The organism is Thermoclostridium caenicola (assembly GCF_900142095.1).
GTDB lineage: Bacteria > Bacillota > Clostridia > DSM-8532 > DSM-8532 > Thermoclostridium_A > Thermoclostridium_A caenicola.
Genome location: NZ_FQZP01000003.1, coordinates 57672 through 115342 on the forward strand (window position 1 = coordinate 57672; position 57671 = coordinate 115342).

Below are 57671 nucleotides of genomic sequence, written 5' to 3' on the forward strand. Positions count from 1 at the left end.
TCCAGAACCTTCATTAACGGTGTTTTGGGGAAGGTGTGGAGCGAGCTGTCCCAGAATGCAGGGGAGCCCGGCACCCATGAATAGCCTCACGGTCAGGGAACTTACGGCGTACATCAAGCAGTTGCTCGACAGCGATATGTTGCTTGCCAATGTGTGCGTCACGGGCGAGATCTCCAATTTCAAGTGGCATAGTTCCGGGCACATGTATTTTTCCATCAAGGATCAGGATGCGGTCATCCGGTGTGTCATGTTTCGGACCTATAACGCCCGCATGCGTTTTATGCCTGAGGAAGGCATGCAGGTCATTGTCCGGGGCTATGTATCGGTGTATGCTCCCGGCGGTAACTATCAGCTGTACGTGGAGGAGATGCAGCCCGACGGCACGGGCAGCCTGTATCTGGCCTTCGAGCAGCTCAAGCGTAAGCTTGAAGCCCTGGGCTGGTTTGCCCGGGAGCGAAAGAAACCCATCCCGCAGCTTCCGCGGGCCATCGGCATCGTTACATCGCCCACGGGGGCGGTTATCCGCGATATGCTGAATGTCTTGCAGCGAAGGTATCCCAATGTCAGGGTCATCATCTATCCGTCCGCCGTGCAGGGTTCTGAAGCGCCTGCGCAGTTGATCCGAGGGCTCAGGTATTTCAATGAAGCGAAGAATGTGGATGTCATCATCATTGCCAGAGGCGGCGGATCCCTTGAGGATTTGTGGCCCTTCAACGATGAAGGGCTGGCACGGGCCATCTATGAGTCAGGTATTCCGGTCATCTCTGCCGTTGGCCATGAAACCGATTTTTCCATATCTGATTTTGTAGCCGACCTGCGGGCGCCTACGCCTTCCGCCGCTGCAGAACTGGCGGTGCCCGAGAAGACAGCCCTGAAGGAGCGGCTGACGCTCTATGAGAGGAGCCTGGTCAACAGCCTGATGATGCGGCTGAAGCGGGAAAGGGAAAGAATTGCGGCCTTGTCATCCGCAAGAAGCCTTATCCGGCCCTATGAGAGGGTGGATGCGCTGCGGCAGCAATTGGACGGCAGGCTGCGGGAACTGGCCTTGCTGGGGCGATCGAAGCTGGAAAAACAACGTTCCGCTCTGGCCGGCATGGCCGGCAGGCTGGATGCGTTAAGTCCGTTGACGGTGCTGTCCCGGGGATATGCCCTCGTTCAGAAGGAAGACGGAGGCGTGGTGAAATCCATCAGGGCCATCGCGCCCGGGGAAATGATAATGGTCAGGGTGGCCGACGGACGGTTTGGGGCGAAGGTTGAAAAGCCCCTGGATGCTTTCCCTGACATAATCGGGTGAGGGTTCGGCCAATGGAAATGAAACGGAGTGAAAGTATGGCGAAGAACAATCCGGATAAGGAAAACAGGGAGCTTACTTACGAAGAGGCGGCCAATGAGCTGGAAAAAGCGATTGCCCTCCTTGAAAAGGGGGACTTGCCCCTGGAGCAGGCCATACAGGTTTTTGAAAAGGCCGTCGGATTGGTACGCCTGTGCAATATGAAGCTGGATGAGATAGAAAAGAAGATTACCGTTCTGGTTGAAGGAAAGGATGGCGTCAGGGAAACCGATTTTGTGCCTGACGGGTTATCATGAACTATCATCAGAAATTCGATGCTTACAGGAATCTGGTAGAGGAATGGCTCAAAGAGCGCATAACCGTTCCTGAACTACCTGAAAAAACACTTTTCGAAGCGATGAGGTACAGCCTGACGGCGGGAGGAAAGAGACTTCGCCCTGTCCTGTCGCTGGCGGTCTGCGATATGCTGGGAGGAGACAGGGAAGCCGTCATGCCCTTTGCCTGTGCCGTTGAGCTGATCCATACCTATTCCCTGATCCATGACGATCTGCCCTGCATGGACAATGACGACTACAGAAGGGGGAAACCCACCAACCATAAGGTGTTTGGGGAAGCCATGGCGCTGCTGGCAGGCGATGCGCTGCTCAACACGGCTTGTGAAATCATGCTGGAAGCGGTCCTGGCCGATGAAAAGGATGCTCTCAGAAAAGCTGCTGCAGCGCGCCTGATCATGGAAGCGGCAGGAGCCTCGGGCATGATTGCCGGACAGGTTATCGATATGGAATCGGAGCAAACAGCGGTTTCCTATGATCAGCTTTGCCGCATGCACAGCCTGAAAACAGGCGCCTTGATCCGGGCCAGCATCCTTTCGGCAGCCCTGATTTGCGGGGCCGACGAAAGGACGACACAGGCCCTGGAGCGTTATGGAAAGCTGATCGGCCTGGCTTTTCAGATTAAGGATGATCTGCTGGATGTTGAGGGGGATGCTGCCGTACTGGGCAAGAGCACCGGCAGCGATGTGAGAAACCATAAATCGACCTTTGTGACGCTTCTGGGAACGGATAAAGCGAAAGAATTGCTGAAGTCAACGGTGGAAGAGGCTGTCAAAGCGCTGGAAGGCCTTCAGAACACCGATTTTCTGATTCATACGGCGGCCTATATTGCCGAAAGGAAAAAATAGCGGCGACGGGTTGCCCATGGCACACCGGCGGTTGGTTTTCAGGAGAGATGAACGTGACGTTCTTTGAAGAGATCATCAATAACAAAGCCCTCATATTGCCTGTGTTTTCATGGTTCCTGGCCCAGTTCTACAAATTTCTGCACTGCCTGGTGGTCAACAAGAAGATCGATTTCATGAAGTTTGTCAGTTCAGGGGGCATGCCCAGTTCTCACAGTGCCATCTCGGTTTGCCTGGCTACCATGATGGGTCTGCAGTACGGATTTGGATCGGGCATTTTTGCTTTTGCCGCAGTTTTTTCCTTCATTGTCATGGCCGATGCCGCCGGTGTGAGGAGAGCGGCAGGCAAACAGGCCGCGCTGCTCAATAAACTGGCCAATGCCACCAAGCAGTTCCGGCCTGAAAAGGATTTGAAGGAACTCCTGGGCCATACGCCTGTGGAGGTATTTGCCGGAGCCGCCCTGGGGATACTGGTGGCATTAGTCTTTGCATAACGTCCCGGTTTGTTGTATAATATTCTTCCAAAGCAAACACCAGGATGGCGCAGTATCCTAGTCAGTACTGCCTGGTTTGAAGACGGGCCTAAAAATCCGTTAAAGGGCACATCGATGAAGTTCCTTGTGCCGGCTTGTTACGCCCAGTGATGGGTCGGTGCTGGGAGTTAAGGTTCAGGGGCAGCCCGCAATGGCATGCGGGTGGCGACCCCTTTACCGCGGAGACCCCCGGCTGTGGGAGACAGATTGCCCGCTTTACAGCGGTAGAGATCTTGACTACGGCGGGGGATAGAACCTGTTTTGCGGTATCGCTTACGATGCTGTGAACAGTGTAGCCTGCCTTGAGTGCGGTCTGGAGGATAGCAGATCAGGTGTTGATGTACTGGCCGGTACATGAGCACTATTGCTGCTTGAAACCATCTGTGCAAAAGAGGCTAGAACCAGGTAAGACTCCCGGGGAAAACCCCTAGGCTGTTGATATCCAGGTATTCCGGGGATTGCAGTGTGTACTTAGTGGCAATCAGGCCTTGAGCTGGGCAACCGCTCAACTGCGGGAGTAAAGGGAAACCGCCAGGACGGCGACGTCCTGGTACCCTCTGGGGAAAACCTGCCTGACCTAAGGCGCAAAATTTACTCGGAGTACTGCCATCCTGTGTTTTTATTGAAAAGTTGGCAGGAGAAGCGTTTCATCGTTTCTCTTTTCTGTTGTTGATTAACGCTGAAAGCAGGATGCTTGTTTGGGTAAAGCAGGAACTGAGCAGGAATACATGAAGCAAACGGATAAATACAAGAAGGCCTCCAGGCAGAACATACCCGTCAAACGGAAAACCGGCTTTGAAAAAAGGCATGTTCTATGGGGGATTTTTATTACCGTCTTTTCTTTCGGGCTGTCACTGCTTGTCCTTTTTGCGTCGACCGGGCTGCTGGGAGAAGCCCAGCCGGCTTTCTCATTTGTTGTGGTGCTGGTGATCATCTTCACCGGCGTCGTGTTCGACGTGATAGGCATCGCGGTTACGGCAGCCGACGAAACGCCTTTCCATTCCATGGCCTCCAAAAAAATCAGGGGGGCCAGGCAGTCCCTGATCCTGATCCGCAACGCACCACGGGTATCCAGTTTCTGCAATGATGTGGTTGGGGACATATGCGGTGTTGTGAGCGGCGTTGCAGGGACATCCATCGTGTACAGGCTGTTTGCCGCAAGCGGTGATATTTCGCTGATAGAAACCATCACAGGCGCGCTGATAGCAGCGTTCACGGTCGGGGGGAAGGCTTTCGCGAAAAATATCGGCATGAATAACAGCAACTATATTGTTTACTGGGTCGGCAGAATTCTTTCCTGCTTTTATTTTGGAAAGCGAAAAAGGGGTTAGAGGTGTTCCGTTTGAACCGGAAAAATCACGCAAACAGCTTATTGAGCACCATTACCGGACCTGAAGATATAAAGAGGCTGAGCATACGGGAATTGATCGCCTTAAGCGGTGAGATCAGGGAGTTCCTGATCAACACCGTTTCCAATACCGGTGGGCACATCGCCCCCAATCTGGGCGTTGTGGAGCTGACGCTGGCTCTTCATCGTGTCTATGATACGCCAAGGGACAAGATCATCTGGGATGTGGGGCATCAGACCTATGTCCACAAGATCCTGACGGGCAGGAAGGACAGGTTCCACACCCTCAGACAGATGGACGGCCTTTCGGGGTTCCCCAAGACGGAGGAAAGCGAATACGACGCTTTCAATACCGGGCACAGCTCCACTTCCATATCGGCCGCCCTCGGCATGGCGCGGGCCCGTGATCTGAAGGGGGAGAACTATCATGTGGCGGCTGTCATCGGCGACGGGGCCCTTACGGGCGGCATGGCCTTTGAAGCCCTGAACGACGCGGGCAATGCCAGGACAAATCTGCTCATCGTTCTCAATGATAACGGCATGTCCATCGCGCCCAACGTGGGCGGCATCTCCCGGTACTTAAGCCGCCTGCGTATGAGGCCTTTCTATTATAAAACCAGGGAATCGATACAGTCCCTGCTGGACAGGAAGCTTCCCAAATCCGGAAAGCATGTGCGCAGGATCCTTCATCGCATCAAAAGCACCATGAAAAGCTTTCTCATGCCTTCCATGTTTTTCGAGGATCTGGGGTTCAGGTATTTTGGTCCCATAGACGGGCATAATATCCGGGAAATGATCAGGGTTCTGGAGCATGCCAGGACCATGAAAGGACCGGTCCTGGTCCATGTGTGCACAGTAAAAGGGAAGGGCTACAGGTACGCTGAAGAAAAGCCCAATGTTTTTCATGGCATTGCGCCTTTCGAGATTGAAACGGGCGAACTTAAAAATAATGGCGGCGAGAGCTATTCGCAAGTCTTTGGCAGAAAGATCTGCGAGCTGGCCAAGGACGATCCGGACATTGTGGCCATAACTGCCGCCATGCCAGACGGTACCGGCCTCAACCCGTTCAGGGAGTCCTTTTCCAGGCGCTTTTACGATGTGGGTATTGCCGAACAGCATGCGGTGACCTTTGCCGCCGGGCTGGCCAAGGGAGGCATCAAGCCCGTTGTGGCCATCTACTCCACCTTCCTGCAGCGCGCGTATGATCAAATGCTCCATGATGTTGCCCTGCAGAATCTCCATGTGGTTTTTGCCATTGACCGGGCCGGTGTGGTGGGGGATGATGGTGAGACCCACCAGGGCATATATGACATCGCCTATATCAAGACCATGCCCAACTTCACCCTCATGGCTCCCGCTTCTCCCAGGGAACTGGAGATGATGCTGGCATATGCCGTTTCAGTTCACAAGGGTCCGATAGCCATCCGGTATCCCCGCGGGACCGGTTCCGAAATAGAAGCCCTGAAGCAGCCCATCACCTATGGAAAGGGGTTGGTTGTCAGGGAGGGGAAGGATGTCACCCTCGTTGCCCCGGGGAACTTCCTGCGCATGGCGCTGAAAACCGCGGCTCTCCTGGAAGAGGAAGGTATCAGCTGCGAGGTGATCAATCCCCGGTTTATCAAGCCTCTGGATAAACAGCTGCTCAGGACATCCATAGGCAAAACCGGACGGGTTGTTGTGATGGAGGATGGTATCGTAAGCGGCGGTTTCGGCAGCAGTGTCCTGGAATTCCTCAATGGGGAGAGGATCCCTGCCCGGTCGCTATTGATGGGATTTCCCGATGAACCCATACCCCATGGGGATCGGAACCTGCTCTACAGGAAGTACGGACTGGATCCCCAGGCCATGAGGGATCGGATACGGGATTTCCTGAAGGCTTCAGGAAAAAAGGAGGACGGGCATGCAAAAGGAACGCCTTGATGTGCTCCTGGTGAACAGGCAGTTTTTTGAGAGCAGGGAAAAGGCCAGACGCGCCATCATGGCGGGAAGCGTTTTTGTAGACGGAGAACGCGTGGATAAGGCTGGCTTTCTGTGCAGCCCGGATGCAGAAATCACCGTGAAAAGCGATCCCGTGCCCTATGTGAGCCGGGGTGGCCTGAAGCTTGAGAAGGCTCTCAGGGTCTTCAATATCGGGCTGGAGGGCATGACCTGCGTGGATGTGGGCGCCTCCACAGGCGGATTCACCGATGTGATGCTCAAGAACGGAGCCGCGAAGGTTTATGCCGTGGATGTGGGCTACGGTCAGCTGGCCTGGTCCCTACGAAACGACCCTAGGGTCGTTTGCATGGAGAGGACCAATTTTCGCTATGTGAAGCCGGAGGATATCGGTGAGCCGCTGGATTTCGGCGCGGCGGATGTTTCCTTTATTTCCCTGAGGCTGATCCTGCCGCCCCTGAAAGCCGTTCTGAAAGAGAACGCCCGTGCGGTCTGCCTGATCAAGCCCCAGTTTGAGGCCGGACGGGAAAAGGTGGGCAAGAAGGGCGTGGTAAGAGATCCTGCCGTTCATGAGGAGGTCATTACCCAGGTCATCGATGCGGCCAGGAACCAGGGATTTGCGGTTCTGGGCCTGTCATGGTCTCCTGTCAAGGGGCCTGAGGGCAATATCGAATACCTTTTGCACCTGTTGAACGGGACGGTTCAGGATGAATCTGCGATCGATGTGAAGGAAACCGTTCGCAATGCGCATCAGGATTTGGATTGAAGAAAGCCTTCCCGCATCTCATGCCGGAAAGGCTTTCCTTTTAGGCTCTCTTCCTGCGTTTTTGCTCAAGCTCTACTGTAACTGTCATTGCAAGGAGCAGAGCGACGAAGCAATCTCAGGCGCGATCCCTTAAAGCCCGGTCGCCGTGCCGCACGGCTGCAAAGCGTATCATCGCATCAGCTTCTGAACAGGTATTTTTCATTTCTGAACATGGCGGCGGCTGTAAGCAGCGACAGTACCACATAAACCAGCGAGGTCACCATTGCCAGGATGAGCCCGGTATAATTGGTCAGTCCGCCCAGGACCAGCTTGAAGGCCGAGATGGTGTTGAGGACGGGAATCAGGTACATGTAGAGCTGGATATCATTGGGCATCACCATCATGGTGGCATAGGCCGGGATGATCACCACAAACATCAGCAGCGAAAGATAGGTCTGGCCTTCCTTGAAGGACCTGGCATAGGTGCTGATGGCCAACTGGATGCCGGAAAAGGTCATCCCCAGGAGAATGGTTACGGCGATGCACAGGATGACCGTGCCCGTATCCAGGTTGAATCCGCCGATTTCCCCCATGCCCATGGACAGGGCATCAGGATTGATGAAGAAGGCCAGCAGCATGCCGGTCAGGGTGGCAATCACGCTGGCAAAGCTGAACAGGTTGATGGTCAGGTATTTCCCCATCAGGATGGACATTCTGCTGGGACGGGTGGCCAGAAGCGGTTCAAAGGTCATGCGCTCCTTCTCGCCGGCCACGAGATCGGTGGCGGCCGGTATGCCTCCAACGGCCACCAGCATGGCGATCAGCATGGGAAGCACCATCATCAGCAGTATGTTGCCATCGCCGGTTCTGGAAATGTTCTCGGTCTCAACCAGAACCGGGGTCAGGATCTGGGGATTGATGCCCATCGCTTCAAGGCGCTTTACCGCGATTCCCTCATTCAGCTTATCGATGGCCGACATCAGGCTGCCGACCGCTCCGCCTGATCGGGACAGGGAACCGTCGTAATAGACCTTCAGGGTGAATGCCTCCAAAGCCTCCAGCTTTTTCTTAAAATCCCTGTCCAGGGATACCACCAGCTTGGCCTGCTTGCTGTTGATGGCTTCCCAGGGGTCCGCCACCGGCTCAATGATAGTGATATCCTCATCCTGGGTTTCCAGGCTCTCTTTCAGGAACCATTGCGCAGCCTCGCTGTAGCTGTCTGCCGTAAGCGCGACCGTAATGTCGGTGGTCATCTCCTCGCTCATCTTCTCCGTGCCGCCGCCGATGAGGAGGAACAGGAGGGGCATCAGGAAGATGGGGAGGATAATGCTGGTAAAAAGCGTCTTGCGGTCCCGTACAATATCCTTCAATTCCTTTTTAAAAACGATCATCACATGCTTCCAGTTCATTTGCTGCCACCTACCAATCCCATGAACAAGTCTTCCAGCGTTTGGGTACCGTGTTTTTTGAGCAGTTCGTCCGTACTGCCCATGTCCACCAGGCTGCCCTTGTGAATAACGGCAATCCTGTCGCAGAGCTTTTCCACCTCGCTCATGGTGTGGCTGGAAAAGAGGATGGTCTTGCCTTTTTCTTTCTGGACTTTCAGGAAGGCCTGGACTTCCCGCATGGCTCCCACGTCCAGCCCGGAAGTGGGTTCATCAAGCAGCAGCACGTCGGGATTATGGATGATGGCCCGGGCAAAGGAAGCTTTCTGGCGCATGCCCTTGGACAGCTTACCCGCCCTTTTGTTCAGGAAATCCTTCATATCAAAAATATCCGCAAGTTCCTCGATGCGCTTTTTGATCTCCCGGGGGTGCATATCGTTCAGTTCACCGAAATACTGGATGTTCTCATATACGGTAAGCCGGTCATACAGGCCACTCTCGCCGCCAAAAAGAAAACCTACCCTGCGCCGGACCTCTTCCGGTGACCGGACCACATCAAATCCGGCCAGCCGGGCGGTTCCGGAAGTAGGTTTCAGCATGGTTGCCAGCATGCGAAGCGTGGTGGTCTTTCCCGCCCCATTTTCGCCCAGAAGGCCGAAGATTTCGCCCTTTTGGACGGTGAAGGTCAGATTGTCAACGGCCGTAACGTTTCCAAAACGCTTGGTCAGTCCGTTCAGTTCAAGCATCACTTGTCCTCCTGCGATATCTGCTCTGCCAACAATCATACATCAATTCCGGATGGAAAAACACTCCTTTTCAAAATACATTGCCTGTATTGTCAGATAACGGAAGGCGATCTGCATTGGGAAATAAAAGTCGATATATATGCGACAGGGATGAGAAACGGCGGGAACGGAGCGGGAAAAGGAGTACACGCATTCCATAGGAAGGCTTTTCGGCAGACATGCAAGATGCGCTGACAAAATAAAAGGGAAGGGACACAAATACGGCCGTTCCCTTCCGCTGTTTACCGCATGACCATCTTTAAAAATCATGTCCGTCAGTATTTATCCGGCATGTTTTTTTTCAGGTCCTCTATGTTATCGTATTTTCTCAGGGTCTTGATGATGGTTTTGCTGGGATTTATGTAGACGACCGGATCGTCATGCTCGCCTGCCTGTGTGTCGACTTCCAGCTCGGAAGCTTCCCTTTCAAAATCAAAGGAGGGATTGTATTCCTCAATGCTCCTGCTGGCATCGAGGCGGATCCATTTCCCGATTTCCTCGATGTAAACGGCGTTGAAGCCATGAACTATCAGGCGCTTGCCATCCGAGTCATCCTGGTCCTTTCTGATCTGGTAGCATAACCCGCATGGAATCCCGGCTGCCCGCATGAGGGCGGCCAGCAGATGGGCCTGTGCATAGCACGTGCCATGTCCTTTTTCCAGCACTTCCGATGCCTTGATCGTGATGCTGGTTGCGTTGATCTGGAAAGAGTGAAAGATCTGGTCCCTTACGAATTCATATATTGCCTGTGCCTTGGAAATATTGTCCTTCAGGCCATCCGTGATTTGTTCAACCGCCTCTTCTATAAGCGGGTCGTCATAGTCGATGATATCGTCGTGTCTTAGGTAATCGTCCAAATCCGGCCTTTCAGGCCACGGGTCGGGCATCATTTCCATCTCCTTGGGCTCAGAATAAGGAGGCAAGCCATCTCAACGGATGCTGACTTGTCCTTCCCTAAATAGTATGCTACCAAACTTCCGGGTATGTTGCAAGCGTTACGGGATATCGGGCTTTCCCATCTGGAAAAATAAGTGCTATAATGATTGGTAAATGTGAGGATTAAAGGGTGCGCCGTCGCGCGCATTTGGGATTCCTGCCGGGAAGGGAGCATATGGCTTTGTCAGGGAGGCAAAAAGTAATCCGGGAGATCATCGGTTGGCTGATGGTCGTTCTGATACCGCTTGTAATGGTCTTTTTTCTTAATATGAAGGTTTTCGCCATATCGGTGGTGGACCAGTATTCCATGAACAATACGCTTTACAAAGGAGATCTGGTTTTCTACAACCGTATCAATTACAATATCAACACCATTGAGCGTGGAGATATCATTCTTTTTCTGGACGGCAAGATTAAGGATGGTTTCATAAGCGAACTGTCCATCAAGATCCAGGACTTGCTGGATAATTTCAGGCCTGAGACACAGCGCGTAAACACACGCCTGGTCAAACGGGTCATTGGCCTTCCCGGCGATGTCATTGATATTCGTGACGGTGAAGTCTATATTAATGGTGTGAAGGAAACCGGGGACTATGTGCATGGCGTGACACCTCCGTTTTCCGGCGAATACCCCCTTACGGTGCCCCCGGGAAAACTGTTTGTCATGGGCGACAACAGGGAGATCAGCAAAGATAGCAGGAGTTATGGTTGCATCGACGCACGATCGGTGGAAGGCAAGGCCGTCTTGATCCTATGGCCGCTGTCGCGTATAGGCAAACCCGACTAAAAAACGAGTGAGGTTGTCATATGGAGTTGGAAAATTCTAAACCCAGATTGCCCAATCCCGGCGATTCCGGGCTCATGTATTCGCTTGCCGCCATCCTTTTTGTCTTTGCCGGCGGTCGTCTGGCCCGGCTGGGACTTCCGGCCGACCTTTACATCATCCTGTCCGAGATTCTGCTGATTGCACTGCCGCCTTTTCTTATGGCGCGGGCGAAAAATTTCCATATCGCTTCCACGTTCCGCCTGAAAAAGCCCAGGGCAGTTGAGGTGCTCCTGACAGTTTTGCTTGGCCCGCTGGTGATCATAGCGGGGGCCTGCGCAGGGATGATCGCCCTGATTATCATCAGGAACACGTTCGGCTCTATCTCGCTGGATACCGGTATTACAACGGTGATGGAGAAGGGTGTCCTGTGGTCCCTGTTCCTCATCGCAGTCGTCCCGGCGGTCTGCGAGGAAATCCTTTTCAGGGGGTTGATCCAGAGAGGACTTGAAAAAATGGGAGCAGGTTGGTCCATTGCCCTCAGCGGCCTTCTCTTTGGGTTGTTCCATTTTGATTTTCAGCGTTTTGCCGCCCAAACGCTCATCGGCGTGGTTGCCGCCTATGTGGTTTACCGGACCGGCTCGATCTTTAACGGCATGATCCTTCACTTTATGAACAACGGCCTGCTGACGCTGCTGAGCCTGAACATGCCCGGTGTGCCAAACCCCAATCCCATGCCGCAGCCAGTTACCGATCCGTTCAGTACCCCGGAATTTGCGGAACTGGCTGAACTCTACGGCATGTCCCTGGACGAGCTTTTGAATGCTGCAATCCTGACCCTGACCGTCGTCTTCCTGTTCACCCTGGTGGTTATCTTTGGCCTCATTCTGGCTCTTCGTGCCGCCACAAGGAACAGGGTGGAAAAACCTGAGCGGGAGAAGGGAGCCGGTCGGGGATTATGGCTGGGAATTCCCGGGCTGGTTTTGGTCCTGACGGTTTACGCGTCCATCGGGCTGAGGCTGATGAACCATCCCGCAGGAACCCAAATCCTCCGCTTTTTGGGGCTGTAACCCGAAACGGGTTTAATACGTTTCATATGTGGCAATACTAGATGCAATTGATAACGAGGGAGAAAACATGCTGGTTGCGGACAAATGGACACAGTACAGGATACTGGATGCAGGTGACGGGGAGAAGGTGGAGTACTGGAACGGCTATATCCTGAGAAGACCCGATCCCCAGGTAATTTGGCCCTGGAGCAAACCGGCCAGGGTGCGTGAAGACGTCCATGGCATTTATCACAGGAGCAAAAGCGGCGGCGGTCAGTGGGAGTTCAGAAAACCCCTGCCCGAAAGCTGGACCATCACCTATGGAAAGCTCAAATTCAGGGTGGAGCCCACGGGATTCAAGCACACGGGCCTGTTCCCCGAGCAGGCGGTCAACTGGGACTGGATGATCCGCACTATCCAGGGGGCGGGAAGGCCCATCAATGTCCTCAATCTTTTTGCCTATACAGGGGGAGCCACCTGTGCCTGCCTGTCGGCGGGTGCCTCGGTCTGCCATGTGGACGCTTCAAAGGGCATGGTGAGCTGGGCAAAGGAAAACATCGGCCTCTCGGGATTATCTGAAAGGCCGGTACGCTACATTGTGGACGACTGCATCAAGTTCGTCCAGCGCGAGATCCGGCGCGGCAGGACCTACGATGCGGTTATCATGGATCCGCCGTCCTACGGCCGCGGACCTGGGGGCGAGGTATGGAAACTGGAGGACGCGCTCTATTCCCTGGTGGATCTGCTCACCAACGTGCTGTCGGAGAAACCGCTGTTCTTTCTTTTGAACTCCTATACTGCCGGTTTTTCCTCGCGGGTGTCGGCCAATATCCTGGAAATGGCGTTAACGGACAAATTCGGCGGAAAAGTGACTCACGGCGAGGTTGGTCTGCCCATTGCCGACACAAACCTGGTGCTTCCCTGCGGCACATTCGCCAGGTGGGAGGCTTAAGTCGAGGAAGGAATAGAAGCTGCGTGCATTATGTGGTATAATATCATGAAAACTTTTTCACAATGTTTTCTGACATATCTTCATCATGGAGGGAAGGAATCGGATTAATGGAAAGCGGCTTGGTTTTTGAACAGGTGATTCAGGCATTGCAGGAGAAAAAGGCGCAGAACGTTAAAGCGATTGATATCAGTGAACTGACGACCATCGCGCAGTATTTTGTCATATGCAGCGGAACGTCGGTGACCCATATCAAGACGCTGGCCGATTTTGTGGAGGAAAAGCTTCTGGAGAGCGGCGTGCACTGCCTGCACCGCGAGGGCTATAACAGCGCACGATGGATTTTGCTGGATTACGGTGATGTGGTGGTCCACATCTTCCATGAAGAAGACAGGGAATTCTATGGACTTGAGCGTCTCTGGCAGGACGGAAAACCTGTTCCCCTGGCCGAGACCCAGGTTGCCAAAGCCTGATAAGTGCTCAAATCCGCTTATCATAAACGGAAATCCGGCAGCTGCAGGATACCCCGGATAAGAATCGCAAATCTATGCTTGGGAGGCATATAGAATGGCATATTCAACGGAGATAGACAGGAAATGGCAGAAAAAATGGGAAGAAACACAGATCTACAAGTTTGACAAAAACAACATGGAAAAGAAGCTCTACTGCCTGGAGATGTTTTCCTACCCATCAGGCGCGAAGCTCCATGCAGGCCATTGGTTCAACTTCGGTTTGACCGATTCCTGGGCCAGGATGAAGCGCATGCAGGGGTATAACGTGTTCCATCCCCAGGGCTTCGACGCATTCGGGCTCCCGGCCGAGAACTATGCCATCAAGACCGGCATACACCCCAAGGATTCCACCATGCAGAACATTGCTACCATGGAAGAGCAGCTCAAAAGGATGGGTGCCACCTTCGACTGGGATTACGAGGTGATCACCTGCCTGCCCGAGTACTATAAGTGGACCCAGTGGATCTTCCTGCAGCTTTACAAGCATGGTCTGGCCTACAGAAAAAACGCGCCCGTGAACTGGTGCCCGAGCTGCAAGACCGTTCTGGCCAATGAACAGGTCATCGATGGCTGCTGTGAGCGCTGCAATTCGGAAGTGACCAAAAAGAACCTGACCCAGTGGTTCTTCAAGATCACCCAGTATGCCCAGGAGCTTCTGGACTGTCTGCCGCAGCTGGACTGGCCGGAGAAGACCAAGAAGATACAGACCAACTGGATCGGCCGCTCCGAGGGCGCCGAGATTGAATTCCAGGTGGCCGGAACCGATTTGACCTTCAGGGTGTTTACCACCCGTGCCGACACGCTTTATGGCGTGACCTATGTGGTCCTGGCTCCGGAACATGAGCTGGTGGATAAAATCACCACCGACGACTGCCGTCAGGCTGTTGAGGATTACAGGGAGGCCGTAAAGAAGGTTTCCGAGATTGATCGTATGTCCACCGTGAGGGAAAAGACCGGTGTATTCACCGGGGCTTATGCCATCCATCCGCTGACGGGTGAAAAGGTGCCCATCTGGATTGCCGATTATGTCCTGGCAGGTTACGGCACAGGCTGCGTTATGGCGGTGCCGGCCCATGACGAGCGCGACTATGAGTTTGCGACCAAGTACAACCTGGAGATCAGGCGTGTCATCAAGGGTGCCGAAGGCGTTGACGACGCGCTTCCGTTTACCGAGTACGGGATCCTGACGGGAAGCCGGGAATTTGACGGCTATACCTCCGAGGAAGCCAGGATCGCCATTGTCAGGGAGCTGGAGGGCATGAACAAGGGCGAGCTTAAGGTTACATACCGGCTTCGTGACTGGCTGGTTTCCAGGCAGCGCTACTGGGGAGCGCCCATTCCCATCATCTATTGCGACAAGTGCGGCACGGTCCCCGTTCCCGAGGATCAGTTGCCGGTGGAACTGCCCTATAATGTGGTATTCACTCCCGACGGGGAATCGCCCCTTGCCAAGTGCGAGGAGTTCGTCCATACCACGTGTCCCTGCTGCGGCGGCCCTGCCAAAAGGGATACGGATACGCTGGACACCTTCGTGTGCTCATCCTGGTATTATCTGCGGTATCCCGACAACAAGAACGACAAGGAACCCTTCAACCGCGAACTGATCAACAGGATGCTGCCGGTTGACAAGTATGTGGGCGGAGCCGAGCATGCCGCCATGCACCTTCTGTATGCCCGGTTCTTTACCAAGGCCCTCCGCGATATGGGTTACCTGGATTTCGATGAACCCTTCCTGTCCCTTGTCCACCAGGGAACCATCCTGGGCGCCGACGGGCAGAAGATGTCCAAGTCCAGGGGCAATACCGTATCACCGGATGAATACATTGAAAAGTACGGTTCGGACGTATTCCGCATGTACCTGGCCTTCGGCTTCTCCTATGTGGAAGGCGGTCCCTGGAGCGATGAGGGCATCAAGGCCATGGATCGCTTCATCGCACGGGTTGAAAGGCTCATTACGAAGTTTGCTTCCGAAAAGGACACAAAGGGAAGTGATCAGTTCGGGCCCAATGAGAAGGAACTGAACTATATCAGGCATTATGCCATCAAGAGCGTTACCGAGGATACCGAGGTCTTCCAGTTCAATACGGCCATTGCGCGCCTGATGGAACTGATCAATGCCCTTTATAAGTATGATGCGCTGGAGAACCGGAACATGACGCTCATGGAAGAGACCATCCGGGATGCCATCCTGCTCATGTCCCCCTTCGCCCCGCATTTCGCCGAGGAGATGTGGGAACGGATGGGTTATGACTATTCCGTGTTCAACCAGCCCTGGCCTTCCTATGACGAAAAGGCCCTGGTACGGGATGAAATCGAGATGGCTGTCCAGTTCAACGGCCAGGTCAAATACAAGATCAATGTGCCGCGTGATGCCGACAACCAGCAGATCGAGCAGGCGGCATTGTCCGATGAACGAGCCGCTGGTTATATTGGCGGAAGAAACATTGTGAAGGTCATCGTGGTAAAAGGGCGGCTGATCAATATCGTGGTCCAATAAGGCCGGATATCGGCACCTTTCTGTCAGTCCCGGCATGGCACAGGGCCTGAAATACTGCGATTCGCCGGCAAGGAGGGGGTTTCTTTGGATCAGGGCTTCAAATACATGGTGATTGCTGCCTTTACTTACCTGATCTTTCTCTGCGTGATCAGGCTGGTGCTGGGCAAGCAGTACAAGGCGAAGTCCTTCCTGATCGATATCATCGGAATACTGGCGGTCTTTGGGAGTCTTATTGTTGTCAAATACAAAAGCGCTCTCAAACTGCCCGAATTCCTGGTGTATGTGCTGCCCTTCCTGCTGACCGTTTTGCTTCCGCCCCTGGCTTTGAAGATGAACAGCGACCAGATACTGAAATATCTTGTGCTGAGCGTCTTGGCCGTCCCCGTTATCCACCTGTTCTTTGCTTTCTTTATTGGATGGGGCGACCTGTTGCCGTTTATCCGAATACCGTCGTTATGGACGCTGTAAGGAATCCAATCCGCCATGCCTTGACACAGGTAGGGCGGATTTTATATAAATAGCTATATATTTCAGAGGAAACGCGTGGTGATCGTTTGTTCCAGGAAAACACGGACCAGGTAAGGCTTCTGCAGCCGGCCGTGCTGGCTTTTGTCGGGGATGCCGTATTTAATCTTTTTATCAGGGAAAGACTAGTGAGGAGAAAACAGGCATCCTCCCATCAGCTCCATATCGATGCGACCAGGTATGTGAAGGCTGCTTCACAGTCCAGGATAGCCAGGGAGATGCAAAAGGATTTCAATGAAGATGAAGCCTTCGTCTTCAGGAGGGGACGGAACGCCAAATCCACAACCATCCCCAAAAACGCCAACGTGCAGGATTACCATTATGCGACGGCTTTTGAGGCTGTTTTGGGTTATCTGTATCTGACCGGTCAGACCGAAAGGCTGGACACTTTCCTGGAACAGGCCGCATCCATCATAGAAAATGACGAAACGGAGAATCAGCATGAGTAAACGGGAAGGAAGAACAGGCAGAAAAAAGGTACAGAAATATGAGCCGTTTTATGAAAAAGCCGGAAAAAGAGGGAGAAGGGGCGAAAAGGCAACCTCGAGGAGCGGCGTTGACGATTTCCGGGATGCCTCCTGGGAAACAGAGGATGATGTTGAGGAACGGGAGGATCGGGTCGAAGGGCGCAGGCCGGTCTTGGAGGTTTTGCGGTCCGACCGCCCGGTCAACAAGATCTTCATCGAGAAGGGGAACCCGGATCCCACCCTGGCCCGCATTGCGGCTATGGCACGGGAAAAAGGCGTACCCATCCAGTATGTGGACAAAAGAAAGCTGGATATGATGTCTCTTGCCCGAATCCATCAGGGCGTTATCCTGGATGCCGCCGTCAAGGAATATGCAGAGGTGGAGGATATCTTAAGGATCGCCGCCGAGCGGGGCGAGGACCCGTTCATTGTCATCCTGGACGGCATTACCGACACCAATAATTTCGGTTCCATCATCAGAAGCGCCGAATGTGCCGGTGCCCATGGCATCATCATCCCGAAGCGGCGTTCAGCAACCCTGAATGCCACGGTGGCCAAGGTTGCTGCCGGCGCACAGGAGTTCATCGCCATTGCCCGGGTAGGGAACCTTGCCCATGCTATCCGGGAACTGAAAGCGAAAGGCATATGGATGGCCGGAGCGGATCCCGAGGGGGACAAGGCTTACTATGAAGCCGATATGAAAGGGCCCATAGGCCTCATCATCGGCAGCGAGGGAGAAGGAATCAGCCGGGTTATCAGGGATCAGTGCGATTTTCTGGTGAGGATCCCCATGAAGGGGAAGATATCATCCCTGAACGCCGGTGTTGCTGCCGGTCTGCTCCTGTTTGAGATCGCAAAGAGCAGGAGCGTGTGACGCAGGCACAGGCTTTGATTGGAATCTGGCCCACGGGCTGATGATGTGCACCTTAACCGGTGAGAAATGAGCGGGCAGCCGGATGGAAACCGGCCGCCCGCTTTTCAGTATGTGAAGCGGAAATCCAGGTACCTGACCAGTTCGTCGATCCTGCAGTCGAAGTTGTAAACGAAGGGTTTGTCAGAACTGTCCAGGATCAACACGAAGGGCGGCTCTTCCTTGGTAAAGATAACATAGATTTTGTCAATGGTGGCATTGATGAACTGGTTCCGTACCTTCAGGGCAGGATTGACAGGGATCCTGACAATGTACCCTTTTTCGGGGAACGGCTGGACCTTGGCATAAAGACCCGTAATGCTGTTGATGATCTGCTCGGCCTGTTTCTGTACCGCGTCCGTGGTCTTCAGCTTTTTGACCACCTTCCCCTTGCTGATGTCAAAGATCTGTATTTCGTCACTGCTCTCGGTTGCAGGTTTCGTGGTTTCCAGGATCTCGCCGGATACGGCTACCTCCCTGTAGCGCAGCATGTTTACCAGCGCATCGTAGTTTTCGGTATCCTGTTCCCCGAAGATCTGGAAAATGCCAAGGGAGACCAGGAATACGGCCAATATGGCAGCTGCCAGCCACTTCAGCTTTCTTTTGCTGATGCTGATAATGATCATATACACCACCCCTTAATCATATCCGGGAAACGGCTTGTACTATGACAGCTATTTGAACGAAAGGTATGTCCGGGACACCTGCAAATTTTTATTGACGCAAAACGATGTAATTGATATAATGATGCCACTTTATGGGGAACTGTGGATTCAGGGGTGTTTCAACATGGGGTTGGAATACCCTTTTATCTATAGGACTTCCTGCCGCGTCAGGTGGGCGGCATCAGGCAACTGACCTGTTCACAACCCTGTTGAGAGGAGAGAAGTGCCCGTGGAAAGTTTTGGCGTATACGTATTCAATGATGCGGTGATGCAGGAGCGCCTTCCCAAGGCGACATATAACCAGCTGAGGAAGACCATCGATCAGGGAACCAGCCTGGATCCCCAGGTGGCCGAGGTGGTCGCCAGCGTGATGAAGGATTGGGCTGTTGAAAAGGGGGCGACCCACTATACCCATTGGTTCCAGCCCATGACGGGGATTACGGCTGAAAAGCATGACGCTTTCATCACCCCCACGGGGAATGGAAAGGCCATCATGGAGTTTTCCTGGAAGGAGCTGGTGAAGGGCGAGCCCGATGCTTCGTCATTCCCGTCGGGCGGTATCCGCTCAACCTTTGAGGCAAGGGGCTATACAGCCTGGGACTGCACTTCGCCGGCCTTTGTCAAGGATGGCACACTGTACATCCCCACCGCGTTTTGCTCCTATACAGGTGAAGCCCTTGATCTGAAAACGCCGCTTCTTCGTTCCATGGAGGCTATCTCAAGACAGGCCGTGCGCATTCTGAGACTCTTCGGCGATACCGCCGCAAAAGCCGTGCGCACCACGACAGGGGCCGAGCAGGAATACTTTCTGGTTGACAAAGAACTCTTTTTGAAGAGAATGGACTTGTTCTACACGGGCCGGACCCTGTTCGGGGCAAAGCCGCCCAAGGGCCAGGAACTGGATGATCACTATTTCGGTGCGCTGAAGAAGCGGGTGGCCGAGTTCATGCATGATCTCGACGAGGAGCTCTGGAAGCTTGGCATACCGGCCAAGACCAAGCACAATGAAGTTGCACCCGCCCAGCATGAGCTGGCCCTGATCTTCGATACCAGCAATATTGCCACCGATCATAACCAGCTGACCATGGAGATCATGCGCAAAGTGGCAGACAGGCATGGATTGGTGTGTCTGCTCCATGAAAAACCCTTCAAGGGCATGAATGGATCGGGCAAACACAACAACTGGTCCCTTTCAGCCAACGGAAGGAACCTGCTGGAGCCGGGCCGCACACCTGGCGAAAACGCCCAGTTCCTGATCTTCCTCATGGCCGTTGTGAAGGCCGTGGACGAATACGCCGATCTTCTCCGCCTCTCTGTGGCCAGCGCCGGTAACGATCACCGGCTGGGAGGCTATGAAGCGCCCCCTTCCATTCTCTCGGTCTACCTGGGGGATGAGCTGACCGAGATTATTGAGCAGATAGAAACCGGGATGGTAAGGGACAACGGCAGGCAGCAGATGCTGGATATCGGGGTCCTCACGCTCCCGGTACTGCCCAGGGATGCCACCGACCGGAACAGGACATCGCCCTTTGCCTTTACGGGTAACAAGTTTGAGTTCCGCATGGTGGGATCCTCCCAGTCCATCGCCATGCCCAATTTTGTCCTGAACACCATTGTTGCGGAAGCCCTGTCGCAGATCGCGGACCGGCTGGAGCAGGCAAGCGATTTCCAGGCTGAAGTCAATGCGGTAGTGAAGGAAATGATCAAGCAGCATAAGCGCGTCATCTTCAACGGCAACAACTATTCCGAGGAATGGGTGGCTGAGGCCGAAAGAAGAGGGCTTCCCAATTTTAAGACCACGGTGGATGTCATACCGGCACTGCTCGAGGAGAAAAACATCCGGCTTTTTGAGAAGCACCATGTGTTATCCGAGACCGAGGTCCGTTCCCGCTACGAGATTTACCTGGAGAGCTATGTGAAGACCGTCCGCATTGAAGCCCTCACCATGATAGAGATGGTCATGAAGCAGATCCTGCCTGCGGTCATGAAGCATATGAAACAGGTGGCCGATACAGTGGCATCCCTGACAAAAGCGGGCGCCGACGCAAGTGCGTTCAAGCGGGATCTGGATACGGTGGTCGGGCTGTCCAACAGCCTGAGGGAGAATACGGGCAGGCTTTCCGCCGAGGTGGAGGCCCTGGATGCCGAAGCCGGGAACGGGAACTCGCTGAATCATGCCCGGGCCTATAAGGACAGGATCCTTCCCCTCATGGAAGCGGTGCGGGCTGATGCCGACAGGCTGGAGGAGATTGTGGATGGAAGCCTCTGGCCCTTCCCTACATACGGCGAACTGCTGTTCAGGGTGTAAGTCCGGCGCCTGAGATGATGGACGTGAGCATCACAAGCACGGACGTAAGCCTATTTAACCAAAGATACGAGGAAGATGGGCGGCTGAACGCGCTTTGCGAAGTCAAGCCGCCTTTTCTTATGCTCATTTTGCCTTATCGCCAATGCGCCCTTAATCTTTACGGGCTCCCTTCGATCAGGTGTCATTGCGAGCGAACAAAGCGAGCGTGGCAATCTCTTCATACCGCGGTTGGCTATGAAAGTGACTGAGATTGCTTCGTCACTACGCTCCTCGCAATGACACAATGGTCATAGCCCAGCGGAGCCATATCCTGGATGTCATTAGGTGCGAAGCACAGTGAACCGCGGCAATCTTTAAAAACCGGGTGGATTACAGCGGACAGCAGGATAATAGCAAAGCAAAACTGAAAAAACAGGAAATCAAGTAAACCGAAGGATGCCATTCGCCGTCTAATCGGATAAAATGGAAAGCAAGAAGACCATGGAGGGTTGCGTCATGAATATTTGGGCGCGGGTTTCCCGCAGCAGGAGCATAAAACCGGTTCTGGTTGCCGGGCTGCTTATAGCATGCCTGCTTACGGGCTGTGCACGTGCTAAGAAGTCAGATTCCGCATTTCAGCCATCCGATGTGACCTCTGTCCCGATGGGCGATCCCTTTGTCCAGGATATCAACCGTCTGGGTATTAACGCTCTTAAGCTGGTCAACCAGGACGAAGCAGGCGGCGGGAACCTGATCCTGTCACCAATAAGCCTTGCCACAGCGCTTTCGGTTCTCAGCAACGGTGCCGCAGGGGCTACCCTGGAGCAGATCAACGGGATCGTCAATAGCCGGGGACTGTCCCAGAATGAGCATAACAACAGATACAGGGACCTGATCAGCAGTTTTTACAACAGGAAGGACATGGTGATACTTCCGGCCAACTCCCTGTGGATCAAAAGGAATTATCCATTTAAGGAGAGCTTTGCTGAGCTGGCCAAAGCCTGGTATGACGCCGATGTATTCTCGCTCAACGATAAGGCTTCCTCAGCCGTCAACGAGGTGAACCGATGGGTATCGGACAGGACCAAGGGTTTGATCACCGATCCGCTCAGCGAGATCCATCCTCTGACCGTGATGCTCCTGGTCAATACCCTGTACTTCCGGGGAACCTGGGAGAATCCGTTTGATGACAGCTTTACCAGGAAAGAAGACTTTACGTTGAGTACAGGCGAAACGGTGAAGGTTGATATGATGAACAGCCGGCTGATGGTGCCCTTCCATGATGCCGGGGATTTGAAGGCGGCAAAGCTGTATTACAGGGGCGGAGTATCCATGCTCTTTTTGCGGCCTGAGGAGAATGTCAACGATCTTTTGTCGGATCTGACGGCGGAAAAGCTTTTTGAAATCAACAGCCATCTCGCCATCCATACGACCGACCTGAAGGTGCCCAGGCTGGATTTTGGTTATAAGTCCGAGATGAGCGACTGCCTGAAAGCCTTGGGGATGGTGGATGCCTTTACGGATGGGGTGGCCGACTTCAGCCGGATGGTTGACGGCAAAAAGCCTTCTGTGAGCCGTGTCCTTCATGAATGCCGGCTCAAACTGGATGAGGAAGGCACTGAGGCGGCTGCCGTCACGGCCATCGCGGTTACGGCTACCAGCGCGATGCCCGAACCGGAGCAAATCGTGGATTTTTACCTGGATAAGCCCTTTGTGTTCGCCATCGTGGATGAACGGACCGGAGCCGTGCTGTTCCTTGGGAAGGTTGAAAATCCGCTTGGATAATAGGATCATGCCGTGGTGGTGTTCCCGTAATCGCAGGGAGAGGAATAAGCGGGTATAGAAGGGAGCCCGTAAAGCCCGGCCGCTGTGCTGCACGGCTGCAAAACATCAGGCTGTTCGAATGGGGGTTGGCTGAACTCGCTTCGCTCAAACAGCAGTCGCCCTGTTCCCATTCTCACAGGATGTTTTGGCGCCTTATCGCAATGTGGTCTTGACCTTTATGGGCTCCCTTCCTGTTGGTAAACCCCTGGTGTCTTCGCAAGCGAATGAGATTGCTGTCGGCTCCTCACCATGACATTCCTGGTACTGTCATTGCGAGCGACGTGTCAGCGAATCGTGCGTATTTCATAAATTGGAAGTTGGAGGCTAGAGGTTGGAGATTGGAATTCTCAGGTAACGCACTAAAACTTTATTGCGGATATAACAAATCAAAGCGCGGCTCTTTAATATAAGGCCGCGCTTATTATGTAAAAGGAGCGGTATGGCATATACTCATCCGTTTTTTTTTCGTACTCAGCAGTTCATAGAGCTTGAAGGCGCCAAAAAGCAGGATGGCTCCAACGGCAAGGGCTATTCCCAGCTTAATCAGCGATTTGAGCAGAAACCCCAACAGGCTGAGAAAGGCGAGGCATCCCACGATAAGAATGGTGTAACCCAATACGGGACCAAATTTCCTTACGGCGGCGTTCTTGATTTCAAACAGGCGATCCACCATGAACCACGACCTCCTTGTCATCTTTATGTGTTCATTATATGTTCCGAGTTTTACAATCCGTTATGAGATTTCTTATAATCAAATTAAAAAACAGTTAGAATGGGTTTATCCATTCCAACTGTCTTTGGTTATCATGTCCTTCTTCAGCCAAAGCCCTCTAAATCCTGCGGAGTCTCTCGGCGGCTTCCCTGGTCTTTTCAGGGCTTCCGAATCCGGTAAGCCTGAAATATCCCTCACCCCTGGTGCCGAATCCGCTGCCCGGCGTCCCAACGATATGATAGCGGTGGAGGAGCTCATCGAAGAACTGCCAGGAGGTCATGCCTTCGGGAACCTTCAGCCAGACATAGGGTGAGTTGATACCGCCCCATACCTTGAAACCTTTTTCTTCAAAGACGCTGCGGATGGTCTTTGCATTCTCAAGGTAGAGGTCGATGGTCTTCCGGATCTGTTCACGGCCTTCCGGAGTGTACAGGGCTGCGGCCGCGCGCTGTACGATGTAGGGAACGCCGTTGAACTTGGTTGTTTGTCGCCTGAGCCACATGGCATGCAGTTTAAGAGGCTTGCTGCTGTCGGACATGGTGACCTCCAGCGTCTTTGGCACCACGGTATAAGCGCAGCGGAGGCCGGTAAAACCGGCTGTTTTGGAGAAGCTCCTGAACTCAACGGCCACCTTTCTTGCCTCCGGGATCTCATAGATGCTGTGGGGGATGCCGTCCTCCCGGATAAAGCTTTCATAGGCTGCATCATAGAGAATCAGGGTTTTATTGGCCAAAGCGTAGTCCACCCATTTTTTGAGGTCATCCCTGGTCAACGCCACGCCCGAGGGGTTGTTGGGCGAGCACAGATAGACGATGTCCAGGCGTCCATCCGGGATCTGCGGTTTAAAGCCGTTCTCCTCAAGGCAGTCCAGGTAGCGGATGTTTTGGTATCCGTCGCCTGCGGGGGAGCCGGCGTGCCCGGCCAGCACATTGCTGTCCAGATAAACCGGGTAAACGGGATTGGAGATGCCGATGATGTTGCCGTCCCCGAAAAGGTCGGTAAAGTTGGCGGTGTCGCTCTTGGCGCCGTCGCTCACAAAGATTTCATCGGGCTCGATATCGCAGCCGCGGGCTTTAAAATCATGCACCGCAATGGCCTCCCGCAGGAAATCATATCCCTGCTCGGGACCATATCCCCTGAAGGTTTCTGCCCGGGCCATTTCATCCACGGCCTCATGCAAAGCCTGTATGGCAACAGGAGGAAGGGGCTGGGTGACATCCCCGATGCCGAGCCGGATGATGTCTGCCGTCGGGTTGGCAGCCTTGTAATCATTGACCCTTTTTGCGATTTCAGAGAACAGGTAGGTTTCCTTGATATCGCCGAAATGACTGTTGATAAGCATGTTCTCTAACCTCCATCGTCAGATTTCAATCTCGCCGTCAAAGACATGGGTGGCCGGTCCGGTCATGTACAGGCCGTCCTCCTGCCAGTCTATCTCCAGGGTTCCTCCCAGAAGATGGACCTCGGCTTTCCGATCGATCAGGCCAAGACGCATCAGGGCAGCCGCAGAAGCGCAGGCGCCCGTTCCGCAGGCCAGGGTCTCGCCGCTGCCACGCTCGTATACCCGCATTTTGATGGCTGTCCGTGAAACCAGCTGCACGAACTCCACGTTGACCGATTCCGGAAAGATGGGTTTCTTCTGAATCTCCGGACCATAATCGTCCACCGGGAATCCATCGGTGTTCTCCACCATGGTGACCGCGTGGGGATTGCCCATGGACACGCAGTAAAAATCAAAGGATCTGTCGTGGGCTGTGAGGGTGACGGGGAACCGTTTTTCAGGCAAATCGGGAATATCTTCCCGGTCGGAAAAACGCGGGACACCCATCCAGACCCGCACCTTTTCTATTTTGTTATCCATGCCGGGATAAAGGACGAGCTTCCGGATGCCTGCCAGGGTCTCCACCGTAACCTCGGTTTTGTTGGTTAACCCCATATCGTATACAAATTTGCCCACGCATCGGATGCCATTGCCGCACATCTTTCCTTCGGAACCGTCGGCATTGAACATCCGCATGCGGAAATCCGCAACCTGGGAAGGCAGAATGAGGATCAGACCGTCGCTGCCAATCCCGAAATGCCTGTCGCTCACCTTGATGGAGGCGGCGGCGGGATCGGTTATGGTTTCGGTGAAACCGTTGACATAAACATAATCGTTGCCGATGCCGTGCATCTTGCTGAAGCGTATTTTCATCGTGTCCCTCCGGTTTGTGGCGTTATGTTGTGCAGTGTATGACCGAATATGCCGAATTATGAGTAGTACCTGCTACAACTCTTTTCTGTATATTATTATAGCACAAAGGAACACGATGTAAACCCTGAAATGCAAGTTGCAAAACAGTGTCTTGCAAGTTGTTCACTTTTTATGGTCTTTTTCGGGGGAAGGGCCATCTTGGGGAGTTGCTTTGTCCTGTTTGACAGGACCGTATTTTTCGACGATTTTCTCTGCGATTTCCAGGAGGGGAGTTCCGGTATCCATGCTTGCTTTTTGCATGAATCTCCAGGCCTCAAATTCACTTAAGTGGTGCGCATGCATCAGAAGGGTCTTTGCCTTGTCAGCCAGCGAACGCCGCTTCAGATCGTCTTTCAGCTTTTGGGTTTCAGCCCGCATCCGGTTTAACCGATCCCTGTACTGCATCATCAGCTCGATGGAGGTTAAAAGGGCCTGCGGTGACACAGGCCTCGGCAGGCAGACGATGTCCTCCCCCTGAATGCTCTGCCGCGCATAGGCCATCTGTTCCGCAGGCACGATCATCAGGACCGAGCATGAACGTTTTGCCAGAAGATCAGTGGCAAAATGGATGCCTGACATATCCGACAGGTTGAAACCGACCACCGCGATATCGATGTCGTGCAGGCCGGCAAGTCTTAAGGCCTGCATGCCGGATGTGCATGAGAATAATACGCGATGCCCGTTTTCAACCAGGATGCCTTTGATTCTTTCCAATGTCTCCTGTTGGCGGAAAACCAACATGATTCTGCAGACGGTATCCACAGGTCTCCTTTCTGTCCGGCAAACGGAAAGTGCGATAAAGATGGTTCAGTAGCGAGACAGGTATTTCTGAATCTCCCATGGATGCACCTGTTGCTTGTATTCATCCCATTCCTTCAGCTTTGCCTGGATGAACCGGGATGTGGCATGGGGTCCCAGGGTGTCGGTGATAAGCCTGTCGTCCTGCAAAGCCTGCAAGGCTTCATACAGGGTCTCCGGCAGGCTTCCGATCCCTGCCGCCTGGCGCTCTTCCTTTGATAGCAGGTAGATGTTTTTCTCAACCGGCGCCGGCGGGGTAAGGCCCTGCCTGATGCCATCCAGCCCGGCTGCCAGAATTACCGCAAAGGTCAGATAGGGGTTGCAGGAAGGATCGGGACTGCGCAGTTCAATCCGGGTTGCTTCGCCCTGGGCGGAGGGAATGCGGATCAGAGGGCTGCGGTTCCTGGTGGCCCAGGTGATGTATACGGGTGCTTCATATCCCGGAACAAGGCGCTTGTATGAGTTGACGATGGGATTGGCGATGGCGGTGATGGCACGGATATGCGCCATGATGCCCGCCATGAAGCTGTAGGCTTCCCGGGACAGACCATATTTGTCCTTGCTGTCATAGAAGACGTTTTCCCCGTCCCTTGACAGGGACATATTGATATGCAGGCCGCTTCCGGGCATCCCGGAAAGGGGTTTGGGCATGAAGGTGGCGTACAGGCCGTGGCGCTTGGCAATGGTCTTGACAATGATTTTGAAAGTCATCAGGTTGTCGGCAGCCCGCAGGGCTTCGTCATACCTGAAGTCTATCTCATGCTGGCCATTGGCGTCCTCGTGGTGGGAAGCCTCCACATCAAAGCCCATGGCTGTCAGGGTAAGACAGATATCCCGTCTGGCATCCTCGCCCAGATCCATGGGGCTCAAGTCGAAATAACCGCCCATATCATGGGTTTGTGTGGTGGGTTTTCCGGTTTCATCGGTATGGAAAAGAAAGAATTCGCATTCAGGCCCCGCATTGAATGTGTATCCCATATCGGCAGCCTGTTTGATGACGCGTTTCAGGATGTACCTGGGATCCCCCTCGAAGGGTGTTCCGTCCGGGTGATAAATATCGCATATCAAACGGGCTACCCGGCCGTTGCTGGGTGTCCATGGGAATATCTGAAAGGTGTCCAGATCCGGATACAGGATCATGTCAGATTCTTCTATCCGGGCAAACCCGTCAATGGAAGAGCCGTCGAACATGTATCGGTTTTCCAGGGCATTCTGCAGATGATCCACGGTGATGGCCACGTTCTTTGTCATCCCAAAAAGATCGGTAAACTGCAGGCGTATGAATTCCACACCATTGCCCCTGGCCTGGCTCAGAACATCCTGTACGCTCATCTTCTTTTCCATCCAACATCACTCCCTGATCAATATAAAAACAGTTTGAATACCATATGCATACAAAAAGAGCAACGCAGCGGAGTGCTGCATCCGCCGTCAATCCAAGTGATTCATGCCCTGCAGGGCTTAGCCTTACGAATCGCCTCTGGAAATAAGTATAGCATTTTTGGTTTTAATTGCACATGACGCATGCAAAGACAGAACCCTGATCCGGTTGATCTGGAAGGGCTTGAGCTGTAAAAAAACTGACTCATCGTTCCTCGAAAAAATGTTAAAAAATAAATAATGTTTGTTAAATAAATAATTATTCAAAATAGCCTGTAAAAGCTGCAGGAATTCGTTTATAATGTTTTTTGTATTTAAAATACATTGTTCAAACACTGTCAAGATATTAACATTTGGGGGCAATACACAAATAAATGACTAAATCTTTTTCGACACCTTCCCGTTTGCAGTGACGTTTCAGCAGAAAAGCCTCAGGTTGAATCATGCAGCGGTTACATTTATTGCTGTACCTTTTGCGAATGGACTATGTTATGATTTTCTTGAACGGCTGAGGAAGAACCGTTCCGTTCATATGTCTGTGTTGCATTTTTCATATTGTCCATTCCGCGAGATTTCGTATGGCGTGACGCAAATACCAGGGGAACATAATAGGTTTTATTGGAGTGATAGATATGAAACTGTTCAAAGGAGGCGTACATCCTCCTCAGCAAAAAAATACGGCGGAAAAGGCGACTGTCCCGATGGGCGTTCCATCGGTGGTCCTGATACCCCTGGCCCAGCATTTGGGTGCGCCCTGCCAGCCCAAGGTCAAGAAGGGCGATACGGTCAAGGTCGGTCAGGTCATCGGTGATACGGATGCCTATGTTTCAGCTCCCATCCATTCCAGCGTATCGGGAACGGTAACCAGGGTGGAGCCGGTGGTTCTGTCAGGCAGCCGACCTGTCATGTGCGTTGAAATCAAACCGGACGGCCTGCAGGAGATCTCCGAAGAAGTCAAGCCTCCGGTGGTTGACAGCAGGGAGAGCTTTCTGGCCGCAATCCGGGCATCCGGCCTTACAGGTCTTGGAGGTGCGGCTTTTCCGACCCATGTGAAGCTCAATCCTCCCAAGGGGACAAAGGTGGATACCCTGATCATCAACGCGGCAGAATGCGAACCCTACATAACCTCCGACTACCGGGAATGCCTGGAGAACACGCAGGGGATTATAGAGGGTATCCTGCATGTGCTGAAATGGACCGGGATTGAAAAAGCCCTGATCGGTATTGAACAAAACAAGCCTGAAGCCATAAAGATGCTGAAACAGGCTGTTTCGAATATACCTTCCATAACGGTGCATGCCCTGCCTACCCGATATCCGCAGGGGGCTGAAAAAACCCTGATTTATACCCTTACAGGAAGGGAAGTCCCGTCAGGGAAACTGCCTGCAGATGTGGGATGCATTGTCATGAACGTTGCCAGCGTAGCTTTTGTGGCGTCCTATCTGAAGACCGGCATGCCTCTTGTCAAGAAGCGGGTGACAGTGGACGGCTCTGCTGTTCGGAATCCCCAGAACGTTGAAGTGCCCATCGGGACACTGCTGAAGGAAGTGTTTGACTTCTGCGGCGGTTTCAAATCCGAACCCGGCAAAGTGATCATGGGTGGTCCCATGATGGGCGTTTCCCAGTATTCGCTGGATTTGCCGGTACTGAAGCATACCAATGCCCTGCTGGCCCTGGATGCAGACGAAGGCAGGATCCCCGAGGAAACGGCCTGCATCCGTTGTGGCCGCTGTGTGCGCGCCTGCCCGATGAGACTTCTGCCACTGGAACTGGACAGGCTGGTAAAAACCCAGCAATTTGAAGAGGCGCAGAGGTTCCATTTGATGGATTGCATTGAATGCGGCTGCTGTGTTTACGCCTGTCCGGCCAAACGGCTGATGGTTCAGTCCATCCGCATCGGCAAGGACTATATCAGAAGGAACGCAAAGAAGTAAAGGAGTGGGCATAAATTGGAAAACAAGTTGTTGATGAGTTCATCGCCGCATATCAGAAGCGATGCCTCCACTTCCAAAATCATGCTGGATGTCTTGATTGCTCTGGTACCTGCATCGCTGGCGGGAGTGTATTTTTTCGGGCTGGATGCGGCTCTGACCATTATCGTTTGTGTGGTTTCCTGCATAGTGTTTGAGTTTTTGGCAAGGAAGCTCCTCAAGCGCAGCAATACCGTTTCAGACCTCAGCGCTGCCGTGACCGGGGTCCTTCTTGCACTGAACCTGCCGGCGGCTATACCCAAATGGATGGCCGTTGTGGGCTCATTCTTTGCCATCGTCGTCATCAAGCAGCTCTTTGGCGGAATCGGACAGAACTTCATCAATCCTGCCCTCGGTGCCCGCGTTTTCATGCTGGTGGCCTATGGCACGAAGATGACCCAGGTATCTGTTCCCCGAGGAGCTGACGCAACCGATGCCATCTCGGCGGCAACCCCTCTGGGCGTCCTGAAAGAGGGCGGCGCACTGCCAAGTTATCTTGATATGTTTTTAGGTAAAATCGGCGGTTCCCTGGGGGAAACCTCGGCCCTTGCCCTGATCCTCGGCGGCCTGTATCTGCTCATCCGAAAGGTCATATCCTGGGAGATCCCTGCGATATACATAGGCACGGTGGCCCTGCTTTCCTGGATATTGGGACCTGAAGGCTTTATGACAGGCGATCCGCTGTTCCATGTGCTGGCGGGTGGCTTGCTGATCGGCGCCATCTTCATGGCCACCGATTATACCACCAGCCCCATGACAAGGAAAGGTGCCGTTATCTATGCTTTTGGATGCGGTTTCCTGACGGTTGTCTTCAGATTGTATACCAATTTGCCGGAAGGCGTATCCTATGCCATTCTGCTGATGAACACAGCGGTTCCGCTTATTGACCGATACACGGCGCCGAAGCCCTTTGGAGGTGGGAAACATGTATAAGGAGATCATCAAACCGGCTATCACCTTGTTCCTGGTATGCGTTATCATCACCGGCGCCCTGGCGGTTGTAAACGGAGTAACCAAGCCCATCATTGAAGAACGAGATAAAGCGGCGCTCCAGAAATCCCTTTCGGTTGTCCTGCCCGGTGCCGGTTCGTTCTCCGATGCCGTGGATCGGGAAACGCTCATCAGCCGGGGTTACCAGCCTGGAGAGACGATTAAGAACCTTTACGAGGCCGAAGCCGGCGGCGAAACCGTCGGATACGTTGTGGAAGTGACCCCAAGGGGCTATGGCGGGGCAATCCGCATCCTTGTGGGCATAGACAGGGACCTTTCGGTTACCGGTGTCAGGATCCTGTCCCACAGCGAGACACCGGGTCTTGGTTCAAAGGCCCAGGACCAGACTTATCTGGAACAATACCTTGGAACCATTCCTGAGAATCTGTACCATGTTGTCAAGACTGCGCCTTCCCAGGACGGGGACATCGCTGCCTTAAGCGGCGCCACCGTCACCAGTCGCGCCGTATCAAACGGGATATCAGAAGCGGCATCGTTGGTCCGCAGTCTTGTGAAGGGGGGAGAGTAAATGGCAGGGAAGCCTAAAGCATTTAGCATATTGACCAATGGATTATTGAAGGAAAACCCGACGCTGAGGCTTCTTTTGGGTATGTGCCCGTCTCTGGCGGTTACGACTCTGGCCAAAAACGGCATAGGGATGGGAATAGCCACCACAGCGGTGCTCATCGGTTCCAACGTGGTGATCTCACTGATCCGAAAAATTGTACCCGACAAGGTGCGTATTCCCATATTCATTACGGTTATTGCAGGCTTCGTGACCATCGTCCAGATGCTGATGAAGGCCTACTTCCCCGATTTGAACGAGCAGTTGGGCATATATATCCCGCTCATTGTGGTTAACTGCATCATCCTGGCCAGGGCCGAAATGTTTGCCAGCAAGAATGGGCCGCTCCTCTCGGCCCTCGACGGCCTGGGGATGGGCCTGGGATTTACCGCGGCGCTGTTTGCTATCGGGTCTATCCGTGAAATCCTGGGCGCCGGAACCTGGATGGGCATTGCCCTGACCGCAGATCTCTTTGACCCTGCGACCATTATGATCCTTCCTCCCGGCGGTTTTATGGTCATGGGCTTACTCATCGCCCTGGTCAATAAACTCTCCAACAAGAGCAAGAAGACCAAGACTGCGGAAGAGTCTGAAAAATGCGCCATGGGCTGCCCGGGCTGCGAGAAAGCCTCATAAATCAGGAGCCGGGGACATATTGAAAGGAATGGTTGGTTATGAAAGAGCTTTTTGTCATACTCATCGGGGCTATGTTCATTGAGAATTTTGTCCTGTCAAAGTTTCTGGGTATCTGCCCATTCCTGGGCGTATCCAAGAAATCCAGCACGGCTTTGGGCATGAGCGGCGCGGTGGTGTTCGTCAATACCCTGGCCTCAGCGGCCACATGGGCAGTGAACGAGTTCCTGCTGAAGCCCAATGATCTGGAATACTTGCAGACCATCGCGTTTATCCTGGTTATCGCTGCATTGGTGCAGTTTGTGGAGATCGTGCTGAAGAAACTGGTCCCGCCGCTTTATAAGGCCCTTGGTATCTATCTTCCGCTGATCACCACCAACTGTGCGGTTTTGGGTTCGGCCCTCCTCAACGTGGAAAGGAATTACACTTTCCTGCAGGCGGTATTCTTCGGCTTTTCCGCCGGGCTGGGCTTCACCATGGCCCTCATCCTGTTTTCCGCCATCCGGGAAAGGCTGGAGACCTGCGATATCCCGGAAACTTTCAAGGGCATGCCCATCACCCTGATCGCCGCGTCCCTGGTTTCGATCGCCTTTGTGGGATTTGCGGGATTAGTGATCCAGTAAGAAGGGGGTAGCAATCATGAGCATTATCATACCCGTCGCCGTCGTATCGGGCCTTGGCCTGTTTTTTGGCATAGGTCTTGCCTATGCCTCCAAGGTGTTCGCGGTGAAGGTTGACGAGAGAATAGAAAAGGTCAGGGAATTTCTTCCGGGAGCCAACTGCGGTGCCTGCGGCTTCTCAGGCTGCGATGGGCTTGCCGAGGCCATCGTGAATGAAGGCGTCTCTCCCGGCAAATGCCCTGTAAACAGCAAGGAAGGCATTAACGCCATTGCAGAACTGATGGGTATTGACGAAGGAGAGGTATCCCAGATGGTGGCCCGGGTTATCTGCCAGGGTACCTGGACCAAAGCGGATATGAAGTATGAATATCAGGGTGTTCAGGACTGCCACGCCGCCAATCAGCTGGGAGGCGGGATGTCTCAGTGCTATTACGGCTGCATCGGGCTTGGTTCCTGCCAGCGCGCCTGTCCCTTTGATGCCATTGAGCTGAAGAACGGGCTGGCACGAATCATTCCGGAAAAATGCAAGGGCTGCGGCATGTGCGTGGCTGAATGCCCCAAAGGAATCATCCGGCTTGTTCCGGTGCTGACAGGCTTTACCGTCCTGTGCGCCAATCAGGACAAGGGTGGGGTGGCCAGGAAGAACTGCAAGGTGGCCTGCATCGGCTGCATGAAGTGCCAGAAGGTGTGCCCGGCCGGCGCCATTACCGTTGAAAACAACCTGGCCCGCATCGATCATGAAAAATGTGAGAACTGCGGCAAATGCGCAGAGGTTTGTCCCCAGTCCACCATCCATGACGCCATGCACGAGCGTTTCCCCATGGACTAGTCTTGAAATGCAAGGCCAATCGTCATGTGCATAAGCCCACCTGTCAACATGAAGAGAGGACGGGCATACGACGAGGTTGCCGGTGCCGGATGCCTGCAGCCTCATTGTGTTTTTGTCCGGTTTTGTGCGGAACGAAACCTGCGGCAGGCGTTACATCTGCCGCTTTTTGGTATAATGGGAGTAAAACATCAGACAATTGGCCCGGCAGACCGTATTATACACGGTTATGGAAAAAGAGATGCAGGATTATGAGGTTGTCAGGCTCTGCCTTGAGGGCAGGACGGAACATTTTGAAACATTGGTTGACCGGTACCAGAAGCTTGTTTACTCACTGGCCTGGAGCTACCTGAAGGATGCGCAGCTTGCCGAAGACGCCGCCCAGGAAGCTTTTGCAAAGGCCTATAAGCACCTGGCATCCTATAATCCCGCATTCAGGTTTTCAACCTGGATTGCCCGCATAACAGCCAATACCTGCACGGATTTTCTGAGAAAAAGAAAGGAATTCTGCCCGATTGAGGATGCCTTTGAGGTGACCGATCCGGAAGGTACGCCTGAGCAGCATGTGATAGGAAGGGAAACGAAGGACAGGCTAGAAGGCCTTATCAACCGCCTGGATCCCAAGTACAGGCAGCCCCTGATGCTTTACCACCTGGCAGGGATGAAATATGAGGAAATCGCCGAATATTTGAAGGTTCCCATGAGCATCGTAAAAAATCGGATATTCCGCGCAAGGAAAATGCTGAGACAGGCTATGGAGGACTGACGGTATGAAGGATTGCATAGACCAGAAAACATTCAGCCGGTATCTTGAAGATTCGCTGGAGCCTGAAGTGCTGACAAGACTTGAAGCCCATTGCAGGATTTGTGAGCGTTGCGCCGGTGAACTGGCGGGGTGGAAGGTCCTGAAGGAAAAGCTTCGGGAAGCGGCCGATGTCGAGGTGCCCGACGGCCTCAAGGAAAAAGTGATGTCCCGCATTGCTGGGGAAAAGATTCTTCCGGCCCGAAGAGAAGGGGGAGCCAGGCGAGGTCTTGCCGCTGCCATTGTTTTTGCGGCCGCCCTGTACTACCTCTTCCGACCCGTTTTGCGCCCGATCCTGTTCAGCCTGATCTCCGCCGGTCTTAAGTTCCTGTCGGCTCTGTGGTATAACGCCTTAAGCGCTGTTGGCATGGATCCCGCAATTCTGATCAGGCTCTTTGGGAAAATCATGGCGGGATTTGGCAGTTTATTGCCTGTGTTCATGGCCGCTACGTTCCTGATGGTCACAGGGCTGGTTGTGCTGATCATAAGGGGAAGGGCGGCGCGGCAGCCGGGCTGAGGTCTCCGGTTAGGGCTTTCCTTTTTTATTGTCCTATTATATAATTATAGTGCAGTTTACTTGGGAACAGGCGGGAGGAAGTAATTATTATGGTAGCAAAAGAAGTCACAATATTGTGCAAAACTGGTCTGGAATCCAAGATGGCAGCCAAGCTGATTCAAAAAGCTTCAGAATATGAGTCCAATATATGGATCCAGAAAGATGAAAGAAAAGCCAACGCCAAGAGCCTGTTGGGGCTTCTCTCCCTGGGAATCAGTCCCGGAGATACCATCACCATCATCACCGATGGCCGGGATGAGGAGACAGCTCTCAATGAATTGGAAGCATTTGCAAAGAACGGAATGACGGATTAGGAAATAATGACCGTCGGCTTTCAGCCGGCGGTTTTGCTTAAGCGGAACATTTGTCAGGATGCGAGGTGGCAATGAAAGCAACCATTGAAGAAACCCTGAAAAGCCTTCCCGATGCGCCGGGTGTCTATATCATGCGCGATCAGGCCAACAAGGTGATCTATGTCGGGAAGGCCAAGGTTCTCAAGAACAGGGTGAAGTCCTATTTCCAGAACCGGGAGGACAGGGATGTCAAAACAGCCACACTGGTAGCCAATGTGGAGTCCCTGGAGTATATCGTCACCCGAACCGAGGAAGAAGCCCTGATCCTTGAGAACACGCTGATAAAAAAGTATAAGCCCAAATACAATATCCTGCTGAAGGATGACAAGACCTATCCCCATATCCGCATCAGCGTCCAGGAGGATTACCCGCGCATCGAGATCGTCCGCAAGATCCAGCAGGATGGCGCCAGGTATTTTGGAACCTATGTGAGGGTGGGTGCCGTCAGGGAGACCGTGGAACTCATCAGGAGGCTCTTTCCCATCAGGACCTGCAAGCGGAACATCTCCCCCGACAAAAAGCAAAGACCCTGCCTCTACTACCATATCGGTTTATGTTCCGCCCCGTGCAGCGGGAATATCTCGAAGCAGGAATACGGTCGGATGGTCCAGAATGCATGCGCCTTTCTTGAGGGCAGGCAGGAGGAAGTCATCAAAAAGCTCGAAGAAGAGATGCAGCGCTATGCCGACGAGCTTAAATTTGAAAAGGCCGCCGTGATACGTGACCGCCTGAGAAGCGTGAGTGAACTGCTTAAAAAACAGGTAGTCTATTTTACCCGGGATGAGGACAGAGATGTTATCGGCCTGTATTTCGACGACTGGCACTGTGCTGCCAGCGTCCTGTCCATCCGATCCGGCCGGCTTGTGGGCAAGCGTTCCTATGTGCTGGAAGGGATGGGGGCATCATCCCGGGGAGCCGTCATGGACTCGTTTGTCCTCCAGTATTATGATGCCAATCCGGAGGTGCCCAGGGAGATTGCCCTCCAGTATGAACCCGAGTCTGCCGAAGTGCTGTCGGAGATCCTGTCCAGGAAACGGGGCGGGAAGGTCAGCATCCTGGTACCCAAAAGGGGCGTTAAGGCTGAACTGGTGGAAATGGCCGAGCAAAATGCCCGTGAAGAGCTGGAGTTGTACAGGAGGACGGTTCTGATCAGAAACGCCCAGTCCCGGGAAGTCCTGGAAAAACTCCGGTCCCTCCTCAACCTTGAAAAAGTCCCCCAGGCCATTGAGGCCTATGACATTTCCAATACGGGAGACACGGAGATCGTGGCATCCATGGTGGTGTTCCGGGAGGGGCGCGCCGAACACAGCCTTTACCGGCGGTTCAAGATGAAAGCAGTCACCATGCAGAATGACTATGCCAGCATGCAGGAGACCCTGCTGAGAAGGTTCGGCCGGTACCTGGACGGTTCCGAAGACGAGGCCTTCGGGACGCTTCCGGACCTGCTGCTGGTGGATGGGGGCGTTGGCCATGTCAGCGCAGCCAGGGAGGTTCTGGATGACCTGGGCCTTGAAATTCCCGTGTGGGGAATGGCCAAGGATGACAGACACCGGTCCCATCGGCTGGTGAACGGCGAAGCAAGCATCGATCTGAACCGTGATCAGGAAATCCTCCGGTTCATTGCCTCGATCCAGAACGAAGCGCACCGGTACGCGCTCCAGTACAACAGGCATCTTCGGAAAAAGCGCCATCAGCAATCCGAACTGGACCTGGTCCCGGGTATCGGAGAGGCCAAAAAACGGGCGCTGCTTCGGGCCTTCGGTTCCGTCAAAAGGATCAGGGAAGCAAGCCTTGAGGAAATCAGCGCCGTTAAGGGGATCGGCCCAAAGCTTGCCCTCATCATCAAGGAAAGGCTCAAGGGAAACGGTCATTAAATTTCACCTGATGCCGTATGATAGGATAGAATCTTTTGGTACGAGCCGGACACATGAATTTAGGCATGATTCTGCCCCGGGAATCCGGCCGCAGGGAAGAAGGACTGATGAACCGCCTGCTGTCAGTCCTGTCCATAGGCCGGCTGCCCGTTGAAACCAAATGGCTTCATTTGGATCCCCATATCCATCTGCTCGTCTGTCATATTCCGGCGATTTATGGTCATGCTATGCATCGTAAAGGCCCGCTCAAACGGCTGAAGCGCAAACTGGACAGGATGTTCTCAGAGGAAGGGGTCCTCTCTGTCATTGAGCATCCTGCCGCCTGTAACCTGTATGGCTCGGAAAAAACCAGGTATGAGCCCTGCCTGATGGATATTGCCGTCGGGCGCTTTACGAAACTTTTGGGTATCGTGCACCGGGGACCGGGCCTGAACCGGATGGAAATTACCGTCACCGGGAACCAGCGCCATCTGGAATATGCCATCACGCGGGCTATTTCCCTGGTTAAGACCATCAATGTCCTTATTCCGGAAGGCAGCCGGGAGCCGGGGCAAGCTGAAGAGGCCTTCGAGGAAACGGGCATCCCCGTTCATATTACCAGCGATCCGGAAGTGCTCAACCGAACCCCCCTCTGGATTCGGTTTCCCAATGACCATGAAAGCTTCGACTGCCTGCCTGCGGCCTATACGGGCAGGATCATCGACCTGGGGGCGCTTAAGGTTATTGACACCAGGGCGAAGAGGGTTTATGGTATATGTTTGGAGCTTCCCATGGCCCTCATGAAGGAACTTGGGCCGCTGCCGGATGACCTGAGATATTACAGGCTTCCCGGGTTCCTTGCGGCAAACTGTGCCAATGCCTGGGGAGAAAGTGCCGCCGAAGCCTCTTTACGGCTGGACATGCGGCTGATTGTTAAACCTTGACACGGTTTGAGGTGTCATCTATAATGAATCGTAATGTTAGTCAAGGATATCATTTATCTTTTGGGGGCATGGAATAAAAATAAAGGGGAGAAACGATATGGAACAGAAAGAAGTCCTTCTTACCTATGAAGGTCTGAAAAAACTCGAGGAAGAGCTTGAGTATCTGAAGGGGGAAAAGCGCAAGGAGATTGCGGAGCGCATTAAGGCGGCTCTGACATTTGGCGATATATCCGAAAACTCGGAGTACGATGAGGCAAAGAACGAGCAGGCCCAGAACGAGGCTCGCATTGTACAGCTGGAGACCATGCTGAAGCGTGCTACCATCATCGATGAGGATGAAGTGGATACCCAGATGGTCAATCTCGGCACCTATGTACGGATCCGGGAGCAGAAGTCGAAGGATGAGTTTGAATACCACATCGTGGGTTCAGCAGAAGCCGATCCCGCCTCATTCAAGATTTCCAATGAATCCCCCGTGGGAAGAGCGCTTATGGGGCACAAGAACGGCGATGTGGTCGAGGTGGAAGTTCCGGGAGGAAAGCTCAAATACAAGATTATTGACATCCATAAGTAGGATAGCCTATTGTTTGTCAACTCGTAATCATGTATAATATAGCTCTGATATGAAACACAGTTTACATATATTATGTAAGCTGTTTTCTTTTATGGCTTTCTTTGATTCGCAGGCGCAAGGCGCATGGGATAAAAGAGGCAGTATTCAGAAAAAACACACCCGGGAGGAAGAATATGTCTGAGATCATGGAAAACGCAGCAGAACAGCAGCAGGATATAAATGAAATACTGAAAATCAGGCGTGAAAAGCTTTTTGAGCTTCAGAAGTCCGGCAACGATCCCTTCCGCATCGTCAAGTACGATGTGACCGACAGAACAGCCGATATCGTATCCAGGTTTGAGGAGTATGACGGGAAAAGGGTATCGGTTGCCGGCCGGCTGATGAGCAAGCGGGATATGGGCAAATCAGCCTTCTGCGATATTCAGGACCGGGACGGAAAAATTCAGCTTTATGTCCGCATCAATGATCTGGGAGAGGAAAAGTACGCCAGCTTTAAAAAACTGGACATAGGTGACCTTCTGGGTGTGACCGGAACAGTTTTCAAAACGCGCATGGGCGAGATTTCCATCAAGATAGATGACTATGTCTTGCTGGCAAAATCCTTAAGACCCCTGCCCGAAAAATTCCACGGTCTTAAGGATACCGATACCCGGTACAGGCAGCGCTACCTGGATCTGATCATGAATCCCGAGGTGAAGAAGACCTTCATCATCCGGAGCAGGATCATTTCGGCCATCAGGAAGTACATGGACTCCCATGATTTCCTGGAAGTGGATACGCCCATCCTGAACACCATTCCCGGGGGTGCAGCCGCACGTCCGTTCATCACCCACCATAATACGCTGGACATTGACATGTACCTGCGCATCGCGCCGGAACTGTACCTGAAGCGGCTGATCGTGGGAGGACTTGAAAGGGTTTATGAGCTGGGCCGCATGTTCAGGAACGAGGGCATGGACGTCAAGCACAACCCGGAATTTACCATGATGGAGATCTATCAGGCCTATACCGACTACCATGGTATGATGGCCCTGGCGGAGGATCTGATCTCGACCGTGGCCCAGGAAGTTCTGGGTACCATGAAGGTGTCCTATCAGGGACAGGAGATAGACCTGACACCGCCATGGAGAAGGATAACCATGCAGGAGGCCGTGCTGGAGTATGCCGGCGTCGATTTTGACAAGATTGCCACCGATGAGGAAGCGCGGGCTGTTGCCAGGGCGAAGGGCCTTGAACTGGAAGGCAATCCGACCAGGGGCGAGGTTTTGAACCTGCTTTTCGAGGAGTTTGCCGAGCCCAACCTGATCCAGCCTACCTTTGTGCTGGACTATCCCGTTGAAATTTCCCCGCTGACCAAGAGGAAGCCCGACAAGCCCGAGCTGACCGAAAGGTTTGAACTGTTCATCACAGGAAGGGAGTTTGGAAACGCCTACTCCGAACTCAACGATCCCCTGGACCAGAGGGAGCGATTCCTGGCCCAGGTCAGGAAACGCGAAGCCGGGGATGAAGAGGCCAACATGATGGACGAGGACTTCCTCATCGCCCTGGAACATGGCATGCCGCCCACAGGCGGACTCGGAATAGGCATCGACAGGCTTGTCATGCTGCTGACCGATTCCTATTCCATAAGGGATGTGCTTCTGTTCCCGACCATGAAGCCGAAGGACTGACGATGATATCATTGACATCGAGGAGGTCTTCATATGGACAGAAGGAGAGCCCTGGAGATCTTCGGTCTGCGTGAAGACGCATCAAAAGAGACGATCATTAAACGATACAATGTCCTGTTCAAGAAGATAAGGTACATGGAAGATGCCGGCGATATGGGATTTACCCGTGATGAGCTGGAAGAGGCCTATAAACTGCTGATGGGTATTGCGTACCACGATCCGGAGGAAGAGCGAAGGAAACTGGCCCGTCAGCAGCATCCGAACCCGATTCTGAAAGCTCTTGGCATTGATCAGGACAAGCTGTCCAATTTTATATATTATAATAAATGGAAATTTGTTGTCGGCGCCCTTGTCCTTATATTTGTGATTTATGCCATTGTCAGCATCACCAGCCGTGTTGACCCTGATTTCAAGCTCATCATTGCCGGAGAGATCTATGTTGAGGACATCGAAGCCACAGAGCAGGCGCTCAAGACCCTGGTAGACATCAAGGAGCCACAGGCTCAGCATATTCCTATCAGTGACAGGCTGGATCCTCAATCCCAGTCGGTCTATGAGCAAAAGCTCAGCGTGGAAATCATGGCCGGAAACAACGATGTTTTCATTGTTGATCTGAACCTGTATAAAAGGCTGGCGCCCTTCGGGATTTTTGTCCCTTTGGATGACAGGCTGGATGAACTGGGGATTGACAGCTATGATGAGCAGCTCCTTGTGACGCTTCAGACAGAGGATGGTGAGAGCGTTTCTCCTAGGCTTTACGGTGTGGACGTAACCGGAAGCCGGTTCCTGGATGAGCAGGGAATTGAGGGAGAAAGGCTGATAGCCGTTATAATGGCAAATGCAGAACATGCCGATGATGCCTTGGAGTTTATCAAAAAGCTGGCGGAAGCAGTCCAGTAAAATATCTGTGAGGAGGCGAACCTATGTTTGAGTTGGTTTTGGGCAACAGTGGGGGCAACGAGAAGCTGGTATTCCTGCGCGGTGAGATAGACATTTATTCGGCGCCTGACTTCAGGGAAAATCTTTTTCAGGCTATAGGGGACTGCAAGGAGGACATCGTTCTGGATTGTTCAGAGTTAAGCTACATAGACAGCATGGGACTGGGAATCATGGTGGCGGCCTTAAAACGCGCAAAGCAGAATGACAGCAATGTCAGGATCAGAAATCCCAAGCCCAACGTCAAAAAGCTGTTCAAGATTACAGGGCTTGACAAAGTCTTCATTATGGAGGATTCAAAATGAAACCATTGGATTCGGTATCCGTCCTTGTTCCTGCGAAGGCCGAATATGTCAGCGTTGTCCGGCTGACAGCCTCAGGGATAGCCAGCAGACTGGGATTCGATATTGATGATATTGAGGATATCAAGGTATCCATTTCGGAAGTCATCAGCAGGATGATTGACAAGCGTGTTTCTTCCGGACGTATTGCCATCGATTTCCATCTTTTCAGTGATAGTATCAGAATTGATTTCAGGCTTTCAGATAGTTCGCCGAAGGACATTTTTGCCGGCGGAGCAGATGACCTGGCTTTTGAAATCATCCGCTCCCTGATGGACGAGGTGAACCTGAACACGGATAACCAGGCTTTGCTTTCCATGGTAAAAAAGCTTGAAAGGGCTGTCTGAAGATGAGCAAAGAATCAGGATCTCCTGAAACGCAGGAGTGCACGGAGAAAGAATTATTTGAAGCCTATCGCAAAAACCGCGATCTGGCTATTCGCAATGAGATTATTTCACGTTATCTGTATCTGGCGGATATCATCACCAAGAAGTTCACAAACCGGGGTGTCGAAAGGGACGATATATATCAGGTTGCCTGCCTGGCGCTGATCAATGCGGTGGAACGCTTTGATCCCGATGCGGAGGTGAAGTTTGTCAGCTTTGCCACGCCGACCATTGTTGGCGAGATCAAGCGCTATTTCCGGGACAAGGCCTCGGTGATACGCATTCCGCGGCGTATTTATGAGGTTTATCAGAAAGTGAACCAGGCCCGGGAATACCTGATGCAGAAGCTGAAGCGATCTCCCAGGATAGATGAAATTGCAGACTATCTCAAGATGAAGGAAGAAACCATCCTGGAGATCATAGAGTCCTGGAATGTATATAATATCCAGTCCTTTGACCAAACTGTATTTGAGGAGGACGATCTGGAGCTGCACGAGACGGTCGGGGAAGATGATGAAACCTTTGAGCGGATTAATAACCGGGATTTCCTGGAAAAAGCCATGGAGAACTTCAACCAGGCCGAGAAGCAGTTCATCAAGCTCAGATTTTTTGAGAACAAGACACAAAAGGATATCGCCAAGCATTTCAATGTATCCCAGATGTACATATCGCGTTTGGAGAAGCGGACCCTCGAGAAGTTCCGCTACATTTTGAAGAAATAAAAAAGTGGGTAAATAAGATACAGGAGGTTCATCCGGGAGGGAATCCTGTTGGCCCGACAGACGGAGGATATGTTAAGTATGAGTGTCAACCAGAAAGAGGGAATAAAAATATACAGTGAAATGATAAACAGCGATGCCTATGAGGTATGCCGTGAGGTCAAGATCATTCTGAATCGTATCGAGATGATTTCCGGCATTGATGCCGATCAGCAGTTTGACATAAAGGTGATCCTGAGCGAGTTGCTTCAAAACGCCATCCGCCATGGAAACGCCATGGACAGCAACAAGAAGGTCAGGGTGGACGTATGGATTCAGGACAACCGCGAGCTGTTCATATGCGTGGCCGATCAGGGGCCCGGGTTTGATGTGAAGCATGCTTTTGGGGGCAGGAAGAAGTCTGCCGACTGCGATGCCCTGTCCATGGACGAGTCCGGAAGAGGTCTCCTCATCGTTCAGAACCTTTGCGACGATATCCAGTTCAATTCTGCCGGAAATGCCATAACAGTCAAGAAACGGTTGGATAAACACTGATACAAGACAGGTAAAGTTAGGGGACGGTTCTCCCAACCGCAGGAAGGCAGGGGAACCGTTTTTTCTGTGTTGCCCTTACCCTGTGGGATAAAGGTAAGGGAAGGACAAACCCGGATCTGTTCAGGCCTGTCATTTTGTGATACAATGAAGGCGAGGAGTTGATTATAAAGATGATGAAATGCTCTATTTGCAAGGAAAATGTCGCCGTGGTCTTTATCACGCGAGTTATAGACGGAAAAACGGAACCTATGGGGTTGTGCATGTCCTGCGCGCAGAAGCAGGGCCTTGCCCCCCTGCAGCAGATGATGAGCCAGGTCGGGATGACCCAGGAGGATCTGGAGAACCTGAACGAGCAGATGGCCGAGCTCTTCGGCAACATGAACATAGATGAATTTATCCAGTCCCTGCCTTCGGATTCGGAAGACAGGGATTCCGACGATGAAGGCAGGAATGCCATGATCCGGTTCATGAACGCCACTTTTCCCGGTTTCGGCCCGAGGAATCCCAAGGAGCCAGGACCGTCCGGCAGCAAGCACGAGTCATACTCGGACAAGGCCACAAGGCCGAACCAGCAGAAGCCGGCCAAGAACCCGAGGAAAAACCTGAACGCTTTTGGAACCAACCTCAACGATAAGGCGCGAACGGGAGGCATCGACCGGGTTGTCGGCAGGGAAAAGGAAATTGAGAGGCTCATCCAGATCCTGAACCGCAGGACCAAGAACAACCCGGTGCTCCTTGGCGAGCCCGGCGTCGGCAAAACGGCCATAGCCGAAGGGCTTGCCCTGAGGATTGTTGAAAACAGGGTGCCCAGGAAGCTTGCCAACAAGGAGATCTATCTGCTGGATCTGGCTGCCATTGTTGCCGGAACCCAGTTCAGGGGGCAGTTCGAGGCAAGGATGAAGGCCATCCTGGATGAAGCCAAGGCCCAGCAGAATGTGATCCTGGTCATTGACGAGATCCATAATATCGTCGGAGCGGGAGAGGCCGAGGGAGGCGCCATGAATGCCGCCAACATCCTGAAGCCTGCCCTGGCGCGCGGCGATATCCAGATCATCGGCGCCACCACGCTGGAGGATTACCGCAAGTACATCGAGAAGGACAGTGCCCTGGAAAGGCGGTTCCAGCCCGTCATGGTGGAGGAGCCCTCCATTGAGGAGTCCATCGAGATCCTCAAGGGGATACGCGGGTATTATGAGGATTTCCACCAGGTCAGGTACAGCGATGAGGTGATTGAGTTCACGGTGAGGATGGCGGCCCGCTACATCCATGACCGGTTCCTGCCCGACAAGGCCATCGATGTGATAGACGAGGCCGGCTCCAGGGTCAACCTGAAGAATGAAGGCAGCCTCGAACTGGATAACCTGAGGGCTCAGCTCAAGGCTATCCAGGAAAAGAAGGAGCAGGCAGCCCTCCATGATGACTATCAGCTGGCAGCCAGCTACAAGGTGGAGGAATGCCGGATTACCGATCGCATCCGGGAACTGGAAAGCCAGATCGGAACCTTGGATGTGACCATTGACGATATCGCCCAGGTGATTGAGTCCTGGACCAGTATTCCCGTACAGCGCATCACCGAGGATGAAGCGGCCAAGCTTCTCAAGCTTGAGGAACGCCTGCATCAGCGCGTCATCGGCCAGGATATGGCTGTTACCAGCCTTGCCCGGGCCATCCGCAGAACCCGGTCCGATTTCCGAAGGAAAAAGAAACCGGCAAGTTTCATCTTCGTCGGTCCTACCGGTGTGGGTAAGACCGAACTGGCGAGAGCCCTGGCCAACGAGCTCTTTGGAAGCGATGATGCCATGATCCGGCTTGATATGTCGGAATACATGGAAAAACACACGGTGTCCAAGATCATCGGTGCGCCTCCCGGCTATGTGGGTTACGACCAGGGCGGCCAGCTGACCGAAAAGATTCGCAGGAAGCCCTATTCGGTGGTACTGCTGGATGAGATAGAAAAAGCCCATCCCGATGTATTTAACATCCTGCTCCAGATCATGGAGGACGGGCGGCTGACCGACAGCACGGGCAGGACGGTGAACTTTGAGAATACCCTGCTCATCATGACTTCCAATGCGGGAACAAACTATCGGATTGGGAACATCGGCTTCAACAGGGAAGGGTATGATGCGCTCAAAGACCGGGTCAACCAGGCTATCAAGGAGATCTTCAGGCCCGAGTTCCTCAACCGTGTGGACGAAATCGTGGTGTTCGAACAGCTCACCAGGGATCAGCTGAGCAGGATTGCGGATCTGATGCTGAAAGAGGTTGAGAACGATGTGCGTGCCAAGGGCATGCATATCACCTTCAGTGAAGAGGTGAAGGCTTTCCTGATTGATAAGGGATTTGATCCCAAGTATGGTGCCCGGCCGCTCAGAAAGACTATCCAGCGCCATATTGAAGACGAACTGGCCGAGATGTTCCTGGCCGGCAGGATCAGGGAAGGCTGCACCATCGAAACCGTGATGGAGGATGGGAAGATCGCCTTCAGGATAACCCATCTGCCCGAAAAGGCATAATCCCGTTGCTGAATGCAGGAACAGCGACAGATTGAACATCGCTTCCAATTTTTCAAAATACAGGAACGGAATAAAAACCCCGCGCTTTAGGGATGCTAAAAAGGAGATTCCAAGCGCGGGGTGTTTTTTATGGAAGGAACAGCCAAGAAACCGAAATCATATGTTTTGCTCTTCGTGCTTGCCTTGCTGTTGGTTATCGTACTGGCTGCCGGCATCTTTTTCCTGGTCGGTTCGGGAACAAGCCGGGAACCCAGCAGGGGCACCTATGTGATGGTCCGTTGTGACGGGGTGAGCCGCTCATGAGCAAGAAACTCACCAAACACGAATACCAGTACCTTGTGGAGAAAACCATGCCAACCTCCAGGGGGCTGCGCAATGTGCTGGCTGCGTTTTTCACCGGTGGTCTGATATGTGCCATCGGCCAGGTCTTCCTGATGGGGATGAAAGAGCTGGGGGTGGATGAAGAAACCGCATACATGCTGACCACCGTGATCATGATATTCCTGGGAGCCCTGCTGACCGGGCTGAACATCTACGACAAGATTGGCAAGTTCGGTGGCGCGGGAGCCTCCATACCGGTGACCGGATTCTCCAACTCCATCGTCTCTCCTGCCATGGAATATAAGAAAGAGGGCTATGTGATGGGCGTGGGCGCAAGAATGTTCCTGATAGCCGGCCCGGTGCTGGTCTATGGCATTTTTGCGTCGGTTGTGGCCGGCCTGATCTACTATCTGTGGGTACAGGCCATGTAAGCGCCTGGAAGGGAGAGCAATATTCGGGTAGTAAAGGACGGATGCGGCAACATGAGTACGAGAACAGGAAAACAGACCGTTGTACTGAGCAATCCTCCAGTCGTGATAGGGGGTGCTGCCATCGTCGGGAAGAAGGAAGGCGATGGCCCGCTGGCCAGGTATTTTGACCAGATTATAGACGATGAGTATTTCGGGGAGAAAACCTTTGAAAAAGCCGAAAGCAGGCTTTTACGGGATACGCTGGCCAAAACACTGGAAAAGTGCGGTAAATCTGCTCAGGACATTGATTTCATCATTTCGGGGGATCTGCAGAACCAGTGCACGGCAGCCAGCTATGCTTTCCGCGATGTGCAGGTGTCTTTTATCGGCATCTATGGCGCCTGTTCCACCATGGCTGAATCCCTGGCTTTGGGAGCCATGCTGATTGACGGCGGCGCGGCCGAAATGACGGCGTGCATGACTTCCAGCCATTTCTGTTCGGCGGAAAGGCAGTTCCGCTATCCGCTGGAATTCGGTTCACAAAGGACCCCCACGTCCCAGTGGACAGTGACGGGAGCGGGCTGCATCCTTCTGGGCAAACAGGGGAACGGACCCAGGATCACCCATGTGACCTGTGGGGCCATTATAGATATGGGCATCAAGGATGCCAATAATATGGGCGGAGCCATGGCCCCCGCAGCCTGCGATACCATTCTCAGACACCTGCAGGACACGGGAAGGAGCCTCGACTATTACGATCTGGTGCTCACGGGCGATTTGGGAAGCTTCGGACGATCCATCCTGACAAGGCTTCTGAAGGATAACGGGGTTGATCCGGAGGGCCGCTATGAGGACTGTGGTTGCATGATCTTTGATTTGGAAAGGCAGGATGTAGTGTGCGGGGGAAGCGGCTGTGGCTGCAGCGCCACCGTGCTCTCGGCCTATATTTTGGAGCTGATGAACCAGAAGAAGCTTAACAGGGTTTTGTTAGTGGCCACAGGGGCTCTTCACAGCCCGACATGGATTCAGCAGGGAGAAAGCATCCCCTGCATTGCCCATGCCGTGAGCCTGGAGAATATCCCAGAATGATCAAAAATCGTCCCCTGGCATATTTAAAAGGAGGGCAGAAATGACCGATATAATTAAAGCATTCGTAACCGGCGGCATCATTTGCGTCATCGCGCAGCTTCTGATCGACTATACCAAGATCACGCCCGCAAGGATCATGGTTATCTTCGTTGTGTCGGGCGTCATCCTGGGTGTGCTGGGCATTTATCCGGCCATCGTCGAGTTTGGTGGCGCGGGGGCGACCATCCCTTTGACCGGTTTTGGCAATACCCTGGCAAAGGGCGTGATGAAGGCGGTAAACGAGACCGGGCTGGTAGGCGTGCTGACGGGCGGCGTGAAGGCTGCCGCCGCAGGGATCAGCTCGGCCATCACCTTTGGCTATATCATGGCCATCGTGTCAAAGCCCAAGCTGAAGTAATGACATGGAACTGGGGGAGTACCATTGGACAAGAGAAAAACGAGGTCGGACAACCGAAAGAGACAGCAAGCGAACAACCGGCGGATGGTGGTGCTACTGGCCGGTCTGACACTGGCAGTGGGCATCATCTTCGCCTTTTCCTATTTCTTCGGGAGAAACGGAAACGGGCCGGAGATGCCAACACCCAGTCCGTCCGCACCTATCCCTACCGATACGGGCACATCCACGCCTGAACCCACTCCGGCCGAAACGCCTACTGAGGAGCCCACTCCCACACCAACACCCGAACCGGGTCCCGATGAAGACCGGAGGAGTACACGGAAGAATGATGTGAAGGTCAAGGCGCTGTACTTAAATTCCACAAGCGTCAGAAACAAACTGGACCATTATATCGACCTGGCCAACAGGACTGAGATCAATGCCTTCGTTATCGACATCAAGCGGGACGACGGGGTCATCACCTACGATTCCAATATACCCGAAGTAAACGCCGCCAACGGGGATACGCCCGGCTTTGATATCCGGGAGGTTACCAAAAAGCTTCATGACAACGGAATAATCGTCATTGCCCGAATGGTGACCTTCAAGGATACCACCATCACCAAATACAAGCCGGAACTGGCCATAAAAACCGTTGACGGCGGAATACTGGAGATCAAGGAATCGGGTGGCTTCCGTTCGCGATGGCTGGATCCCACCAACAAGGAAACCTGGGACTACATCCTCAGCATTGCCAAAGAAGCGGTGGAATTCGGGTTTGACGAGATCCAGTTCGACTATATCCGCTTTCCTGAAACCAGCCTGTACAAGAACTATGTGATAAACCTCCAGGAAGGCCAGGAGCGCCACCAGGTCATCGAGGAGTTCATCCGATATATCCGCCATAATCTGCCCCCTGAAACCGTTATCAGCGCCGATATCTTCGGCATGCCCCTCATCAGTGCAAAGGATTACGGCGAGATAGGGCAAACCCTGGAATCCATTGGCTGGAGCCTGGACTATATCTGTCCCATGATTTATCCGTCCCATTTTGCCAACAATTCCAATGGCACCATGGGGAACGGGGTCGGCCAGACCATCAACGGCATCAAGTTTACCCACCCCGATCTGAAGCCCTATGAGGTGGTCTACAATACGCTCATCGTCGGGAAGAGCAGGATTGAAAAGGTGGAAGGGTACAACCTAAAAATGCGGCCGTATATCCAGGGGTTTACGGCGTCCTACCTGCCTTCAGGATATTACAAGAATTATGGGGTGGACGAATACCGCGCCCAGATCAAGGCAGTCTATGATGCGGGGTACGATGAATGGATCTTCTGGAATGCCCGGAATGAATATGTGGAGGCGGCCTTCCTGCCCGAGTAGGGGGAACGCTGTTCCGGCCGGGCGACCCGGCCGGCGGATGCCCCTTGCCGGTTCATCTGATTGAACAGGCCGTATTCCAGTGATTTAACAGGCAGCAGCTGGCCGTTTTATCCGGCCTTGGGCTGCCTTTTTTGTTCTGGTCTGTCCGCCGCGGAAAAGGAAAGATAAAGGAAGCAGACCAGGGAAAAACACAATGGGATAAGAGTCCCAAAGCAATATTTGTGATTGGCGCATTCATGCTGTATAATCTTCATAGGATTTTTTACAAGGGGGATATCCCCCGAAATATTTTTTTGGAGGATTCTTGCGCATGAATATATTTGAAGCCATTGTACTTGGCATCGTCCAGGGACTTACGGAGTTTCTGCCCGTGAGCAGCTCGGGCCATCTCGTTTTGTTTCAGCAGCTTTTCGGGATTGAGGGCGAAATGGTTGTTACTTTCGATGTAGCCCTCCATGTGGGCACCCTGCTGGCCGTATTTGTGGTCTATTGGAAACGGATCCTGGAAATGATCCGGCATCCTTTTTCAAAGCTGCCCGTATTTTTGGTTTTGGGTACTATTCCTACTGTCATCATTGCACTTCTGTTCAAGGATGCCATTGAAGGCTATTATGCCAGCGGATCGCTTCTGGGTCCCGGCTTTGTTTTCACCGGCCTGATCCTGATAGGCGCTGAAAAGATTGGCAATGGCAGAAAGGATCTGGAGAATATGAAGCTTGTCGACTCCCTGCTCATCGGAGCCGGCCAGGGACTGGCGCTGATGCCGGGGGTATCCCGTTCCGGTATGACCATTACCACCGGCCTTGCCCTGGGACTTGACAGGGGATTCGCCGCGGATTATGCGTTCCTGCTGAGCATCCCGGCCATCCTGGGCGGCGCTTTACTCGATGTGCTGGATGTGGTGCGGGGTGATACAACCGCCGTGGCCAGCATTGGAATTCTCCCGCTTGTGGTTGGTGTAGCGGTTGCCGCCGTTACAGGATTTCTGGCCATCAAGGTCATGCTGGCAGCGGTTAAAAAGATGAAACTGAAGTATTTTGCCTGGTATGTCATGGCTTTGGGAATACTGATCATTATCGCCCAGCTCTTTTTCAAAGAGCAATTCCCCTGGCTGGGCTGAAGGATGGATGACGCTATGAAGGACACAATCATTCTTGGTATAGAGACAAGCTGCGATGAAACATCGGCTGCGGTAGTAGTGAACGGGAGACAGGTGCTTTCCAATGTGATCTCTTCCCAGGTGGATCTGCATGCCGAATATGGGGGGGTGGTTCCGGAGATAGCCTCCCGGAAGCACGTGGAACTGATCCTCCCGGTGATTGACAACGCCCTGAAAGAGGCCGGCGTGTCCCTTGAGGAGGTGGACGCTGTTGCCGTCACCTATGGTCCGGGGCTTGTGGGAGCCCTCCTGGTGGGCGTTGCTGCGGCAAAAGCCCTTGCTTTTTCACTGAATAAGCCCCTGATCCGCGTCAACCATATTGAGGGGCATATCGCGGCCAACTATATCACCCATCCGGACCTGGAGCCGCCTTATGTGTGCCTGGTTGCCTCCGGGGGGCACAGCCATATCGTGCATATCGCTTCCTATACTGAATTCAGGGTCCTGGGCAGAACCCGTGACGATGCTGCGGGAGAGGCCTTCGACAAGATTGCAAGGGTGCTGGGCCTGGGTTATCCCGGCGGACCTGCCATTGAGCGGGCGGCCAAAGCCGGAAATCCCGAGGCTTTCCGTTTTCCGAGGGTCAAGTTTGCGGATGCGCCGTACGATTTCAGTTTCAGCGGCCTCAAAACGGCCGTGATCAACATGGTGCACCAGCTGCAGCAAAAAGGGGAGCCCTTGCCGGTGGAGGATATCTGCGCTTCGTTCCAGCAGGCTGTGGCGGATGTGCTTGTGGAGCATACCATCGGTGCCGCCAAAGAATTGAAAACCGACACCATCTGTATTGCCGGCGGAGTGGCGGCCAATTCCCTGCTGCGGGAGTACATGTCAAAAAAGGCCCGGGAAGAGCATATCCGGGTCCTTTATCCACAGTTGAAGCTCTGTACCGATAATGCGGCCATGATCGCCAGTGCGGGCTATTATGCCCTCAAAAACGGGTGTACCGCCGACTGGCGGCTCAACGCGGTTCCGTCCTTGAGAATCGGTGAATCGGGCTGAAAAGTGAACATCTTTCAACAGGTTCCGCCTGTGAATTCTGTGGAAATAATCATAGAAAAGGCCTGTATTGCCCATCCGGCTTGTGGATAACATTGTGGATACTGTGGAAAATGGCTTGTGGAGCGATTTATAGGAATGCATAAAAAAAGCGCTATTCAAGCGCTTTGTACATGTCGTAGTATTTCAGTACCATTTTCACATAATTCCGGGTTTCCTGGTATGGCGGGATGCCGCCGTATTTTCTGACCGCGTTGGGACCGGCATTATAGGCAGCCAGGGCCAGGCTCAGATCGTTGTCGAAGGCCTCCAGCTGATAGCTCAGATACTGGATGCCGCCGCGGATATTCTCCTCGATATTGTAGGGATCGGAAACGCCCAATCCCTTCGCCGTATCCGGCATGAGCTGCATCAGGCCCATGGCTCCCGCGGTGGAGAGGGCAAAGGGCTGAAAACCGGATTCCTGCTTGATAACAGCCCGGACAAGAAGGGGATCCACATTGAATTTCTCCGAGTAGGCCTCGATGGCGGCATCGATCCTGGGCATCAGTTCCTGTATCTGTGTCTGTGACAGCCGGGGATAGACCGACTCATAGGAACCCGAAACCAGAGGATACTTTCTGTTTGTGGATCGGGGACGATCCACCAGTTCCGCGTCGATAACCGGAGCATCGCTTACCATAGAGGCCAGAGAAGCATCCATCAGTGATTGGAAAGCGCTCCCGGCCTGATCGGTTCCTTTCATGGGCACAGGCAGTCTGCTCTGTATTTCAGCAATCTTTTGAGCCAGTATGTCCGAAACCTTCATTTGAATACCCGTTTTGCGCAAATTTTCAGAAGAATGGTCAGCCATTCCCCTGTCTATTATATCGGAAAAAACCTCGCGCTTCCAAACGGTCAAATCAAAGTTGGCCGATCTTTTGGTTTGATCTTTTTTCGGCAAAGATGCAGGCGCGGCTTGCGGCGCAGCGGAAAACTGCCTGTTGTCCCGGACATGCGCGGAAAAAACGATTCCCATGGGAAATTCAGCCGCCTGAATTGAAAGGACAATTTGTGAGAATAATTAAGAACATAAGAGGAACAGGCGGTGGTACAGTAATGCTCGAAAGATATCGAAATGTGAAAAAAGCAAGTCTTTTCAGAAGATTTTTATCCGGAACGATACATGTTACCGTCATGATTCTGGTGCTTTGCATCGCTTATGGCGGCTTGACCCAGAAACGGATTGCGGATAATATTGTCAGGCTGCATATCATCGCCAACAGTGACCAGGCGGCCGACCAGGAACTGAAGCTGAAGGTCAGGGATGCCGTCCTGGACCATATGCGCAACGAGCTTCCCGGTGGGGCATCCCGGGAGGAGGCTGTGGCATACATTCAAGCAAACCTCCCGGAGATTCAGAAGGTGGCTGAGCGCGTATTGAGGGAAAACGGCTCCGATGAAAAAGTGGTGGCCCGCTATGGTGCATACCCGTTCCCGACCCGGAGCTATGGAAACATCACGCTGCCGGCCGGGACATATGAGTCGGTACGCATAGAGCTGGGGGAAGCAAAGGGACAAAACTGGTGGTGCGTCATGTTCCCGCCGTTGTGCGTAGCGGATAACAATACGTTTCAGATACCCCCGGAAGCCCAGGAGCAGTTGCAGGAAACCCTGGGAGTGGAAGGGTACAGGCTGATAACCGATGTGAGCGATGCCAAAAACACCGAGGTCCAGGTCAAATTCCGGATTGTGGAATGGGTTCAGAATTCCAGGCTTAAGCTTGAGGAATTGTTTTCTAGTCTCTTTTAAAGCCGGTTGCGAACATATTTGATAACAGGCTGTCCCGTGTTTGGGACAGCCTGTTATCCTTTTAACGCTGCCTTTCGAACCATGCCGGAGTGCTCCGGCCCCTTTCATCCATACGGCAAACATGGTACGCTTTATACAGCGGACTGGATCGATTCCGAAAGAATCCCTGATACAATGTCCTGATGGAGGAAGAAATAAAGATGAACATATTGTATGAGGATAACCATTTGCTCGTAGCCGTCAAGCCGCCGGGAATCCCGGTTCAGGCCGACAGCAGCGGCACCGGGGATTTCCTCAGCATGCTTAAGGCATATGTCAAGGAAAAGTACAACAAGCCCGGAAACGTCTATCTCGGCCTTGTGCACAGGCTGGATCGGAATGCCGGCGGTGTCATAGTCTTTGCCAGGACTTCCAAGGCGGCATCCCGGCTGTCGGATCAGATCCGGCAGCGCCTTACCGCTAAAACCTACCTGGCTGTGGTATATGGCTGCCCGAAAGACCGGCGGGGGCACCTGGTCCATTACCTGCTCAAGGACAAACAGAGCAACCGGGTCTCGGTCGTGGAGGCGGGCACACCGGGTGCAAAGGAAGCCGTGCTGGACTATGAGGTGCTGGAAAGCAGGGAGGTCCTGAGCCTTATAAAAGTTGAACTGGAAACGGGAAGAGCCCATCAGATCCGCGTCCAGATGGCAAGCCTGGGAACGCCGCTCTATGGGGATGTGAAGTATCGCGACCTCGGGGAAAGGAACCGGAACGATCTGGCCCTCTGGTCCTGGCGGATGGAGGTGGAGCATCCGGTAAAAAAGGAGAGGATGGCCTTCACGGCGCCCCCGCCAAACGTTTACCCCTGGAATCTTTTCCGGATCCCGTCCTGTTGATTTGCATTTCAAACGCTATGTACCAGTATCCAAGTGAGACCGTAAAGCCGGATGTTTGCACATCTGCGCGACAGTGACTGCAGAATGGTGACTGCTGTGCTGCGCGGATAAAAAAAGAGCCGGCTTATCCAGCCGGCTCAACTGAAAGAAGTTCTAGGGGAGTATTTTTACCATGGTGTCCTTAATAACAGTAAGGCTGGTTTTCACCATGGAACCTTGCGCCGTTGTGCCTTCCGCGATGAATTCGCCGGGACCGGCAACCCTCGCGTAATAGGTCAAAGGTTTATAATGCTCTATCTTATCTCTCTTTCCAACCACAAAGGTTACCTTCTGCCCGTCAATGTTCCGGTAATACCATCCATAATCCCGGGTGATACCGTAGGACCAGGGGTTGGAAACAGGTTTAAGCCCGGAGGGCGCATAATCGGTAATCTCGTAGACATTGTCCATGGCCTCATCCTTGATGGTGTATTCGATCTGAACCTTCACGATGTCATTGGGGCCGAAGGTGGTGGTTTCCTCGCCGGTCAGCGCGTTAAAGTACTTACGCGTGATGATCACGTTGCCGTCGTTTTCTCCATGCTGTGCCAATGGTACCGTATAGATGGACAGCACGGCGGCCTTGCCGTTCACCCGGGTTACCCGGAATTCGCCTGCCTTTACCGACGGGATCCGGATGCATTCTGTTTGTCCCATTTCAAGCTTTACCTGGTGGCTCTTGCCATTATAGGTGTATTCAAATTCCACGGTGTCGCCTTCAGCGGCCTTCAGCCTTTCAGTCAGGTAGATGAGGCGCTCGACGCCCGTATAGACATCCCTGGAGTATCTGCTGACCACATAGTCATACATCCTGTCGGATTCTTCCATGCCCAGGCTGGCGGCGAAGGCGGCCAGGAGGGCGGTCTGCTCCAGGGAAGCGTCCATATCGCCATCTTTTACCCTGACGCGGATATAGGGATCCATGCGCTCAAGATGGGGCTGGATACGGGACGTGTAGATCTCACGGGCTGTGCTGGTCTCGCCCAGCATCTGGTAAGCCATGCCTACAAGCATGTAGTCGGTCAGCGACAGGTTCTCGGTGTTCCTGGCCAGCTCAAGCTCCGAAAGAACCGGCTCACCCAGGGCCGCAAGGCCATACAGGGCAGGCGCGTTAATGGTATGGTCGGTCAACAGGGCATTGTAGAAATACATCTTCAGGGATGTTGTATCGGTCACTTCACCGAGCCATGGGGCCAGCAGGGCCGACATCCTGATATCACTGGAGGCATAGGGCAGGATGCCGTAGCCGCCGTCCTCGTTCCTGTAGCTGGCTGCATCCGGATCGCTCAAATCGTAATAGAATTCCTCGCTGCTTACCAGTTCTTTCAGCAGCTTCCGTGCCTGGTAGGCTGTGAGCTTCTGGTCGATCCTGTGCCCATAACCCCATGCCAGGCTGTGGAGTTCGCGAATGATCCGGCCACGTCCCGTATCGGTGATGATGAGCGTTGTCAGCCCGCTGCCACCGGCATCGATTTTTACCCCCGGAACCAGTTCCTTATAGGATGCCGTTTCCATGGTGCGGTAGGAATCATAAACCTGGATGGTCCTCCGGATACCGTCGGCCAGTCCGCTTTTGCTCCTTGCATAGATCTCCAGGTTGTAGGTGCCTTCCGGCAACCTGGGAAGGGGAATGTTCACCCGCTCGAAGGCTTTTGCCGAGGCAGTTGCCGTGAAATCGCCCAACTCCCTGCACCGTATCTCAAAGTCAACGGTTTCGCCTTCCTTCAGTTCCTGGCCGTATGCCGTGACACCGATATAGGGTTTGTCGCCCGAAAGGTAGGTCAGGCTCATGGCGTCATTGATGAAGAAGGGCATGGAAACACTGGCCTGGGTAACTTCCGAGCCGGCATGCAGGTCAACCGATATGGCGGCGGCTGCCAGCCTGAAAGAGGTAACACTGTCGGGCAGGGTGAAGGTCAGGGTTCCTCTGCCATTCTCGTCCAACTGGATGGTCCTGAAGCAGGCCGTATCCCGGAAATCCGAGCGGACAACCACGCCGTCGGAAATGGACGCGCCTGCGGCCGTTTCGGGTTGGGGAACCGGCGCCGCTTTAAGGGTCATGTTTGCCTTCTCCGCTGCCGAGTCAACCGCCACTACACCCGCTGCCTGGTTGATGCCTGCCCGCACAGGATACATGGGGCTGTTCAGCCGGCTTGTGCTGTATCGGATGATGCCGCTGCCTATCCAGGTATAAAGCCGGCTCAGGGGATCGATGGACTGGTCGGAGAGCTGAAGCAACGCCTCATCAACCAGGGAGATGTTCACCATGGCAGCAACGGGCCTGCCGTCGGAATCGGTTGCCGTAACGGTTACGGTGCAGGCCTCGCCGGGTCTGTAGCTGTCCCTGTCGGTCTTGACATCCAGCCAGAGCCGCTTCTCCTCATAATCATAGGAAACCCAGCATTCTGAGTGAATATAGCTTGTGCCGGTAAACATCACGCCTTCCACGAAATAATTGGGTGAAAGGTCGGCATCAAAGGGCCTGCTGTATACCGGCTGGTCCTTTATTTCTGCGCCGATTATGCCGTTCCTGGCTTCCACGAACAGGGTGCGATAGCCGGTTACAGGCTCCTCACCCTTATAGAACTGCACATGGACGGGTTCCCCGGAGCGGTAGCCCCCCTTGTCAGCCCTGAGATGATAATAATCGTCGATGGGCGGGTAATAGCGCCAGGAACGGTCATAGAGGCTAATTTCGTATTTCAGTTCACGGTCTTTCTGGTCCTTCGAGGTTATCACGGCCGTGTAATAACCCTCCTGCACCTTATTCACCGGGAATGCAAAGCGCGCCTGGCCATTGGCATCGGTGGTAAGCGTCCGGCTCGCAACAGGGGTCTTTCTCTCCCGGTATTCGTACCGCTTGCGGACCACCTTGTTGATGAAGTCGTAATCCTCGCCGATCTCCACCTTGTCCCAGGTGATATGGTAAACCTGTACATCGGCTGTATGCCCGGGAATTATCCGGCCCAGGTGGTTGTCGTTGGACGGGTCTTCATCGTTGAGGGTGTCCAGTTCCACCTGGTGGGCCGTGATGGATACCGATGCGGTTCCATCCTTTATCTCGCCGCCCGTCACCAGTTCCGCATGGTTCGCGAACACCCGGAAATCATGGTACTGATAGATCTCCCCGATTTCAGGAAGCTTTGTGGAAGCGCTGATGCCAAAATAGATTCCCCCCTGCATGCCCTGGGCATATTGGGGAGTGTATTCCACGGTCAGAACACCGTTCCGGTCGGTGATCCCCTCGCCGGACTGACTGGCGCTGTATCCGCTGATGCTGTATCTTATCGGAACATTGGACACGGGGGTACCGTCAAAGAAGGAAGCCTTGATGGTGAACGTGATCTTCTCCCCGGCAAATACCGCCTTCTTATCGGAGGTAATGGTCAACTGATAGGAGGGCTTCACATAGTTTTCCACCCGGATATAGCTGGAGGACAGGATTGTATCCCCGGATTTGACCACCAGGCTGTAGGATCCGGGGTCCAGGACGGGAAGCCGGAGTTCGCCGCTGAAGAAACCGTCCTTCACGTCCAGGGTCAGGGTTTCCAGCGGTTTCCCCATGATGAAGGGCAGAAAGCACCGGACAAAGCTGTCATACATGGGTCGGATATATCCACCCTCGGACAGCTCAATGGTCACCTTGTCGGGGGAGGTGTTATCAACCCGGCTTTTCACGAATCCCCAGAACTGGACCAGGTCGTCGGGCTTGTAGAGGGTGCGGTCGGTCTG

Annotated in this window: 57 protein-coding genes (2 of these 57 cut by a window edge); 46 read left to right on the top strand and 11 right to left on the bottom strand. The window is 53.3% G+C overall.

Features of this window, described 5'->3' with window-relative positions; genetic code table 11:
- The 8 genes from nusB to F3H12_RS01680 form a co-directional block, all read left to right on the top strand.
- Positions 1-84, top strand: partial view of a transcription antitermination factor NusB gene (gene nusB / locus F3H12_RS01645; RefSeq protein WP_149677608.1) — the end only. The gene continues 351 nt to the left of window position 1, outside the view; 84 of the gene's 435 nt are visible here — the last part of the coding sequence; the start codon falls outside the window, past its left edge; it ends in the stop codon at positions 82-84.
- Positions 77-1294, top strand: a complete 1218-nt coding sequence (xseA, locus tag F3H12_RS01650; protein ID WP_149677609.1) for an exodeoxyribonuclease VII large subunit — start codon at positions 77-79, stop codon at positions 1292-1294. Before nusB ends, xseA begins: the two co-directional genes overlap by 8 nt.
- A 35-nt stretch (positions 1295-1329) precedes the next feature.
- Entirely contained in the window at positions 1330-1587 is a 258-nt protein-coding gene (gene xseB / locus F3H12_RS01655; protein WP_149677610.1) for an exodeoxyribonuclease VII small subunit, read from the top strand.
- Positions 1584-2471 carry a polyprenyl synthetase family protein gene (locus tag F3H12_RS01660; RefSeq protein ID WP_149677611.1) on the top strand — a complete coding sequence of 296 codons (888 nt, stop codon included), beginning with the start codon at positions 1584-1586 and terminating at the stop codon, positions 2469-2471. The genes xseB and F3H12_RS01660 overlap by 4 nt, the downstream gene beginning before the upstream one ends.
- A gap of 53 nt (positions 2472-2524) precedes the next feature.
- The gene (locus F3H12_RS01665) at positions 2525-2962 is read left to right on the top strand and encodes a divergent PAP2 family protein (RefSeq protein WP_479694061.1); all 438 of its coding nucleotides are present in this window, start codon (positions 2525-2527) and stop codon (positions 2960-2962) included.
- A 767-nt stretch (positions 2963-3729) separates the two neighbouring features.
- Positions 3730-4332 (top strand): Mg2+ and Co2+ transporter CorB, encoded by a 603-nt coding sequence (locus tag F3H12_RS01670; protein WP_149677613.1) that lies wholly within the window; start codon positions 3730-3732, stop codon positions 4330-4332.
- An 11-nt stretch (positions 4333-4343) separates the two neighbouring features.
- Positions 4344-6269: a 1-deoxy-D-xylulose-5-phosphate synthase gene (gene dxs, locus F3H12_RS01675; RefSeq protein WP_422822191.1), complete on the top strand. Its 1926-nt coding sequence runs from the start codon at positions 4344-4346 to the stop codon at positions 6267-6269.
- Entirely contained in the window at positions 6250-7050 is an 801-nt protein-coding gene (locus F3H12_RS01680) for a TlyA family RNA methyltransferase (RefSeq protein ID WP_149677614.1), read from the top strand. Before dxs ends, F3H12_RS01680 begins: the two co-directional genes overlap by 20 nt.
- Before the next feature lie 176 nt (positions 7051-7226).
- On the opposite strand, the gene F3H12_RS01685 is transcribed toward F3H12_RS01680, so the two are convergent.
- The 3 genes from F3H12_RS01685 to F3H12_RS01695 form a co-directional block, all read right to left on the bottom strand.
- Positions 7227-8438 carry an ABC transporter permease gene (locus F3H12_RS01685; RefSeq protein WP_149677615.1) on the bottom strand — a complete coding sequence of 404 codons (1212 nt, stop codon included), beginning with the start codon at positions 8436-8438 and terminating at the stop codon, positions 7227-7229.
- The gene (locus F3H12_RS01690; protein ID WP_149677616.1) at positions 8435-9160 is read right to left on the bottom strand and encodes an ABC transporter ATP-binding protein; all 726 of its coding nucleotides are present in this window, start codon (positions 9158-9160) and stop codon (positions 8435-8437) included. Before F3H12_RS01690 ends, F3H12_RS01685 begins: the two co-directional genes overlap by 4 nt.
- Positions 9161-9474: 314 nt before the next feature.
- Positions 9475-10086: a transglutaminase-like domain-containing protein gene (locus F3H12_RS01695; protein ID WP_188118314.1), complete on the bottom strand. Its 612-nt coding sequence runs from the start codon at positions 10084-10086 to the stop codon at positions 9475-9477.
- 224 nt (positions 10087-10310) lie between these two features.
- Here F3H12_RS01695 and lepB point away from each other — a divergent pair, with 224 nt between their 5' ends.
- The 8 genes from lepB (at position 10311) to rlmB (ending at position 17771) form a co-directional block, all read left to right on the top strand.
- Positions 10311-10922, top strand: coding sequence for a signal peptidase I (gene lepB / locus F3H12_RS01700; protein WP_149677618.1), 612 nt, complete (start codon positions 10311-10313; stop codon positions 10920-10922).
- 20 nt (positions 10923-10942) lie between these two features.
- Positions 10943-11968 carry a type II CAAX endopeptidase family protein gene (locus tag F3H12_RS01705; protein WP_149677619.1) on the top strand — a complete coding sequence of 342 codons (1026 nt, stop codon included), beginning with the start codon at positions 10943-10945 and terminating at the stop codon, positions 11966-11968.
- A gap of 67 nt (positions 11969-12035) precedes the next feature.
- Entirely contained in the window at positions 12036-12899 is an 864-nt protein-coding gene (locus F3H12_RS01710; RefSeq protein ID WP_149677620.1) for a class I SAM-dependent methyltransferase, read from the top strand.
- 107 nt (positions 12900-13006) lie between these two features.
- On the top strand, positions 13007-13369 hold the full coding sequence (gene rsfS, locus F3H12_RS01715) for a ribosome silencing factor (protein ID WP_149677621.1): 363 nt from the start codon (positions 13007-13009) through the stop codon (positions 13367-13369).
- Positions 13370-13463: 94 nt separating this feature from the next.
- The gene (gene leuS / locus F3H12_RS01720; protein ID WP_149677622.1) at positions 13464-15905 is read left to right on the top strand and encodes a leucine--tRNA ligase; all 2442 of its coding nucleotides are present in this window, start codon (positions 13464-13466) and stop codon (positions 15903-15905) included.
- Between the two features lie 84 nt (positions 15906-15989).
- Entirely contained in the window at positions 15990-16373 is a 384-nt protein-coding gene (locus tag F3H12_RS01725; protein WP_149677623.1) for a hypothetical protein, read from the top strand.
- 86 nt (positions 16374-16459) lie between these two features.
- Positions 16460-16879 carry a Mini-ribonuclease 3 gene (locus F3H12_RS01730; RefSeq protein ID WP_149677624.1) on the top strand — a complete coding sequence of 140 codons (420 nt, stop codon included), beginning with the start codon at positions 16460-16462 and terminating at the stop codon, positions 16877-16879.
- Positions 16872-17771, top strand: coding sequence for a 23S rRNA (guanosine(2251)-2'-O)-methyltransferase RlmB (gene rlmB, locus F3H12_RS01735; protein ID WP_149677625.1), 900 nt, complete (start codon positions 16872-16874; stop codon positions 17769-17771). Before F3H12_RS01730 ends, rlmB begins: the two co-directional genes overlap by 8 nt.
- Before the next feature lie 104 nt (positions 17772-17875).
- Here rlmB and F3H12_RS01740 read toward each other — a convergent pair whose 3' ends face one another.
- On the bottom strand, positions 17876-18433 hold the full coding sequence (locus tag F3H12_RS01740; protein WP_149677626.1) for a hypothetical protein: 558 nt from the start codon (positions 18431-18433) through the stop codon (positions 17876-17878).
- Between the two features lie 307 nt (positions 18434-18740).
- On the opposite strand from F3H12_RS01740, the gene F3H12_RS01745 reads away from it, so the two are divergent.
- Together F3H12_RS01745 and F3H12_RS01750 are read left to right on the top strand one after the other, a co-directional pair.
- Positions 18741-20780, top strand: coding sequence for a glutamine synthetase III family protein (locus tag F3H12_RS01745; RefSeq protein ID WP_149677668.1), 2040 nt, complete (start codon positions 18741-18743; stop codon positions 20778-20780).
- 495 nt (positions 20781-21275) lie between these two features.
- Positions 21276-22544: a serpin family protein gene (locus F3H12_RS01750; RefSeq protein ID WP_188118315.1), complete on the top strand. Its 1269-nt coding sequence runs from the start codon at positions 21276-21278 to the stop codon at positions 22542-22544.
- A gap of 460 nt (positions 22545-23004) precedes the next feature.
- On the opposite strand, the gene F3H12_RS01755 is transcribed toward F3H12_RS01750, so the two are convergent.
- From F3H12_RS01755 to glnA, 5 genes are all read right to left on the bottom strand, one after another.
- Entirely contained in the window at positions 23005-23256 is a 252-nt protein-coding gene (locus F3H12_RS01755; RefSeq protein ID WP_149677628.1) for a hypothetical protein, read from the bottom strand.
- Between the two features lie 157 nt (positions 23257-23413).
- A complete protein-coding gene (locus F3H12_RS01760) occupies positions 23414-24637 on the bottom strand; it encodes an LL-diaminopimelate aminotransferase (RefSeq protein WP_149677629.1) in 1224 nt (407 codons plus the stop codon).
- 18 nt (positions 24638-24655) lie between these two features.
- The gene (gene dapF, locus F3H12_RS01765) at positions 24656-25483 is read right to left on the bottom strand and encodes a diaminopimelate epimerase (protein WP_149677669.1); all 828 of its coding nucleotides are present in this window, start codon (positions 25481-25483) and stop codon (positions 24656-24658) included.
- Between the two features lie 168 nt (positions 25484-25651).
- Entirely contained in the window at positions 25652-26242 is a 591-nt protein-coding gene (locus tag F3H12_RS01770) for an ANTAR domain-containing response regulator (protein ID WP_188118316.1), read from the bottom strand.
- A gap of 93 nt (positions 26243-26335) precedes the next feature.
- Positions 26336-27670, bottom strand: coding sequence for a type I glutamate--ammonia ligase (glnA, locus tag F3H12_RS01775; RefSeq protein WP_149677631.1), 1335 nt, complete (start codon positions 27668-27670; stop codon positions 26336-26338).
- Positions 27671-28338: 668 nt separating this feature from the next.
- Here glnA and rsxC point away from each other — a divergent pair.
- From rsxC to tsaD, 26 genes are all read left to right on the top strand, one after another.
- Positions 28339-29640: an electron transport complex subunit RsxC gene (gene rsxC, locus F3H12_RS01780; RefSeq protein WP_188118317.1), complete on the top strand. Its 1302-nt coding sequence runs from the start codon at positions 28339-28341 to the stop codon at positions 29638-29640.
- Positions 29641-29673: 33 nt separating this feature from the next.
- Positions 29674-30609, top strand: a complete 936-nt coding sequence (locus F3H12_RS01785) for an RnfABCDGE type electron transport complex subunit D (protein ID WP_207706782.1) — start codon at positions 29674-29676, stop codon at positions 30607-30609.
- Positions 30602-31195: an RnfABCDGE type electron transport complex subunit G gene (locus F3H12_RS01790; RefSeq protein ID WP_149677633.1), complete on the top strand. Its 594-nt coding sequence runs from the start codon at positions 30602-30604 to the stop codon at positions 31193-31195. Before F3H12_RS01785 ends, F3H12_RS01790 begins: the two co-directional genes overlap by 8 nt.
- Complete coding sequence (gene rsxE, locus F3H12_RS01795) at positions 31196-31867, top strand: electron transport complex subunit RsxE (protein WP_149677634.1); 672 nt, start codon at positions 31196-31198, stop codon at positions 31865-31867. It begins immediately after the preceding gene.
- A gap of 38 nt (positions 31868-31905) precedes the next feature.
- Positions 31906-32487, top strand: coding sequence for an electron transport complex subunit RsxA (gene rsxA, locus F3H12_RS01800; RefSeq protein ID WP_149677635.1), 582 nt, complete (start codon positions 31906-31908; stop codon positions 32485-32487).
- A 16-nt stretch (positions 32488-32503) separates the two neighbouring features.
- Positions 32504-33313: an RnfABCDGE type electron transport complex subunit B gene (rnfB, locus tag F3H12_RS01805; RefSeq protein WP_149677636.1), complete on the top strand. Its 810-nt coding sequence runs from the start codon at positions 32504-32506 to the stop codon at positions 33311-33313.
- A gap of 196 nt (positions 33314-33509) precedes the next feature.
- On the top strand, positions 33510-34076 hold the full coding sequence (locus F3H12_RS01810) for an RNA polymerase sigma factor (RefSeq protein WP_149677637.1): 567 nt from the start codon (positions 33510-33512) through the stop codon (positions 34074-34076).
- A gap of 4 nt (positions 34077-34080) precedes the next feature.
- On the top strand, positions 34081-34629 hold the full coding sequence (locus F3H12_RS01815; protein WP_149677638.1) for an anti-sigma factor family protein: 549 nt from the start codon (positions 34081-34083) through the stop codon (positions 34627-34629).
- Positions 34630-34718: 89 nt separating this feature from the next.
- A complete protein-coding gene (locus F3H12_RS01820; protein ID WP_149677639.1) occupies positions 34719-34982 on the top strand; it encodes an HPr family phosphocarrier protein in 264 nt (87 codons plus the stop codon).
- A gap of 71 nt (positions 34983-35053) precedes the next feature.
- Entirely contained in the window at positions 35054-36895 is a 1842-nt protein-coding gene (gene uvrC / locus F3H12_RS01825; RefSeq protein WP_149677640.1) for an excinuclease ABC subunit UvrC, read from the top strand.
- Between the two features lie 53 nt (positions 36896-36948).
- Positions 36949-37818 (top strand): hypothetical protein, encoded by an 870-nt coding sequence (locus F3H12_RS01830; RefSeq protein WP_149677641.1) that lies wholly within the window; start codon positions 36949-36951, stop codon positions 37816-37818.
- A gap of 97 nt (positions 37819-37915) precedes the next feature.
- Positions 37916-38392, top strand: coding sequence for a transcription elongation factor GreA (gene greA / locus F3H12_RS01835; RefSeq protein WP_149677642.1), 477 nt, complete (start codon positions 37916-37918; stop codon positions 38390-38392).
- 173 nt (positions 38393-38565) lie between these two features.
- Positions 38566-40062: a lysine--tRNA ligase gene (lysS, locus tag F3H12_RS01840; protein ID WP_149677643.1), complete on the top strand. Its 1497-nt coding sequence runs from the start codon at positions 38566-38568 to the stop codon at positions 40060-40062.
- Between the two features lie 33 nt (positions 40063-40095).
- Positions 40096-40962, top strand: coding sequence for a type 2 periplasmic-binding domain-containing protein (locus F3H12_RS01845; protein WP_149677644.1), 867 nt, complete (start codon positions 40096-40098; stop codon positions 40960-40962).
- A 23-nt stretch (positions 40963-40985) separates the two neighbouring features.
- Positions 40986-41303, top strand: a complete 318-nt coding sequence (locus tag F3H12_RS01850) for an STAS domain-containing protein (RefSeq protein WP_149677645.1) — start codon at positions 40986-40988, stop codon at positions 41301-41303.
- Positions 41300-41686 (top strand): ATP-binding protein, encoded by a 387-nt coding sequence (locus tag F3H12_RS01855; RefSeq protein WP_149677646.1) that lies wholly within the window; start codon positions 41300-41302, stop codon positions 41684-41686. The genes F3H12_RS01850 and F3H12_RS01855 overlap by 4 nt, the downstream gene beginning before the upstream one ends.
- A gap of 2 nt (positions 41687-41688) precedes the next feature.
- Complete coding sequence (locus F3H12_RS01860; RefSeq protein WP_149677647.1) at positions 41689-42447, top strand: SigB/SigF/SigG family RNA polymerase sigma factor; 759 nt, start codon at positions 41689-41691, stop codon at positions 42445-42447.
- Positions 42448-42525: 78 nt separating this feature from the next.
- Positions 42526-42978 carry an ATP-binding protein gene (locus F3H12_RS01865; RefSeq protein WP_243133157.1) on the top strand — a complete coding sequence of 151 codons (453 nt, stop codon included), beginning with the start codon at positions 42526-42528 and terminating at the stop codon, positions 42976-42978.
- Between the two features lie 170 nt (positions 42979-43148).
- Positions 43149-45494 (top strand): ATP-dependent Clp protease ATP-binding subunit, encoded by a 2346-nt coding sequence (locus F3H12_RS01870; RefSeq protein ID WP_149677648.1) that lies wholly within the window; start codon positions 43149-43151, stop codon positions 45492-45494.
- Between the two features lie 129 nt (positions 45495-45623).
- The gene (locus F3H12_RS13195; RefSeq protein ID WP_188118318.1) at positions 45624-45797 is read left to right on the top strand and encodes a hypothetical protein; all 174 of its coding nucleotides are present in this window, start codon (positions 45624-45626) and stop codon (positions 45795-45797) included.
- Positions 45794-46246: a stage V sporulation protein AC gene (gene spoVAC, locus F3H12_RS01875; RefSeq protein ID WP_149677649.1), complete on the top strand. Its 453-nt coding sequence runs from the start codon at positions 45794-45796 to the stop codon at positions 46244-46246. Before F3H12_RS13195 ends, spoVAC begins: the two co-directional genes overlap by 4 nt.
- Before the next feature lie 51 nt (positions 46247-46297).
- Positions 46298-47314, top strand: a complete 1017-nt coding sequence (gene spoVAD / locus F3H12_RS01880; protein ID WP_149677650.1) for a stage V sporulation protein AD — start codon at positions 46298-46300, stop codon at positions 47312-47314.
- 40 nt (positions 47315-47354) lie between these two features.
- Positions 47355-47711, top strand: a complete 357-nt coding sequence (spoVAE, locus tag F3H12_RS01885; RefSeq protein WP_149677651.1) for a stage V sporulation protein AE — start codon at positions 47355-47357, stop codon at positions 47709-47711.
- Between the two features lie 24 nt (positions 47712-47735).
- Complete coding sequence (locus F3H12_RS01890) at positions 47736-49076, top strand: putative glycoside hydrolase (protein ID WP_243133158.1); 1341 nt, start codon at positions 47736-47738, stop codon at positions 49074-49076.
- Between the two features lie 310 nt (positions 49077-49386).
- The gene (locus tag F3H12_RS01895; RefSeq protein ID WP_149677652.1) at positions 49387-50196 is read left to right on the top strand and encodes an undecaprenyl-diphosphate phosphatase; all 810 of its coding nucleotides are present in this window, start codon (positions 49387-49389) and stop codon (positions 50194-50196) included.
- A 15-nt stretch (positions 50197-50211) separates the two neighbouring features.
- Positions 50212-51234 carry a tRNA (adenosine(37)-N6)-threonylcarbamoyltransferase complex transferase subunit TsaD gene (tsaD, locus tag F3H12_RS01900; RefSeq protein WP_149677653.1) on the top strand — a complete coding sequence of 341 codons (1023 nt, stop codon included), beginning with the start codon at positions 50212-50214 and terminating at the stop codon, positions 51232-51234.
- A gap of 151 nt (positions 51235-51385) precedes the next feature.
- Here tsaD and F3H12_RS01905 read toward each other — a convergent pair whose 3' ends face one another.
- Positions 51386-52039, bottom strand: coding sequence for a lytic transglycosylase domain-containing protein (locus F3H12_RS01905; RefSeq protein WP_149677654.1), 654 nt, complete (start codon positions 52037-52039; stop codon positions 51386-51388).
- 290 nt (positions 52040-52329) lie between these two features.
- On the opposite strand from F3H12_RS01905, the gene spoIIR reads away from it, so the two are divergent.
- Positions 52330-53022, top strand: a complete 693-nt coding sequence (spoIIR, locus tag F3H12_RS01910; RefSeq protein WP_188118319.1) for a stage II sporulation protein R — start codon at positions 52330-52332, stop codon at positions 53020-53022.
- Positions 53023-53222: 200 nt separating this feature from the next.
- On the top strand, positions 53223-53900 hold the full coding sequence (locus tag F3H12_RS01915; protein WP_243133159.1) for an RluA family pseudouridine synthase: 678 nt from the start codon (positions 53223-53225) through the stop codon (positions 53898-53900).
- Positions 53901-54053: 153 nt separating this feature from the next.
- Here F3H12_RS01915 and F3H12_RS01920 read toward each other — a convergent pair whose 3' ends face one another.
- Positions 54054-57671, bottom strand: partial view of an Ig-like domain-containing alpha-2-macroglobulin family protein gene (locus F3H12_RS01920; protein ID WP_149677656.1) — the 3' portion only. The gene runs 1374 nt beyond the window's last position; only the last 3618 of its 4992 coding nucleotides appear in the window; its start codon lies off the right edge, out of view; the stop codon is at positions 54054-54056.

Bases quoted from the DNA above. Each gene is read 5' to 3' on its own strand.
- xseA (WP_149677609.1), top strand. From the start codon at position 77: ATGAATAGCCTCACGGTCAGGGAACTTACGGCGTACATCAAGCAGTTG.
- xseB (WP_149677610.1), top strand. From the start codon at position 1,330: ATGGCGAAGAACAATCCGGATAAGGAAAACAGGGAGCTTACTTACGAA.
- F3H12_RS01660 (WP_149677611.1), top strand. From the start codon at position 1,584: ATGAACTATCATCAGAAATTCGATGCTTACAGGAATCTGGTAGAGGAA.
- F3H12_RS01670 (WP_149677613.1), top strand. From the start codon at position 3,730: ATGAAGCAAACGGATAAATACAAGAAGGCCTCCAGGCAGAACATACCC.
- F3H12_RS01680 (WP_149677614.1), top strand. From the start codon at position 6,250: ATGCAAAAGGAACGCCTTGATGTGCTCCTGGTGAACAGGCAGTTTTTT.
- F3H12_RS01685 (WP_149677615.1), bottom strand. From the start codon at position 8,438: ATGAACTGGAAGCATGTGATGATCGTTTTTAAAAAGGAATTGAAGGAT.
- F3H12_RS01690 (WP_149677616.1), bottom strand. From the start codon at position 9,160: ATGCTTGAACTGAACGGACTGACCAAGCGTTTTGGAAACGTTACGGCC.
- F3H12_RS01695 (WP_188118314.1), bottom strand. From the start codon at position 10,086: ATGCCCGACCCGTGGCCTGAAAGGCCGGATTTGGACGATTACCTAAGA.
- lepB (WP_149677618.1), top strand. From the start codon at position 10,311: ATGGCTTTGTCAGGGAGGCAAAAAGTAATCCGGGAGATCATCGGTTGG.
- F3H12_RS01705 (WP_149677619.1), top strand. From the start codon at position 10,943: ATGGAGTTGGAAAATTCTAAACCCAGATTGCCCAATCCCGGCGATTCC.
- F3H12_RS01710 (WP_149677620.1), top strand. From the start codon at position 12,036: ATGCTGGTTGCGGACAAATGGACACAGTACAGGATACTGGATGCAGGT.
- rsfS (WP_149677621.1), top strand. From the start codon at position 13,007: ATGGAAAGCGGCTTGGTTTTTGAACAGGTGATTCAGGCATTGCAGGAG.
- leuS (WP_149677622.1), top strand. From the start codon at position 13,464: ATGGCATATTCAACGGAGATAGACAGGAAATGGCAGAAAAAATGGGAA.
- rlmB (WP_149677625.1), top strand. From the start codon at position 16,872: ATGAGTAAACGGGAAGGAAGAACAGGCAGAAAAAAGGTACAGAAATAT.
- F3H12_RS01740 (WP_149677626.1), bottom strand. From the start codon at position 18,433: ATGATCATTATCAGCATCAGCAAAAGAAAGCTGAAGTGGCTGGCAGCT.
- F3H12_RS01745 (WP_149677668.1), top strand. From the start codon at position 18,741: ATGCAGGAGCGCCTTCCCAAGGCGACATATAACCAGCTGAGGAAGACC.
- F3H12_RS01750 (WP_188118315.1), top strand. From the start codon at position 21,276: ATGAATATTTGGGCGCGGGTTTCCCGCAGCAGGAGCATAAAACCGGTT.
- F3H12_RS01755 (WP_149677628.1), bottom strand. From the start codon at position 23,256: ATGGTGGATCGCCTGTTTGAAATCAAGAACGCCGCCGTAAGGAAATTT.
- F3H12_RS01760 (WP_149677629.1), bottom strand. From the start codon at position 24,637: ATGCTTATCAACAGTCATTTCGGCGATATCAAGGAAACCTACCTGTTC.
- glnA (WP_149677631.1), bottom strand. From the start codon at position 27,670: ATGGAAAAGAAGATGAGCGTACAGGATGTTCTGAGCCAGGCCAGGGGC.
- rsxC (WP_188118317.1), top strand. From the start codon at position 28,339: ATGAAACTGTTCAAAGGAGGCGTACATCCTCCTCAGCAAAAAAATACG.
- F3H12_RS01785 (WP_207706782.1), top strand. From the start codon at position 29,674: ATGAGTTCATCGCCGCATATCAGAAGCGATGCCTCCACTTCCAAAATC.
- F3H12_RS01790 (WP_149677633.1), top strand. From the start codon at position 30,602: ATGTATAAGGAGATCATCAAACCGGCTATCACCTTGTTCCTGGTATGC.
- rsxE (WP_149677634.1), top strand. From the start codon at position 31,196: ATGGCAGGGAAGCCTAAAGCATTTAGCATATTGACCAATGGATTATTG.
- rsxA (WP_149677635.1), top strand. From the start codon at position 31,906: ATGAAAGAGCTTTTTGTCATACTCATCGGGGCTATGTTCATTGAGAAT.
- rnfB (WP_149677636.1), top strand. From the start codon at position 32,504: ATGAGCATTATCATACCCGTCGCCGTCGTATCGGGCCTTGGCCTGTTT.
- F3H12_RS01815 (WP_149677638.1), top strand. From the start codon at position 34,081: ATGAAGGATTGCATAGACCAGAAAACATTCAGCCGGTATCTTGAAGAT.
- F3H12_RS01820 (WP_149677639.1), top strand. From the start codon at position 34,719: ATGGTAGCAAAAGAAGTCACAATATTGTGCAAAACTGGTCTGGAATCC.
- uvrC (WP_149677640.1), top strand. From the start codon at position 35,054: ATGAAAGCAACCATTGAAGAAACCCTGAAAAGCCTTCCCGATGCGCCG.
- F3H12_RS01830 (WP_149677641.1), top strand. From the start codon at position 36,949: ATGAATTTAGGCATGATTCTGCCCCGGGAATCCGGCCGCAGGGAAGAA.
- greA (WP_149677642.1), top strand. From the start codon at position 37,916: ATGGAACAGAAAGAAGTCCTTCTTACCTATGAAGGTCTGAAAAAACTC.
- lysS (WP_149677643.1), top strand. From the start codon at position 38,566: ATGTCTGAGATCATGGAAAACGCAGCAGAACAGCAGCAGGATATAAAT.
- F3H12_RS01845 (WP_149677644.1), top strand. From the start codon at position 40,096: ATGGACAGAAGGAGAGCCCTGGAGATCTTCGGTCTGCGTGAAGACGCA.
- F3H12_RS01850 (WP_149677645.1), top strand. From the start codon at position 40,986: ATGTTTGAGTTGGTTTTGGGCAACAGTGGGGGCAACGAGAAGCTGGTA.
- F3H12_RS01855 (WP_149677646.1), top strand. From the start codon at position 41,300: ATGAAACCATTGGATTCGGTATCCGTCCTTGTTCCTGCGAAGGCCGAA.
- F3H12_RS01860 (WP_149677647.1), top strand. From the start codon at position 41,689: ATGAGCAAAGAATCAGGATCTCCTGAAACGCAGGAGTGCACGGAGAAA.
- F3H12_RS01865 (WP_243133157.1), top strand. From the start codon at position 42,526: ATGAGTGTCAACCAGAAAGAGGGAATAAAAATATACAGTGAAATGATA.
- F3H12_RS01870 (WP_149677648.1), top strand. From the start codon at position 43,149: ATGATGAAATGCTCTATTTGCAAGGAAAATGTCGCCGTGGTCTTTATC.
- F3H12_RS13195 (WP_188118318.1), top strand. From the start codon at position 45,624: ATGGAAGGAACAGCCAAGAAACCGAAATCATATGTTTTGCTCTTCGTG.
- spoVAC (WP_149677649.1), top strand. From the start codon at position 45,794: ATGAGCAAGAAACTCACCAAACACGAATACCAGTACCTTGTGGAGAAA.
- spoVAD (WP_149677650.1), top strand. From the start codon at position 46,298: ATGAGTACGAGAACAGGAAAACAGACCGTTGTACTGAGCAATCCTCCA.
- spoVAE (WP_149677651.1), top strand. From the start codon at position 47,355: ATGACCGATATAATTAAAGCATTCGTAACCGGCGGCATCATTTGCGTC.
- F3H12_RS01895 (WP_149677652.1), top strand. From the start codon at position 49,387: ATGAATATATTTGAAGCCATTGTACTTGGCATCGTCCAGGGACTTACG.
- tsaD (WP_149677653.1), top strand. From the start codon at position 50,212: ATGAAGGACACAATCATTCTTGGTATAGAGACAAGCTGCGATGAAACA.
- F3H12_RS01905 (WP_149677654.1), bottom strand. From the start codon at position 52,039: ATGAAGGTTTCGGACATACTGGCTCAAAAGATTGCTGAAATACAGAGC.
- spoIIR (WP_188118319.1), top strand. From the start codon at position 52,330: ATGCTCGAAAGATATCGAAATGTGAAAAAAGCAAGTCTTTTCAGAAGA.
- F3H12_RS01915 (WP_243133159.1), top strand. From the start codon at position 53,223: ATGAACATATTGTATGAGGATAACCATTTGCTCGTAGCCGTCAAGCCG.